At 29.3% G+C, this 57,671-nt stretch carries 51 protein-coding genes and 1 pseudogene (2 of these 52 running past the window's edge); 42 read left to right on the top strand and 10 right to left on the bottom strand.

Going from position 1 to position 57,671, the window contains the following annotated elements:
• A protein-coding gene (locus FVE74_RS07420; RefSeq protein WP_147003959.1) for an autotransporter-associated N-terminal domain-containing protein crosses the window boundary here: on the bottom strand, nt 1-5,012 show its 5' portion. The gene continues 2,044 nt to the left of window position 1, outside the view; the window shows 5,012 of its 7,056 coding nt (coding positions 1-5,012); its start codon is at nt 5,010-5,012; its stop codon lies beyond the left edge, outside the window.
• A gap of 755 nt (nt 5,013-5,767) precedes the next feature.
• Between FVE74_RS07420 and FVE74_RS07415 the strand changes: the two genes are divergently transcribed.
• The 6 genes from FVE74_RS07415 (at nt 5,768) to trmD (ending at nt 11,674) form a co-directional block, all read left to right on the top strand.
• Nucleotides 5,768-8,119: a peptidase U32 family protein gene (locus tag FVE74_RS07415; protein ID WP_420028890.1), complete on the top strand. Its 2,352-nt coding sequence runs from the start codon at nt 5,768-5,770 to the stop codon at nt 8,117-8,119.
• Nucleotides 8,120-8,143: 24 nt separating this feature from the next.
• On the top strand, nt 8,144-9,232 hold the full coding sequence (locus FVE74_RS07410; RefSeq protein ID WP_147003957.1) for an O-antigen ligase family protein: 1,089 nt from the start codon (nt 8,144-8,146) through the stop codon (nt 9,230-9,232).
• A 29-nt stretch (nt 9,233-9,261) separates the two neighbouring features.
• Nucleotides 9,262-9,825 (top strand): RNA methyltransferase, encoded by a 564-nt coding sequence (locus tag FVE74_RS07405; RefSeq protein ID WP_147003956.1) that lies wholly within the window; start codon nt 9,262-9,264, stop codon nt 9,823-9,825.
• A 37-nt stretch (nt 9,826-9,862) separates the two neighbouring features.
• Entirely contained in the window at nt 9,863-10,294 is a 432-nt protein-coding gene (locus tag FVE74_RS07400; RefSeq protein WP_232053906.1) for a PTS-dependent dihydroxyacetone kinase phosphotransferase subunit DhaM, read from the top strand.
• Between the two features lie 42 nt (nt 10,295-10,336).
• Nucleotides 10,337-10,846, top strand: a complete 510-nt coding sequence (gene rimM, locus FVE74_RS07395) for a ribosome maturation factor RimM (protein WP_147003955.1) — start codon at nt 10,337-10,339, stop codon at nt 10,844-10,846.
• A 75-nt stretch (nt 10,847-10,921) separates the two neighbouring features.
• The gene (gene trmD / locus FVE74_RS07390; protein ID WP_147003954.1) at nt 10,922-11,674 is read left to right on the top strand and encodes a tRNA (guanosine(37)-N1)-methyltransferase TrmD; all 753 of its coding nucleotides are present in this window, start codon (nt 10,922-10,924) and stop codon (nt 11,672-11,674) included.
• Nucleotides 11,675-11,727: 53 nt separating this feature from the next.
• Here trmD and FVE74_RS07385 read toward each other — a convergent pair whose 3' ends face one another.
• The 5 genes from FVE74_RS07385 to trpS all read right to left on the bottom strand — a co-directional run bounded on the left by FVE74_RS07385 (nt 11,728) and on the right by trpS (nt 15,120).
• Complete coding sequence (locus tag FVE74_RS07385; RefSeq protein WP_147003953.1) at nt 11,728-12,399, bottom strand: hypothetical protein; 672 nt, start codon at nt 12,397-12,399, stop codon at nt 11,728-11,730.
• A 195-nt stretch (nt 12,400-12,594) separates the two neighbouring features.
• On the bottom strand, nt 12,595-13,017 hold the full coding sequence (locus FVE74_RS07380; protein ID WP_147003952.1) for a YARHG domain-containing protein: 423 nt from the start codon (nt 13,015-13,017) through the stop codon (nt 12,595-12,597).
• Nucleotides 13,018-13,462: 445 nt separating this feature from the next.
• On the bottom strand, nt 13,463-13,738 hold the full coding sequence (locus FVE74_RS07375; protein ID WP_147003951.1) for a helix-turn-helix domain-containing protein: 276 nt from the start codon (nt 13,736-13,738) through the stop codon (nt 13,463-13,465).
• Nucleotides 13,731-14,090: a type II toxin-antitoxin system RelE/ParE family toxin gene (locus tag FVE74_RS07370; protein ID WP_147003950.1), complete on the bottom strand. Its 360-nt coding sequence runs from the start codon at nt 14,088-14,090 to the stop codon at nt 13,731-13,733. The genes FVE74_RS07375 and FVE74_RS07370 overlap by 8 nt, the downstream gene beginning before the upstream one ends.
• Before the next feature lie 55 nt (nt 14,091-14,145).
• Nucleotides 14,146-15,120, bottom strand: a complete 975-nt coding sequence (trpS, locus tag FVE74_RS07365) for a tryptophan--tRNA ligase (protein WP_147003949.1) — start codon at nt 15,118-15,120, stop codon at nt 14,146-14,148.
• A 212-nt stretch (nt 15,121-15,332) separates the two neighbouring features.
• Here trpS and FVE74_RS07360 point away from each other — a divergent pair, with 212 nt between their 5' ends.
• Nucleotides 15,333-15,962: an EndoU domain-containing protein gene (locus FVE74_RS07360; protein ID WP_147003948.1), complete on the top strand. Its 630-nt coding sequence runs from the start codon at nt 15,333-15,335 to the stop codon at nt 15,960-15,962.
• A gap of 28 nt (nt 15,963-15,990) precedes the next feature.
• Nucleotides 15,991-16,428 carry a hypothetical protein gene (locus tag FVE74_RS07355; RefSeq protein ID WP_147003947.1) on the top strand — a complete coding sequence of 146 codons (438 nt, stop codon included), beginning with the start codon at nt 15,991-15,993 and terminating at the stop codon, nt 16,426-16,428.
• 236 nt (nt 16,429-16,664) lie between these two features.
• Here FVE74_RS07355 and fabV read toward each other — a convergent pair whose 3' ends face one another.
• On the bottom strand, nt 16,665-17,858 hold the full coding sequence (fabV, locus tag FVE74_RS07350) for an enoyl-ACP reductase FabV (RefSeq protein WP_147003946.1): 1,194 nt from the start codon (nt 17,856-17,858) through the stop codon (nt 16,665-16,667).
• A 238-nt stretch (nt 17,859-18,096) separates the two neighbouring features.
• On the opposite strand from fabV, the gene FVE74_RS07345 reads away from it, so the two are divergent.
• The 21 genes and pseudogenes from FVE74_RS07345 (at nt 18,097) to putP (ending at nt 38,959) form a co-directional block, all read left to right on the top strand.
• The gene (locus FVE74_RS07345) at nt 18,097-18,921 is read left to right on the top strand and encodes an SDR family NAD(P)-dependent oxidoreductase (RefSeq protein WP_172617461.1); all 825 of its coding nucleotides are present in this window, start codon (nt 18,097-18,099) and stop codon (nt 18,919-18,921) included.
• Between the two features lie 114 nt (nt 18,922-19,035).
• Nucleotides 19,036-19,461 carry a hypothetical protein gene (locus tag FVE74_RS07340; protein ID WP_147003944.1) on the top strand — a complete coding sequence of 142 codons (426 nt, stop codon included), beginning with the start codon at nt 19,036-19,038 and terminating at the stop codon, nt 19,459-19,461.
• A 117-nt stretch (nt 19,462-19,578) separates the two neighbouring features.
• On the top strand, nt 19,579-20,484 hold the full coding sequence (locus FVE74_RS07335) for a CorA family divalent cation transporter (protein WP_147003943.1): 906 nt from the start codon (nt 19,579-19,581) through the stop codon (nt 20,482-20,484).
• 208 nt (nt 20,485-20,692) lie between these two features.
• On the top strand, nt 20,693-21,904 hold the full coding sequence (locus tag FVE74_RS07330; RefSeq protein ID WP_147003942.1) for an ATP-binding protein: 1,212 nt from the start codon (nt 20,693-20,695) through the stop codon (nt 21,902-21,904).
• A 180-nt stretch (nt 21,905-22,084) separates the two neighbouring features.
• On the top strand, nt 22,085-23,185 hold the full coding sequence (locus tag FVE74_RS07325; RefSeq protein WP_147003941.1) for an RNA-guided endonuclease TnpB family protein: 1,101 nt from the start codon (nt 22,085-22,087) through the stop codon (nt 23,183-23,185).
• Between the two features lie 285 nt (nt 23,186-23,470).
• Complete coding sequence (gene deoC / locus FVE74_RS07320; RefSeq protein ID WP_147004583.1) at nt 23,471-24,136, top strand: deoxyribose-phosphate aldolase; 666 nt, start codon at nt 23,471-23,473, stop codon at nt 24,134-24,136.
• 119 nt (nt 24,137-24,255) lie between these two features.
• The gene (locus FVE74_RS07315; RefSeq protein ID WP_147003940.1) at nt 24,256-25,077 is read left to right on the top strand and encodes an SH3 domain-containing protein; all 822 of its coding nucleotides are present in this window, start codon (nt 24,256-24,258) and stop codon (nt 25,075-25,077) included.
• A 166-nt stretch (nt 25,078-25,243) separates the two neighbouring features.
• Nucleotides 25,244-25,957: a DNA-3-methyladenine glycosylase gene (locus tag FVE74_RS07310; RefSeq protein WP_147003939.1), complete on the top strand. Its 714-nt coding sequence runs from the start codon at nt 25,244-25,246 to the stop codon at nt 25,955-25,957.
• Nucleotides 25,958-26,026: 69 nt separating this feature from the next.
• Complete coding sequence (locus FVE74_RS07305) at nt 26,027-26,773, top strand: DKNYY domain-containing protein (protein ID WP_147003938.1); 747 nt, start codon at nt 26,027-26,029, stop codon at nt 26,771-26,773.
• Nucleotides 26,774-26,822: 49 nt separating this feature from the next.
• Nucleotides 26,823-27,548, top strand: a complete 726-nt coding sequence (locus tag FVE74_RS07300) for an endonuclease/exonuclease/phosphatase family protein (protein WP_147003937.1) — start codon at nt 26,823-26,825, stop codon at nt 27,546-27,548.
• A gap of 114 nt (nt 27,549-27,662) precedes the next feature.
• Nucleotides 27,663-27,884, top strand: a complete 222-nt coding sequence (locus tag FVE74_RS07295; protein WP_147003936.1) for a DeoR family transcriptional regulator — start codon at nt 27,663-27,665, stop codon at nt 27,882-27,884.
• A gap of 81 nt (nt 27,885-27,965) precedes the next feature.
• Nucleotides 27,966-28,652: a hypothetical protein gene (locus FVE74_RS07290; RefSeq protein WP_147003934.1), complete on the top strand. Its 687-nt coding sequence runs from the start codon at nt 27,966-27,968 to the stop codon at nt 28,650-28,652.
• A 92-nt stretch (nt 28,653-28,744) separates the two neighbouring features.
• Nucleotides 28,745-29,611: a hypothetical protein gene (locus tag FVE74_RS07285; RefSeq protein ID WP_147003932.1), complete on the top strand. Its 867-nt coding sequence runs from the start codon at nt 28,745-28,747 to the stop codon at nt 29,609-29,611.
• Nucleotides 29,612-29,627: 16 nt separating this feature from the next.
• Complete coding sequence (locus FVE74_RS07280; protein ID WP_147003930.1) at nt 29,628-30,857, top strand: Fic family protein; 1,230 nt, start codon at nt 29,628-29,630, stop codon at nt 30,855-30,857.
• A gap of 88 nt (nt 30,858-30,945) precedes the next feature.
• Nucleotides 30,946-32,127 (top strand): phosphopentomutase, encoded by a 1,182-nt coding sequence (locus FVE74_RS07275; RefSeq protein ID WP_146964438.1) that lies wholly within the window; start codon nt 30,946-30,948, stop codon nt 32,125-32,127.
• A 137-nt stretch (nt 32,128-32,264) separates the two neighbouring features.
• On the top strand, nt 32,265-33,359 hold the full coding sequence (locus tag FVE74_RS07270) for an RNA-guided endonuclease TnpB family protein (protein WP_147003928.1): 1,095 nt from the start codon (nt 32,265-32,267) through the stop codon (nt 33,357-33,359).
• 194 nt (nt 33,360-33,553) lie between these two features.
• Complete coding sequence (locus FVE74_RS07265; RefSeq protein WP_147003925.1) at nt 33,554-34,504, top strand: hypothetical protein; 951 nt, start codon at nt 33,554-33,556, stop codon at nt 34,502-34,504.
• 140 nt (nt 34,505-34,644) lie between these two features.
• Nucleotides 34,645-35,292, top strand: coding sequence for an NUDIX hydrolase (locus FVE74_RS07260; protein WP_147003923.1), 648 nt, complete (start codon nt 34,645-34,647; stop codon nt 35,290-35,292).
• Nucleotides 35,293-35,574: 282 nt separating this feature from the next.
• Nucleotides 35,575-36,060, top strand: a complete 486-nt coding sequence (locus tag FVE74_RS07255; RefSeq protein WP_147003921.1) for a GNAT family N-acetyltransferase — start codon at nt 35,575-35,577, stop codon at nt 36,058-36,060.
• A 326-nt stretch (nt 36,061-36,386) separates the two neighbouring features.
• Nucleotides 36,387-37,484, top strand: a pseudogene (locus FVE74_RS07250) (RNA-guided endonuclease TnpB family protein).
• A gap of 113 nt (nt 37,485-37,597) precedes the next feature.
• Nucleotides 37,598-38,959, top strand: coding sequence for a sodium/proline symporter PutP (gene putP / locus FVE74_RS07245; RefSeq protein WP_147003919.1), 1,362 nt, complete (start codon nt 37,598-37,600; stop codon nt 38,957-38,959).
• A gap of 102 nt (nt 38,960-39,061) precedes the next feature.
• On the opposite strand, the gene hpf is transcribed toward putP, so the two are convergent.
• Nucleotides 39,062-39,388 (bottom strand): ribosome hibernation-promoting factor, HPF/YfiA family, encoded by a 327-nt coding sequence (hpf, locus tag FVE74_RS07240; protein ID WP_147003917.1) that lies wholly within the window; start codon nt 39,386-39,388, stop codon nt 39,062-39,064.
• 306 nt (nt 39,389-39,694) lie between these two features.
• Here hpf and FVE74_RS12150 point away from each other — a divergent pair, with 306 nt between their 5' ends.
• The 9 genes from FVE74_RS12150 to FVE74_RS12145 all read left to right on the top strand — a co-directional run bounded on the left by FVE74_RS12150 (nt 39,695) and on the right by FVE74_RS12145 (nt 48,745).
• Complete coding sequence (locus FVE74_RS12150; RefSeq protein WP_018497847.1) at nt 39,695-39,823, top strand: hypothetical protein; 129 nt, start codon at nt 39,695-39,697, stop codon at nt 39,821-39,823.
• 58 nt (nt 39,824-39,881) lie between these two features.
• Nucleotides 39,882-43,688: a phosphoribosylformylglycinamidine synthase gene (locus tag FVE74_RS07235; protein ID WP_147003915.1), complete on the top strand. Its 3,807-nt coding sequence runs from the start codon at nt 39,882-39,884 to the stop codon at nt 43,686-43,688.
• A 20-nt stretch (nt 43,689-43,708) separates the two neighbouring features.
• Entirely contained in the window at nt 43,709-44,188 is a 480-nt protein-coding gene (gene purE, locus FVE74_RS07230; RefSeq protein WP_147003913.1) for a 5-(carboxyamino)imidazole ribonucleotide mutase, read from the top strand.
• Nucleotides 44,189-44,357: 169 nt separating this feature from the next.
• Complete coding sequence (gene purC, locus FVE74_RS07225; RefSeq protein ID WP_147003911.1) at nt 44,358-45,074, top strand: phosphoribosylaminoimidazolesuccinocarboxamide synthase; 717 nt, start codon at nt 44,358-44,360, stop codon at nt 45,072-45,074.
• A gap of 128 nt (nt 45,075-45,202) precedes the next feature.
• Nucleotides 45,203-46,654, top strand: a complete 1,452-nt coding sequence (gene purF / locus FVE74_RS07220; RefSeq protein WP_147003909.1) for an amidophosphoribosyltransferase — start codon at nt 45,203-45,205, stop codon at nt 46,652-46,654.
• Nucleotides 46,655-46,663: 9 nt separating this feature from the next.
• Complete coding sequence (locus FVE74_RS07215; protein ID WP_147003907.1) at nt 46,664-46,951, top strand: YciI family protein; 288 nt, start codon at nt 46,664-46,666, stop codon at nt 46,949-46,951.
• Nucleotides 46,952-46,987: 36 nt separating this feature from the next.
• Nucleotides 46,988-47,986, top strand: a complete 999-nt coding sequence (gene purM, locus FVE74_RS07210) for a phosphoribosylformylglycinamidine cyclo-ligase (protein WP_147003905.1) — start codon at nt 46,988-46,990, stop codon at nt 47,984-47,986.
• Nucleotides 47,987-48,026: 40 nt separating this feature from the next.
• The gene (gene purN, locus FVE74_RS07205) at nt 48,027-48,620 is read left to right on the top strand and encodes a phosphoribosylglycinamide formyltransferase (protein ID WP_147004582.1); all 594 of its coding nucleotides are present in this window, start codon (nt 48,027-48,029) and stop codon (nt 48,618-48,620) included.
• Nucleotides 48,621-48,622: 2 nt separating this feature from the next.
• Entirely contained in the window at nt 48,623-48,745 is a 123-nt protein-coding gene (locus tag FVE74_RS12145; protein WP_269473147.1) for a hypothetical protein, read from the top strand.
• Between the two features lie 727 nt (nt 48,746-49,472).
• Here FVE74_RS12145 and malQ read toward each other — a convergent pair.
• A complete protein-coding gene (gene malQ / locus FVE74_RS07200; protein WP_269473166.1) occupies nt 49,473-50,981 on the bottom strand; it encodes a 4-alpha-glucanotransferase in 1,509 nt (502 codons plus the stop codon).
• 277 nt (nt 50,982-51,258) lie between these two features.
• On the opposite strand from malQ, the gene FVE74_RS07195 reads away from it, so the two are divergent.
• Both FVE74_RS07195 and FVE74_RS07190 read left to right on the top strand, forming a co-directional pair.
• The gene (locus FVE74_RS07195; RefSeq protein ID WP_147003901.1) at nt 51,259-52,050 is read left to right on the top strand and encodes an endonuclease/exonuclease/phosphatase family protein; all 792 of its coding nucleotides are present in this window, start codon (nt 51,259-51,261) and stop codon (nt 52,048-52,050) included.
• 292 nt (nt 52,051-52,342) lie between these two features.
• Entirely contained in the window at nt 52,343-53,938 is a 1,596-nt protein-coding gene (locus tag FVE74_RS07190) for an alpha-glucoside-specific PTS transporter subunit IIBC (protein WP_147003899.1), read from the top strand.
• A gap of 235 nt (nt 53,939-54,173) precedes the next feature.
• Here FVE74_RS07190 and FVE74_RS07185 read toward each other — a convergent pair whose 3' ends face one another.
• Nucleotides 54,174-54,881, bottom strand: coding sequence for a GntR family transcriptional regulator (locus FVE74_RS07185; RefSeq protein ID WP_147003897.1), 708 nt, complete (start codon nt 54,879-54,881; stop codon nt 54,174-54,176).
• A gap of 302 nt (nt 54,882-55,183) precedes the next feature.
• On the opposite strand from FVE74_RS07185, the gene FVE74_RS07180 reads away from it, so the two are divergent.
• Both FVE74_RS07180 and FVE74_RS07175 read left to right on the top strand, forming a co-directional pair.
• Nucleotides 55,184-56,506 (top strand): 6-phospho-alpha-glucosidase, encoded by a 1,323-nt coding sequence (locus FVE74_RS07180; RefSeq protein ID WP_147003894.1) that lies wholly within the window; start codon nt 55,184-55,186, stop codon nt 56,504-56,506.
• Between the two features lie 296 nt (nt 56,507-56,802).
• A protein-coding gene (locus tag FVE74_RS07175; RefSeq protein WP_147003892.1) for a glycoside hydrolase family 13 protein crosses the window boundary here: on the top strand, nt 56,803-57,671 show its 5' end (the start). The gene runs 871 nt beyond the window's last position; the window shows 869 of its 1,740 coding nt (coding positions 1-869); the start codon lies at nt 56,803-56,805; the stop codon falls past the right edge of the window.

The raw sequence follows: 57,671 nt of genomic DNA, 5'->3' as shown, positions 1-57,671 counted from the left end.
ATAATAGTTCCTTGATTAGAAACTTGTCTATATGTTGGTGACAATGGGTTGTCATCATAATATCCTGTTGCCATACCTACACCGTATTCTTTTCTGTTAGTATCTGAATCTCCAACTTTTATTATTCCTCCAGCAAGGTTTGTCGCAGTTCCGCCGGTAGTTGCATACATTCCTACATTTCCGATACCATTTGAAAAGTCAATTACTCCATCGTTATATATATTTCCATTTCCATAAAGGCCGTAATTTCTATCTCCTGCAGATGTCAATGGAGTGTGATTAATTACAGTTCCTTTATTATCATTCTGATAAACATAAACTGCATCTGTTCCCAAAGTTACTGGATTTGCTGTATTAGATGTTACAGTATTTCCCGCTCCAAGATTTACAATTCCAAACGAATTATCTCCGATTGTCATGCTAGATCCTGCATTTACATTAATGTGCTGGTTAGCTCCAACTGCATAAACGCCTACAGCTTGATCTTTTCCTACAGTAATTTTAGAATTTGCATTCAAGTTTACTGTACCGTCTCCTTGAGTATAGATTGCAACTCCGTTATCTCCAGCCTTAATACTTCCTGTATTGTTGTTAATATTATATCCATAAATTCCTATCGCATTATCACCAACAGTAATTTTACCATCATTAGTTATCGTATTTTTAGTTTTCGCATAAATACCGACATTTGCATTTTCCTGTAATGCTGCATTTCCTAATGTTATATTTCCTTTATTAATTATATCTGCTCCATCTGATACAATACCAAATTCAAGCGCTGCCGATGAACCAGTAATATCTCCATTATTTGTAAGGGTATTTCCTGTCCCGGCTGTTGTATAAACTCCAATCATTCCGCCTGTTGTGTTTGTAGCATTTGTAAGTTTTACATTTGCATTATTAGTATGCGATGCTACTCCTGCTTGGTCATAAATGATACCCATTCCTGTTCCTGTTGTGCTTCCATTGTATTTATATTCAAGAGTTCCAGTTACATTTGTATTTTTTGAGGCAAAGATACCGATACCTTTTTCAGGTGTTTCAATCATGTAATTTCCTGTTAAAGTAATATCAGAATTTTGAGCATAGATACCTTTTCCGTTTACTCCTGTTTTAATATCAGGTCCTGTTCCTGCTGCAGTTACCGTAATTGTACCACCTTCATCAGAAGTTCCATGATTAACTAACATTGGTGCAGGTGTAGCCGAAACTACTGCAATTCCTACTCCATCTGTTCCAACGGTTAGTTGTTTATCGCTTGATACAGTTACATTGGCTTTAGGTGCATTCGTATTATTTTCAGCATAAATTCCTATTGAACCTGTTCCTGCTGCATTTATTGTTCCGTGATTTTCTATTTCTACTGTTTTAGTTCCTCCTAATGATGCGGAAGTTTTAACATCTGTTCCGTATTCTTGCTTTGTACGTCCTGTTCCGATTCCAGCTATTCCTGCTCCAGAAGCAACAGTAATTTTTCCATTATTTACAAGTTTACTTCCGTTAGTTCCGTAAAGTCCAGCACCATTATCAATTGTTACTGAAGCGCTTGACCCTGCAGATGTTCCATTGTTAATTGTTCCATAACTTACATTCATTCCAGCAATACCAGAAGTTGTTGTTCCTCCTGTGACACTTATTGTTCCTTCATTATTAAATCCTGTTGTTGCATTTGAAGTAGCTGTTTTTAGAGATCCCATTGAAAGCCCTTGACCTTTTATAGTAGCTGAAGATACATTTCCTGTAACATTTGTTGTATTTCCAATTGTTACAACTTCATTTGCCATTTGTATTTTATTGTACTGGTCTGCAGCGCTGTCCAGCTCAATTTTTGTTGAAGTAACATTTAATTTTCCATCCGTCAAAATACTCTTGTATGAATGATTATTTGTATTTATAGTATGTCCGCTGAATTTAGAAATTCCAGGTAGTCCATTTATATATGTATGACTTGCATCTGTTTGACTATCCCAAGTTAAATTATTTAATCCGCTAAATGCTCCAATTGTAACATTGTCACTTTGTAAATTTACAGATACATTTCCTAGCCCTCTATACATTTCTGTACCTGTAGTTGATGAATTATAATCAGTTTCTTGTCCTGTAATTAGTACTCCATCATACATATCCAAAGTTGTTGATCCTGTAAACACAATTGATCCATTAGAACTATCTCCTTTAGCATAAAACGGTGTCGTATTATCATGGTCGTTAACTGATGGTCCTAAAGTTACATTATTTTTATGAGTTATTGTTCCGCCTTCATATTCTACTTTACCACCGTTTAAAGCAAGCAATCCGCCGCTTGTACCTGTGTTAATATTAGTTTTCCCTCTTAAAACAACTTCTCCATCACGATCAGCTAATGCTCCTATTCCGTAAATAGTTGATGTTGTTGGTGTTGGAGTTATTATTGAGCTAACCTTATTTTTTCCATCATAAGTTGATACTGTTACTTTTGAAGTTGTTGAATTTGAACCTAAAGTTACTTTACTTCCAAGACCTGTAGCATATCCTCCTATATTTGTGTAATGGTATTTTTTAGTGTCGTCATCATTTGATGCCGCATCATCTATTGCAGTAACAGATCCATAGTTAGTCACTTTTCCTTCATCAGAAGCATATCCAATTATAGAACCATATCCATGAGCTGTTGTATTTCCGTAAGCATTTACTTTACCTTTTTTCGTTGCAGCAAAAGCTATTGGATATGATTTTGACTTATTGCCGTTATCATCTGTAACTTCTCTGTATCTTGCTGACAACTCAACATCTTTTCCTATGTTGATTTCACTTCCTTTTCCTTGTAATGCTTGAGCACTAGACGATTGCATTTGATTTTTATGATCAATTGCACTTTTATAATAATTTCCTGTATCCCATGTTCCTTTAGAATAAGCAATTATTGTTCCTGTTGCCGCTTTATTATTAGCATCATTATAAGAAGAGGTTGGAGCGGTTGTGCTAGAATAATCTTTAACAGATGATCCCATTGTTGTTTTAATCTTAGAATTAGTCGGCATCAAGACATCCATAACAGTTCCATTTTCTGAAGCTAGCATAATTCCATCTTTAGAGTATTTCCCAAATGTTATTTCAGCATTGTTTATTTGCAAATTATGTATTAAATCATTATCAAATGCGGCATTATTAGTTTTACTAAGTTCAGCTCCTAAATCTGCAGATGGCGTAATACCGTCTCTTTGTCCAGATTTTGCATAAACTCCCACATTCTTTTCAACATAATGAATATTGTGTTCTGTATCACCAGCAGATGTTTGAGTAGTTTTAGTTTTATCTATCTGTGCCTGATTACCTATATTAGCTCTTGCTTCTATTTCACCTTGATAAATACCTATTGTTGTTTTATTCCAGTTATCTCTTTCAATAATAGCTTGCGGTGGATTTAGACTAGGTAAATTAGATAGCCATGGTTTTTGACTAGCTGATGAAGATAAAGTATTGTTAAAGAATAAGATTACATTGCTATCTCCATAAGATTCCACAGGTTGTGTTAATTTTATAAATGGTTTCCAATTAGTTGCTGAACCACCTCTTATCATTCCTGTTCCAGCAAATTTAGAGAAATCTGCTGAATATCCTAAACCTGCATAAACTAAGTTACCTGCACCTTCTAATTTATAAGTTCCGGTACTATCTATTCCATAACTTCCTGAAGCCCCTAGTATAGAATATATTATATTTTTTTTGGAAGCTATATCAGCAGAAAAATCTCCCACAAATCCTCCTCTTTGATAATATGCACCTCGATTGTTACGTGTTATCTCTTGGTATATTGTTGGAAAAATAAAAAATACTGTATTCTGCTCTCCTTTTACATCTAACTTAACACTTGTTAATTCTGTTTTTCCAGCCCACCAAGTTTCAAGTGAAATAAATGCAGCTTGACCATACAAATATCCATGCACATTTTCTATTTTTCCATTAGCAACTGTATGTATTCCAATTTCACCAATTACATTTGCTCTATTACGATTACCACCAGCTACGTGTATATCAAAATTGCTCAATTTAAATTGTCTGCCTAAAGTATAGCCATCACCATGAGCATAAATTATATTAGGTGTTATACCACCTCCAAAATAAATTGGAAACTCATTATCTTGATTTGGATTTGAAGAGGTATCTATTATACCACTTGCATTTTCAAAATTTCCAGTTCCTGAAAAATTTCCGCTATTGTAAACGGGTTTATATCCAGCATAAAAAACATTATTATTCCCATCAAAATCTTTTGGTTGTTGACCTTCCAAAATATCCGCACCCGCAGGTTTACCTTGGTATGCCCGATCGAAATCATAATTAGTAAATACATCTGTACTTACCACAGGTGGTGTCACAGTAATTTCAGGAACATTAACTTTTATCTCATCTATTTTAGCAGGTTCCGATACACTTATATTCAAATTAGGGGTATTTGGAGCCAAAATTTTCGGCAAATTAATATTCAAAGGAGTTTTGTGAATATCTTTAGGTTTAACTGCTGCATTTATAGGTATAACTGAAACAGGTTCTATAACCTTTCTGCTAAGAGTTGTAACTCCATATTTTCCTCCAGAATAAGTTCCAAACTTGTCATCTGGATTTCTTGTGTACTTCGTGTTTCCTGCTTTGCCTCCGTAGCCTTTGTATGTGCCGTGCCAGTCGTTATAAAAATTATTGACTCCATATTGCCAGCTTGACCAAGGCGACTTAACTACATGATCTCCTTGTTCCATTAGCTTGATTAGTTCCATATTTGATTTTTTTAGAAGTCTGTCGTTTTCTCTTCGGACTTCCGTGAATTGATTGTGTATATCTTTTATTGATGTAGTGATGACTTGTTTTTGATTTTCGATGCTTTTGCCCGTTTCAGCAGAAAACAAGTTGTTTGCAATGTTTATAACACCTGTAATCAAAAATATAATTAATGCTGAATCTGTATACTTAAAATCTTTGCATTTTTTAGCAAATGAGCATAAGTCTTTTTTTGCCTTTCTTAAATTGTTTGTCATTTCTAATCTCCTTTTTCTAAATTTTGATAGTTATTTGTAAAAGTAGAAGACTTTTAAGAAATACAATATGTTTTAATGCTTGTCTTTGCTATCTTTTCGCTTTCTGGCAAGCAGTTTTGACATAAATAATTTATTTGCTTTTACAATAACTTACTAAATTTTGATACTAAAACTATTTGAAAAATAGACAAAGATGTTTTTTTATTCTTTGAAAAACCTATGATTCCAACAGGAAAATAGTATCGTTTGTTTATTTTGGAATCTAAATTCATATTTTATCGCTCTAAAAATCAGCTCTGGTCATCATTTTTTAAAATCAAATTAATAAAAATCAACCAAAGTTAAGTTCAAAACAACCTCTCATCTCCTTTAAATCCAGCTTTAAAGCACATTTAATATGAAAACAATCCAAAAATATTTCTGTTTCATTGTATTATATCATAATGGCAAATATTTTTCAAACATTTTATATTAATTTTTAATGAATATTAATCATTATTTAAATTTAAAAGCGGGAGAGTTCATAAAATGTTTTGACAATATTGTCAAGCGATAATATAATTAAATCGATCTAAAATTGACTTTTTAAAGATAAAAAAACTTAGGTTGTCAAACATATTTATCAATGAAAATTATATTAAAATTTTTATTCTGTCAAAGTAGAAAAATAAATTGGAAAAAAATAGCAAATTTGCTATAATATAAAAAATGAAAAAATTTGGGAAAATGGAGAGAAAATTAAGTTGAAACAGGAAATGGATTTTGGAAAAAATAAAAAAATGAATATTTTGGCACCAGCAGGAAATTATGAAAAATTAGTTGCTGCAGTAAAAGCTGGAGCCAACGAAGTTTTTTTTGGATTAAAAGGATTTGGAGCAAGAAGAAATAATGAGAATTTGGCTATGCAGGAGGTATTTGACGGGATTGACTATGCTCACTCACGTGGGGTTAAGACGCTTATGACTTTGAATACGATTTTGAAGGACAGCGAAATTAACAGTATGTACAATAATGTTAAAAGAGTTTATGAACACGGAATTGATGCTGTTATTGTACAGGATCTGGGATTTGTAAAGTTTCTAAAGGAAAATTTTCCAAATTTGAAGATTCATGGAAGTACGCAAATGACTGTGGCAAATCACGTGGAAGCCAATAAATTAAAGGAACTGGGCCTAACTCGTGTCTGTCTTGCAAGAGAACTTTCCTTTGAAGAAATAAAAAGTATCCGTGAAAAAACTGATATAGAGCTGGAAATCTTTGTATCAGGTTCGCTTTGCATTTCCTATTCTGGAAATTGCTATATAAGCAGCTTTATTGGGGGAAGAAGTGGAAATCGTGGACTTTGTGCATATTCCTGCCGTAAAAAGTTTACAGATGAAAATGGAAAAAGCGCATATTTTTTAAGTCCAAATGACCAGCTTCTGCAGGAAAAGGAAATTAATTTGCTAAAAAGCATTGGAATTGATGCGATAAAAGTTGAAGGGCGGAAAAAATCGAGCGAATATGTTTATGAAACCGTAAGTTATTACGATAATATTTTAAAAGGGACTCCACGGCCGACAGAAAGCTACAAACTCTTTAATCGTGGGTATTCAAAGGGATATTTTTATTTGGATGACGAACTTATGAATTTTAAATATTCTTCAAATTTTGGATATTTTCTAGGAGCGAGAATTGGAGAGTCAAATAACTTTAAAATTGATGATGAATTAATTTTAGGAGATGGAGTTCAATTTGTAGATGAAAATTTTGAACAGATTGGCGGAGAATATGTAAATAAAATTAGGATTATTGAAGCTTATGAAAATGGAAATAGCGAGAATAGGGAGTTTGGAAAAAAAGATTCTGAAAAGAAAAATAAAAAACAGAATCCAAAAAGTAAAGGCAAGGAAAATGAAGATAAAAAAGCTGGAGAAAAAACTTCAAAAGCTGATAAATATGATATTATTTCCATTGGAAAATTGCCGAAAGGGACAAAGTACATTTATAAAAATTATTCTAAAGAGATTAACGACAGAATTATTCATAATATAAAGGTTTCCAAAAGACATGCGGCTGTTAATGCAAAATTGCTGGCAAAAAAAGGGCAGGAAATTGAACTTACACTGGAAATTGAAAACTTGAAAAATGAGATAATTTCTGTTACGAAAAAAGGGGATATTATCGAGCAGGATGCCAGAAAATTAATTACGAAGGAGCAAATTGCCGAAAAAATTGGAGAGTTAGGGGATACAACTTTTGAGCTTGGAAAAATTCAGATTGATTATGATGGAACTTCGTTTATTCCCTTTAGTGAACTAAAAAATTTGAAAAGGGAATGTGTTTCAGAACTTTTGGAAAAATTGCTGGAATCATATAAAAGAACAGCTGCTGAGCGAAAAAAATATGATTTTGAATTAAATAAAAATTCTGAAGGTAAGGAAAATGAAAATACAGAAAATAAGAAAAGACCAGTTATTTCAGCACTTGTTGCAAATGATGAGCAGGAAAAAGCCTGTCGTGAAATGGGAATAACAAAAATTTACCAAAAGCAGTTTGATGTTGCCAAAGAAAAGAACTTGTCCAAAACAGATAAAATAAAAATTGGAACAAATTTAGTTTCTAACCTTTATCAGGCAATCATGGGAGAAAAAACTGGAGCAAGAGGGCAGTCCTTAGATTGGAACTTAAACGTTTTCAATAATCATACAATTGAAATGTTTTCTAACTTTAAAAATTTAGAAACCGTATTTTTATCGCCAGAATTAAGCTATCGACAGTTAAAAAACATAAAATCCGATAAATTGAAAAAGGGTCTTGTGATTTACGGTTATCTAAAGGGAATGTATATTGAGCATAAAATTTTTGATGAGAATTACAAAGAATTGGAAGGAGAATTTTATGATAAGTATAAAATTGTGAAAAATGATCTAGATAATATTGAGCTTTATTTGGATAAGCCGATGAATTTGATTCCAAGGCTAGATGAGATTTATGAACTGGATTTGGATGAATTGAGGCTGGATTTTACGTTTGAAAATGCTGATGAAGTAAGAAAAATTATAAAAAGTATTGATACAAGAAGTGGAAAATATAATCCTTATGCTTTTGAGCAGGGAGTTTTATAAATTATTAAAATTAAAGGAGGAACCTTGGAAATTGAGAAAAGACAGAAATATCTGGAAAAATTATATTTACTTTTAGGTGCATCAATTTTTGTGCATTATGCTTTGGTTATTTTATTTAGTATTTTAATATTAATAAATATTTTTACAACTGGAGAATATAAAAAGATATTTAAAGATAAATCACTTATTACTGTGGGAATCGTTCTTGGATTTTCCCTTATAACATCTGCCTTTTACAAAAATATTCTGGGATTAATGGCAATTCCAATATTTTTGTGCATTATAGTCGGGCGCTATTATACATTGATTGTAGATGTGGAATTTAAAAAAAATAATCTGGAATGGATGGCAAAATTTTCTGGAATATCGCTTTTCATTGGAATTGGTGAATTTCTGTTCACGCATAACAGAGTAGGATATTTTGCATATTTTAATCCAAATTATCTTGGAAGCATTATGATGATGTCGGCAATTATAAATTTATATTTTACTTTTGAAAAAAGGTCAAAAATTAATTTTGCCGTATTTATTATGAATATTTTAACAATCCTGATAACAGGCTCAAGGTCATCGCTAATTGCAGTGATTCTTGGAGTATTTGTACTTTTTTTCTATTTTTTGAAAAGAAGATATTTTGCAGGATTAATTTTAATGCTATTGTCATATATTTTAGGAGTAATTTCAGGAGTTTTTCCATTTTTGCGAGAAAGCACGCTAATAGAGTATTTTTGGCTAAGAGTAGAAATTATTGATATGGCAATTAGAATTTTCAAAAGAACAAATCTTTTATACGGACACGGAAACTTTTTTTACTATAAATTTACGAATTACGTGTATCCACATTCGCATAATGCATTGGTAGAATTGCTTTTAAGCTACGGATTAATTGGAACGATAGCTTTGCTTACTGTATTTTTACGATATTTATACGATATTTTAAGAAACGACAGAAATAATGTCTTAAAAATTGCTTTAATTGCTGGGATTGTAGTTCATAATTTTACTGATTTTGCGATTTTTTGGATACAGACTGTGCTTTTATTCATTATGGCTCTGGCTTATAAGGAAAAAAATGAAAAAATACGTGGCTATAGACAAATACGAAATAAATAAAAAATCAAAAACAAGAAGGGAACAAAAAAATGAGAGATAACATATATGTGGGACTTGTCCACTATCCTGTATACAATAAAAATAACGCAGTTGTAGCGACTTCCGTTACAAACTTTGATATACACGACATTTCCAGAACATGCAGAACTTATGATATAAAAAAATATTTCATAATTACTCCAGTTGATGCCCAGAAGGAGCTGACAGGCAGAATAATCGGCTACTGGACTGAAGGAAACGGAATAGAATTTAACAAAAATCGAAATGAAGCCTTTGAAAATACAGAACTTGAAGATTCTGTCCAAAGTGCAGTAGAAACAATTGAGAAAATCGAAGGAAAAAAGCCAAAAATCATTACAACTTCAGCAAAAATTTTCCCAAATACTGTAGGATATGCTGATTTAGGCAGGGAAATAGTCGAAGATGACACTCCATACTTAATTTTATTTGGAACTGGATGGGGACTTACAAGTGAAATTATGGATTTGTCCTACAAAATTTTAGAGCCAATCCGTGGAAAAACCCAATATAATCATTTGTGTGTCAGAAGTGCTGTCTCAATAGTTTTAGATAGGCTGCTAGGCGAAAATTAAATTAATAAAAAATATATAGAAAATCTGGAAGGAGAGAATGAACAGAAATATGGAAGCAAAAAATAAAGGACTAGTAGGAATTGTAGTAGTCAGCCACAGTAATACACTTGCAGAAGAAGTTATTAGCTTTGTAAAAGTGTTCAAGCAAGAGGATTTTGCCTTGGAAAATGGAGGAAATGCGAAAAGAGAAGTTTATGGAACAAATGTTGAAAATGTAAAGCAGGCTATAATCCGTGCTGACAAGGGAGCAGGAGTGCTTGTCTTTGTCGATATGGGAAGTTCTGTATTTAATGCAGTTAAGGCAATAAAGGAATTGGAAGGGCAAGTTGAAGCTAAAATTGCAGATGCTCCGTTTTTGGAAGGGGTAATTTCAGCAGTTGCAGATAATTTTGATGGAATTGACCTGGATGATCTGAAAATAATTGCTGAAGATAGCAGAAAATTTACAAAATTAAAAAAGGAAATCTAATTAAAATAAAAAAATTAAGAAAGCGAGAAATAATAGTAAATAATGGAAAACTTAGTAAATATAGGAACAATTGTTGGAACACACCATTTACGGGGAAGCGTCAAAATTAACTCAATTTTTGAAAACATCGAACTTATCCAAAATGAGCGTGTTCTTCTTGAAAAAGATGACAAAAAAAGATTGCTTACTGTAAAAAATGTAAAAAGACTAAATGAAAAAAAAGCAATTTTAGATTTTGAAGAAATTGGCAATGTCGATAGTGCAAAGGAACTAAATGGCTATAAAGTTAAAATTAGACGTGATTTATTGCCGGAAAAAAGTGAAGATGACTTTTATATAAAGGATTTATTTGGATTAGAAGTATTTTCTGAAAATAATAAAATCGGTGAAATTGTTGATGTAATGGAAACCGCTGCCCATAACATTTTAATTATCGAAGATATTGATACCAAAAAAGAAATCATGATCCCGCTAATTGATGAATTTGTAACAAAAATTGACTTTCCAAATGGGAAAATTGAAGTAACTCTAATTGATGGAATGCGAGAATAATAAAATCTAATATAATTTTATTAGATGTGTCATTAAATTCTATTTTTTAAAATTATTATAAAAGGAGTAAAATCAATGAAATTTAGCGTACTCACATTATTTCCAGAATTATTTGAGCAATATTTATCACAAACAATCCTAAAAAGAGCAAGTGATAAGGACATCATCAATTTTAATATCATAAACATCAGAGATTATGCCAGAAATAAGCATAGCCAGATGGATGACATCCCTTTTGGCGGCGGTGCTGGAATGGTTCTAAAGCCAGAAGCCTACTGGAACTTCTTTTATGAAAACTACGAATTTTACAGCAATGAAAATAATGAAAATTCAGAAAAGCCTTACGTAATTTTCTTATCTCCGCAAGGGAAACAATTGACCCATAAAAAAGTTACAGAACTTTCAGAAAAAGAGGAAATTGTCCTTATTTCAGGGCGTTACGAAGGATTAGACCAAAGAGTAATTGATAAATTTGTAGATGAAGAAATTTCCATTGGCGATTATGTGCTGAGCAGCGGAGATTTGCCATCTCTTGTAATCATGGATTCTGTAATCCGTATAAAAGAAGGTGTAATAAAAAAGGAATCTTTTGAAACTGACTCATTTTATAACGGGCTTTTGGGATTTCCGCAGTATACAAGACCTGTGGAAATTGATGGCTATACTGTTCCAGAAGTCTTGCGAAGCGGGAATCATGCTAAGATTGATGAATATCGGTTAACAAAGTCTATTGAAAAAACTATTCAAAATCGGAAGGATTTATTTGAGAAAAAGTTGTCTGAAGATAAAGAATTTTTGAAATTTTATGAAAAATATAAAAAGATCTAAATAAAAAAATAGAGAATTGGATATTCTAAATTTAATTCTCTATTTTTAAATTGTTAAAATTTTAATGCTTTAAAACTTTCATAATTAACACCATTAATTTCTTGATTAGTTATCCAAGCACCATTGTATTCGTAAAATTTACCATCAACTTGATTAATAACATTATCTGGATCAAAAAAAGTAAATTCAAGGTTTCTTAGTGAATTAAATTTTTCCTGTGTTAAATTAGAAAATTTTATAGTTAGCCATAAATATTCATCTTTAGGATCTCCAACATCATTTTTTAAATTGTCTGGATTAAAAACACATCTTGTATATTTAATTTTACCAATTCCTGTAGTTTCATCAAAATATCCTTCTACTGGAGCTCTACAATTGGGTATATGTGGATAATCTGCTCCCCATGATGGATATTCATCTAAATTAATTGTACTTTGATATTTTTCTTCAGCAGTCGTATTTGTATCTTCATTTACAGTTTCAGTTTCATCATTTTTTGGAGTTTCTGTATTTCCTTTTATAGTTTCAGTAGTTGTATTCTCTATTTTTTTATTATTACTATTTTTATTGTTGTTTAAAAATAATAATAAAATCATTAAAAGTAAAATTATTGTAGATACTGAAAAAAAATAAATTTTTTTAAATTTATTTTTTGGTTTATTTTCTAATTCTTCTATTTTTTTCTTTAGTTTTATGATTTCTTCGTCTTTTTTATCATCTGTCATTTTAATTTCCCTTCTAAATCAATTGTAATTCATTTTTATTAATAATTTTTCTTTATTATTTTCCAATCATGTTTTTTATTTGGTGATTTAGGACAACTATTTCCTTTAGGTGGTTCACCTTGTGTTCCCTTCTTATTTTACAATAATTACATTCATATTTAATTCTTTCATTCATTTTTATTACCTCCTATTAATTTATTCATAACTTTTAACTATATCTATAAATGTTTTTTCATCAGAAGAAAGTGAAATTTGATTTTCATCGGAAGTATACTCTTTATACCATGATTTATTTAAAAAATATTTTTTTAAATCTTTATTTTTGAAGATATATCCTTTTTTCGCATATATTGTATTTCTAATGATTTTTAACTCATCTGATGAATATTGATTTAATATTTCTTCATTTCCATTTAAAATTTGATTCATTATTTCATAAACATTTTCTGAAATATCTAATTTAGAATTATTATTTTGGTTAGATTCTTCACACAACTCCCCTGTATTAAGATGATAACATTCATATGCTGGAGTATAATCTAATTCACCATACCCTCTTTTTGGATCAAAATCCCAATATGTGTAAGTATTAACTGCAAATAAGATAAATATTAACATGCTAAAAAATTTCAAATTTTTTATATATTTTTTTTTGATGAAAACATAAAATATTGTACACTCCTTCTTTTAGAATAAAGATTGTATTATTCTATTATTTTTGATTCAATATACACAATTTTTTATAAAGTAATCTTTTTATTTTATTACAAAAGAACTATTTATACTAGTATTATACCCCCCGAATTATTTTAAACTTATTTTAAGATTAAAATTAATTTAATTTTTTAAAATGTGATTTAAAAATTTTTCTAAATTAATTGATCATATAAAGAATTATACTCAAACCTATTTAAAATCAAACTACTAAAATTGTATAAATGTAAGTAGCCATAATTTTTGAGTTTAGTTTTAAAGCAGTTTTACTATATTATAGAAATTAAAATAATTTTACAATAAAAAAGAATTTAGTAACTTAAACTAAATTCTTTAATTTTTTTTAAATTTATTCAAATGAAATTACTAATTTTTTACCAAATGCAGCAGCCAGTTTTTTTAATGTTTTCAATGAAGGATTGGCATTTCCATTTTCTATTTTGCTTATATCTCCTTGCGTTATCCCAGTTAAGTCTGACAATTCCTTTTGTGTGATATTTTTATCTTTTCTTGCTTCAATAATTTCTTTTATAATTTGAAATTCTGCTTCAAGACTTTCATATTCTTTTCTAAACTCTTCATCTTTTAATTGCTCGTTTAAGGAATCTCTAAAATATCTACTCATATTTCTCACCCCTTTTCATATATTCTGAACGAAATTTTTTAGCTTTATTTATCTCTGACTTTGGTGTTTTTTGAGTTTTTTTTATAAATCCATTAGTTAAAATAATCTTTTTATTTACTACAAAAAAATATAAAACTCTCCCAATATTATTCCCTTGTCGTACCCTTACTTCATAAATACCATCTCCTAAAAACTTGGAATAAGGTTCTCTAATATTGTTTCCAGCTGTTTCTAGTACAGCTAATGTACGATATAATCTAGACTTCATTTTTAAGTCTTGAGATAAAATAAACTCTTCTGCTGGATAAGTTCCATCAGATTTTTCAAAAAATTCTACAATAAATTTACTCATATTTTCCCCTCCCTTTTATATTTTATATGATATAACATATATTGTCAAGAATTTTTTAATAATTTTTCTTCAAAAGACCAACTACATCCCTAACTTCATCCATCTTGGCAGTTGCAATACTTCTAGCCTTAACTGCACCTTCATGTAAAATTTCATAAACATAATCCATATTATTTTCCAGCTCTTCACGTTTTTTCTGGAATGGTGCGAAATAATCCATGAATTTGTCAAATAATTCATTTTTGGCATGTCCATATCCAAAGTTTCCTGCTCTGAATTTTTCTTTCAATGCCTCTACTTCTGCTTCTGTTGCAAAAAGGGCATATAATTTTGTAATGTTATTGTCAGGATCTTTTGGCTCTTCTAAAGGCGTTGAATCTGTTACAATGCTCATAATCTGTTTTTTCAATGCTTTTTTTGAACCAAACATATTTATTACGTTTCCATAGGATTTACTCATTTTATCGCCATCTGTTCCTGGCACAGTTGCTACGTTTTCAACGATTTTTTCCTTTGGTAATTTAAAAATTTCCTTTCCGTAAGTTTCATTAAATTTAATGGCAATATCACGAGTTATTTCCACGTGCTGCTTTTGATCTTTCCCAACAGGCACAATATCAGGTGAGTACATTAAAATATCAGCCGCCATAAGTATTGGATAAGTAAATAGTCCTACATTTGGCTTAATTCCTTTTGCGATTTTATCTTTATAAGAATGAGCTCTTTCCAATAGCCCCATTGGAGAAATATTTGATAAAATCCAAGATAATTCTGTATGTTCAGGCACATCTGACTGTAAAAATAATGTGGATTTTTTAGGATCTAGACCCAAAGCCAAATAATCTAAAATTACGTTTATTGTGTTAGATTTTAAATCTTCCCCTTTTGGCGAAGATGTCAGAGCGTGATAATTTGCTAAAAAATAGAAACCTTCATATTCATCCTGCAATTTCACAAATTGCTTAATTGCTCCAAAATAATTCCCAATATGTAAAATACCGCTGGGTTGAATACCAGACAAACTTCTCATAAAAACCTCCATAATTTGTTTAAATATTTTTATTCTAAAACTTAATTAATTTAATTTTAAAAAAGTTAAAATATGTTTTAATAATATGTCAATATTATATCACTAAAAAAATTTTTTGTAAAACATTAAAATATAGTTCATTCTATTGATTTTAAAATATAACTTTGATATAATATGCTCAAATTGAGATATGAAAAGGAGAAGTTTATAAAATGAACAGAAATAGATTAACAAAAATATTGTTGCTTATTGTTATTGTACTATTTGGGCTTGGAAAAATGTATTTTGGAAGAAACAGTAATAAAATAAAAAATGATTTTTCAAAAGGATTTGTTGCACAAGATGAAAAAAGCAGCAAATTTGCCAAATGGGAAAATAATAAAAAAAATGAGAATAAGAAAAATAGTGCTGAAAAACAATATAAAAGTGCTGAAAAATTAGAAAATAAAAAATATAAAATTGATTATGAACATGTGATTGGCGGAGATGAAAATTCGCAAGGGAAAGTTACGGGAGGACATTCGCTTTTACGTGGAGATGTCAGAATTGTGAAAAAAATTGGGAGTCCAGCGAAAAATGGAGTATATCGGGCAAGCATTGAAGTAAAGAAAAAAGATGGAACTTGGCAAGCAAAAACATCTAATGGTGGAGTAAATACGATGTTTCCAGAAAATTGGGATGAAGCTAGAATTATTGATGAAATAAATTCAGCCTGGGAAAATAGAAAAGATTTAAAGGGCAGAGATAGCAATATGTGGCAAGGGATCAGCAAAAGCGGAGTTTTAATTCGAGGTTATAAAAGTCCTAGAATAACTGCTTATCCTGTTTATGAAAATCGTTAAAAATTAGATTAAAGAAAGGAAAGGCATAATGATTATAAAATTTGGCTATTATGATGATGAAGATTTTGGGCTGACTGCATTTCCAGAAATAAGATTTTCTGAAATGGAAATAGAAAAAAATAAGAAAAAAAATAGATCTTTGGAAAAAAAGAAAAAAGAATATACAAAATATTTAATAACTGGAATAATGGAAGATTTTCCAGATACAGAAATAATTGACATCCTATTGCCTAAATTGGAACAAGTTGAAAGTGGGGAATTACGGAAAACTATTTGGGATGGTCAGGCTTTTCAGCATAAAATTAATAAGAATAAAGTGGAATTTGAGCATACAATTTTTGGGATTTGTGAGGAATATCCGCTGTGGAGCTGTAAGTTTGAGGAGTATAAAAAAGTTTTGGAAAGCTGGAAAAGGTTTTTGGGGATGGAATTCGATTTAAAAAGTGAAATTGTGGTGGAGATTTAATAAAAAATCTTTATTACAATTTAAAAATTTTATGGTATAATATATTTACTAAGAGGAAAACCTCGTAGAGTATAAATTGTGATTAAAAAAAATAGCGATGGAAAGACTAGATTTTTCTAGTCTTTTTTGTTACGTTAAAAAAAATAAAAAAGACTATCAAAAGAATTAAATTTTTTCTAAAAGATAGTCTAATTATTTTATTTATTTCTGAATTATATTTTATCAAGTTGTTAAAATTAAGGTCTTAATTTTGCCAATTCTTCTAAATCAAGATCAGCATCGTAATCTACGTTGTCAAAGTCAAATCCGTTTAATTGCATGAATTCTTCCCTTGCTCCATCGTAATCACTTATTTCCTTAAAGTTTTCTGGAGTTACTTTGTCCCAAAGTGTTTCTACTTCAGCTTGAACGTCTTCACGCATTTCCCAGTTATCTGGACGTAATCTTCTTTCATCATCAATTACTGGATGATTTCCATAAACCATTTGAGTTAATAATCTATGTTTTTGCTGAATTGTACCTTCGTGAATACCTTTTTCCTTCATTACTTTATAAAGCAATGCCGCATATAATGGGAAAATAGGGATAACTGCACTTGCTTTTGTCATTAATGCCTTACTTAATGAAACATAAGCCTCTCCATTGTATTTTTCCTTCAAAAAGTCATTTAAAATATCAGAAGTATGTTCCAAATCTCTTTTTGCCGCTCCAATTGTACCTTCCTTGTAAATTCCGTAAGTTACTTTTGGACCTAAATATGAGTAAGCAACTGTTTTAAAGCCTTCAGAAAGAACGCCACCTTTATCAAGTGCTTCAATCCATAATTTCCAGTCTTCTCCACCCATAACTTTTACAGTACTTTTAATTTCTTCTGGAGTTGCAACACCCATTGTTGTTTCTTCCATAGTTTCCTTTTCAAAATTGATAGTTGGGCCTGTAATTTCTTTTGTAGTAGATTTTAATGCTGAACGGTAAGTTACGCCATCAATAGGATCAGTTCTAACTCCGCTTGCTAAACTGTAAATTAACAAATCAATTTTTCCACCAAATTCTTCTTTAATAAATTTTATTACATCATCTTTCATTTCAAATGAAAAAGCATCACCAATGAAATTCTTATATTTTAATCCTTCCTTTTCAGCAGCTTCATCAAATGCAATTGTGTTCCACCATCCAGCAGATCCAGTTCTTTTCCCTTCTATACCTTTTTCAAATGCCACTCCAATAGTTTCAGCTCCAGCACCAAAAGCAAGGGAAATTCTTGTTGCAAGTCCATATCCAGAAGAAGAACCAATAATTAGTACTTTTTTTGGACCTTCATACTTATCTTGAGATTTTACATAATCAATTTGTCTTTTTACAAATTCCTTTGCTCCGATTGGGTGGTTTGTAAGTGCTAAACCACCTTTTAATCTAGGTTTTATAACCATTTATTTTTTCCTCCTAAAATTATTATTATATCATTTTTTATTTTTTAAAATACATATATTTAAAATGATAACATATTTTAAGCCACGTTTTCAAGAAATATTTTAAATTAAGTAAAAATAAATAACTTTGATTATCAAAATATTTTTAAAAATATTGACTAAAATAAATTATGTGGTAAACTAATAGAGAAGATAAGAAACACCAAAAAAATTTAAAAATAATATGGAGATGAGTAAAATGGGAATGACTATTGATTTTACAGGAAAAACAGTTTTAGTGACAGGAGCAGCAAAAGGTTTAGGAAAAGATATGGCATTACTTTTTGCATCTTGTGGAGCAAATGTTCATATTGGTGATTTTAATACAGAAGAAGCTGAAAAAACAGTTGCTGAACTTAAAAATTTTGGAGTAAAAGCAGATTTCACAAAATGTGATGTTTCAAATGAAGAAGAAGTTCAAAAAATGGTAGAAGATGCAAAAGCGTTAGGAAACGGGAAATTAGATGCGGTAGTAAATGCAGCTGGAGTAATTTCTATACAAGACTTGCTTTATACAAATGCAAAAGAAATGCAAAGAGTACTGAATATTAATGTTGTAGGATCTGCATTAGTTTTGAAACATTCTTTGGAAATTATGATGAAGCAAAAATCTGGAAATATAATACTGGTGTCATCAATTGCTGGTAGAGAAGGAATGGATATGCTGCAAATTTACTGTGCTTCAAAAGCAGGAGTTACTTCATTGGTACAAAGTGGAGCAAGAAGAGGAGCACCGTATAATGTCCGTGTAAACGGTATCTTGCCAGGAATTATCCGTACATCAATGTGGGAAGAAATATTAGATGGAATGTCACATAACTGGGATCCTAACAATAAAGAAGAAGTATCACCAGAAGTTCGTGAAGAATTGTGGAAAAAATCTGTAGAATCACTAATACCTTTAGGTCATGCTCAAAGTGGAAAAGACATAGCATATGCAACTGCTTTTTTAGCTTCTGATTTTGCAAAGGAAATCACAAGTGAATGCTTGTCAATTGATGGTGGAACTACTGTTGGAAGATAGGAAACTTTATAAATAGTAAATTTTATAGAATAGCACAAGGAAATCCAGAATTAAAAATATGTGATGAATTGTGCTATTTTTAAATTGGAAAAATATAAAAAGGAGAAGTAAAAATTGGACGATAAAAAATTAATGATTTTGGAAGAAAAATTAAAAAATGAGTTGTCAGAAGATAAAATAAATTATATAAACAAATATAAATTAAAATTAAATGATAAAAGGCAATGGATGACGACTAAAAATAATGTTCCTGAAAGAGTCTATTTTTCGCATAATTTTATCTTAAAGAATACGATGTTAGAAGTTATTTTTAGAAAATATCAACTATGTTATGCGAAATTAAAATACTTTAGGGAAAATCTTGATAAATTTTCATATTTTAAATATGATCCAAAATTAGGATTTATTGAAACAGAATTTTGGGACATTGAGTTCTTTTATCATAAAAAATCTGGGAAATATATTGACTTGAGATATTTGCAACAAATAACAGAGATAGAGATATTTTTAGAATTTGTGAATTGGCTGGAGAATTTATAGTGGAGGAGAGTTATTCAGAAATTAGAAAAAATATTTTGAAAAATTGAAATAGATCCCATTTTTTGATATAATTTATTCACAAAGTAAAAATTTTAGGAATAATCAAGGAAGGTTGCTATGATAAAAAGAATAGATACAAAAAGTGGGAAAACAATTTCGTATGTATATAATTTGAAAGATGAAGATTATAAAATCGTGTCTGAAAGATTGGAGATGGATGAAGAAAAGATAAAAAATGTAATTGATGAAGAAACTTTTACTCCAAGAATTTCAAAATCAGACTGGGAAATTTATAAGTTGTATTATCCGACTGTGAAGAAACCTTTGATAGATAAAGAGGTTACATCTTACGAGATTAATCCAATTGTAATTTGTATGAGGGAGGATAAGGTTGTCATTTTAGATGATGACTATTTTGAAGATTTTTATGATTTTGTTGAAGAATATGCTGAATTGAGAGATGATGTTCTTGAGGAAAATCGTTTTTTTCTAAATATGCTTCATAAAATTTCTCAAAGTTTGTATAAACATGTACGACTTTTGATTGGTGAGCACGACAATATTGAAACAGTTTTAAGGGAACAGCAAAGCAATGAAAAATTGATTTCATTATCGGAAGTGGAGCAAGGCTTTTATGTTTATAATATTGCAATGAGAAACTTGGATTATGTTGTTGAGAATTTGAAAGAAGATGAACAATTTCAACAATATGAAGAATATATGACGAGAATTTTGCAGGAAATAAACTTTACACTTGATTTATCTTCATCATACTGTGAAATTTGTAAAACAACAAGGGAAACATACTCTTCATATATTGGAAATAATATGAATATTACAATGAAAGTTTTGGCAGCGGCGACAATACTAATCACAGTTCCAAATATGATTTTTGGATTTTATGGAATGAATGTAAAATTACCACTTCAAGACACAGGATTTTGGGCATTAGTCATAATTTTTGTGATAATGGTAGCTTTGATGGTTGTATTGTGGAAGTATTTGAAAGATAAGGTTTTGTAGAACGATATTATAATATTGTAATTTATAAATTTAATAAATTTTGAAGGATTAGTTTTTATGAAAAGTGAAGGCTAATCTTTTTTATTTTCGTATTTATTTGCTAAGTTATAACTTATAAAATTGTAAAAAATATATTTTTGTAAGTTATAACTGATAAAAATATTGATTTTTAATTTTTTGTAAGTTATAATTGAAAAGAGGTGATAAGATGTTAAAAAGAGATGAGTATATAAAACAAATAGTACCTTTTATTGATAAAGATGTGATAAAGGTTTTGACAGGAATAAGGAGAAGTGGAAAATCGGTTATGTTAAAACTTTTAATGGAGGAATTGAAAAATAGAGGAATAAATGAAAATCAGTTTATTTATATTAATTTTGAAAATTTGAAATATAGAAATCTAAAAAATTATGAGAGATTATATGATTTTATTTTAAATAAAGTTGATGATAAATATAAGAGCTACTATATTTTTTTAGATGAGATTCAAGAAGTGGAAGAATGGGAAAGATGTGTGAACTCTTTGAGGGTGGATGAAGACTTTAATTTTGATATTTATATCACAGGTTCAAATGCTAAGCTTCTTTCAGGAGAACTTTCGACATATCTGTCTGGGAGATATATTGAATTTGTTGTGTATCCGTTTTCATTTAAAGAGTTTTTTGAAATTATGAAAGAGAAAAATAAAGAAATAGATTTAAAAGAAGCATTTCAAAAATATGTAAAATTTGGAGGAATGCCATTTCTTCATAATTTGGATTATAATTTTGAAGCAAGTATGCAATATTTACAGGATTTGTATGCTTCCATTATATTAAAGGATATTACCCAGAGAAATAATATTAGAGATACAGATTTGCTTGAAAGAATAATAAATTATGTTATTATGAATATTGGAAATACATTTTCAGCGACATCAATTTCTAAATTTTTTAAAAGCGAGAATAGAAAAGTGGCAACAGAAACAATACTAAACTATATAAAGGCATGTGAAGAGGCATTTTTAGTTTACCGAGTTGCTAGAAATGATTTATTAGGAAAAAAGATACTGAATGTGAATGAAAAATATTACATAGCTGATCATGGGATAAGAGAAGCTATAATGGAAAATAATCAGAAAAATATAAATCAAGTACTGGAAAATATTGTGTATTTTGAAATGCTAAGAAGAGGATATAATATAAAAATTGGAAAGGTAGATAATCTTGAAGTAGATTTTGTCTGTAAAAAAAATGATGAAACGATATATATTCAAGTAAGTTATTTATTAGCTTCAGAAGATACAAAAGAAAGAGAATTTTCAGTTTTAGAAAATATTAAAGACAATTATCCAAAATATGTGCTGTCGATGGATGAATTTGATATGTCAAGAAATGGGATAAAGCATGTAAATTTGATAGAATTTTTAACAAAAAGATAGCAAGAAGTCGTAGGCTTTCTATAAGTGGGAGATGAATTGCTTTTTTTGTAAAAAAAATTGAAAAAAGGATACATCCATGATAAAATTTTTGTATAAAATATTGAAGAGAAATCATTAATGATAAAATCTCTAAAGAAATAATTAAAAATAATATTCAAAATCAAAAGGAGGTGTAATTTTATGAAATATAATTTGGCATTCAAGTACAGAATTTATCCAAATAAAGAGCAGGAATTGTTGATAAACAAGACTTTTGGATGTGTTCGTTTTGTTTACAATACGATTTTGTATACTGCGAATAAATTTTATGAAGAAACTGGAAAAAATAAAATAATTACACCTGCCAGTTTGAAAAGTGAAAATCAATTTTTAAAAGAAGTGGACAGTTTGGCACTTTCAAATGCTCAATTGAATGTGAGACGATCATTTACGAATTTCTTTCAAAAGAGAGCAAAGTTTCCAAGATTCAAATCTAAAAAGAATAGTGTTAAAAGTTACACGACAAATTGTGTGAACAATTCGATACGAATTGAGGAAAATAAATATTTGATTTTGCCAAAATTGAAAAAAGTTAAATTAAAATATCATAGAGAAATACCAAAGAATTATAGAATAAAGTCGGTAACATTGACAAACAGTAATGGAAATTACTATGTTTCTGTTTTGACGGAATTTGAAAAAGAAATTCAAAAAGTAGCTAGTAATAATGATAAAGTAATTGGACTTGATTTTTCAATGTCTGAGTTATTTATTAGTTCTGAAAACCAAAGGGCTGATTATCCAAGATATTTTAGGATGTTGGAAGAAAAATTGAAAAAATTACAAAAATCATTGTCAAGAAAAGTGAAATTTTCTAAAAATTGGTATAAACAAAAAATGAAAATATCAAAATTGCATGAATATATCAAAAATTGTCGAAGAGATTTTCTACATAAATTATCGAAAAAATTGTCTGAAACATATAATGCTGTGGTTGTTGAGGATTTGAATATGAGAGGGATGAGTCAGGCATTAAATTTTGGGAAAAGTGTAGGAGATAATGGATGGGGAATGTTTTTGAGAATGCTTGAGTATAAACTGATGTTTTTGGGGAAACAATTTTTGAAGATAGATAAATGGTTCCCGTCATCGAAAACTTGCAGTAAATGTGGAAATGTTAAAGAGAAATTGAAATTATCAGAAAGAAATTATAAATGTGAATGCTGTGGGATTGAAATTGATAGAGATTACAATGCAGCATTGAATATAAAAAACATTGGAAAATTGATGTTGGAATATTAGGAAAATTAAAAAAACAGGGCAGGGACTGTCCGAAGAGCTTGGTAAATATATTTGGCTAGCAAAAGCAGATACTTCCCAAGAAGCTCCCGCTTCTAAAAGCGGGAGTAGTTCACTAAAATAAGCTAACTGCAAAAATTGAATAGTTGTAAAGAATGGTATCGGTTAAAAATAATATTTTTCAGTATTTTTTGTTATATAAAATAGTGTTGCTAAAAGAAAAAAAGTTGGTATACTTATAGTAGAATAAAAACAATAAATAACAAATCAAAGAAGGGAATGGTAATGATGAAAATAAACAAATTTATTGATCACACAATTTTGAGGGCAAGTGCTACGAGAGAAGATATAAAAAAATTATGCGATGAAGCAAAAGAATACGGGTTTTACTCAGTTTGTGTAAATGGGGCGAATGTTGAATATGCTTTTAGTCAAGTTAAGGATAGTGATGTAAAGGTTGCAGCAGTAGTTGGGTTTCCTTTGGGGGCTATGGCGACGGATGTAAAGGTATTCGAGGCGAAAAAGGCGATTAAAGATGGAGCTTCAGAAATTGATATGGTTATTAATGTTGGAGCATTGAAAGATAAGGATTATGAATTGGTGGAAAACGAAATTAGAAGAATTAAGGAAGCGATTGGAAAAAATGTCTTGAAAGTGATTATTGAAACTTGCTATTTGACTGATGAGGAAAAAGTGAAGGCGTGTGAATTGGCTGTTAATGCGAATGCTGATTTTGTGAAAACTTCGACAGGTTTTGGAACTGGAGGGGCTACATTTGAAGATGTGGAACTTATGAAAAAAACAGTTGGAGATAAGGCTAAGGTTAAGGCAAGCGGTGGAGTGAGAGACTTTGAGACTGCGAAAAAATATATTGAATTGGGTGCTGAAAGATTGGGAACAAGTTCTGGAATTGCGATTGTAACTGGGGCTGAAAACAAAAGTTCTGGATATTAAATTTTGAAAAAGTATTTTTTTCTTTGAATAAAAAAATTATGATAGCAAGGGGTCAATACCCCTTGTCAAAAAATTATAATTTTTACAAATAATAAATTTTCTAAAAAAAGGTGGGAAAGATGAAAATTAAAAATTATTTATTTTTTGTATTTTTGCTATTGATTTCTGTAATTAGTTTTGGAAAAAATACTAATGCTCAAGAAATTTTATTGACTGATAACGGTGTAATTTTGAATTTAAGAGGGATTTTTAAGATGGATTGGGATAAAAGTGATCCAGATGTTCCTTGTTTTGCGACAGGATATGGTGAAATGCTATTTTATCCTGAAAATAAGGATATTGTGAATGGGAAACCGTTAGTTTTGAGGTTTAGAAATTTTGACTATAATAATCCAGATATGAATGTGGATTATGAAAAAGAAGCGTCTAAGGAAGAGAAAATTATTACTGAAACATTGAAGAAAAATTTTCCAGAAGAATATCAAAAAATGCAAAAAATTCGTAAAGGGAAATTTGAAGTTCCAGCAACAGTTAAGATAAAAAAAGTTTTGCCGTATACAGAATGTGATTTTACGACTGTTTATGCTTATGCTACAGAATTAAAGAGAGTTGATGGTGCGAAATCGAAAATTACTGAAATAAAAACGAAAAAATCGAAGGATTCTGAAGAAGAATTTTCAGATCCGAATGAACCTTTTGATTTAAAAAAATATGAAGTGAGTTCAAAGGACGGATATGCGAATTTGCGTGAAAAACTGACAACAAACTCGAAAATTATTTCAAAAATGGATAACGGAACTGTTGTGAAATATATTACAAAATATGGCGACTGGTATTATGTTTTTGATGTTGAGTATCCTGATGAAAGTAATAAACTCTCAAAAGTAAAGGAATATCGAGGTTTTATTCATAAAAGCCAGTTGAAAAAATATGTTGATTAAAAATTTGAAAATATAAGAATTTCATACAAAAATTTTATATTAAATATCATTTGAAAAATAGGAAAATATTTTATTAATTTTTTGCTAAGGAGTTTTGATCTCTCATTAAATAGAATTTATACCTAATGGGAAATAGTATGGAAATATAGAAAAAGGAAGAGAAAAAATGACTTTTGAAGAAATAGAGAAATTTTACAAGAAAGACACGATTACGGTAGCAAAGGAGTTACTTGGAAAAATTTTGATTTCAAAGAATGAAAATGAGATATTTGCTGGATACATTGTTGAAACAGAGGCGTATTTGGGTGAATTTGACAGAGCGGCTCACGGTTATGGGAAAAAACGGACTCCAAAAGTAGAAGCGTTATTTGAAAAGGCTGGAACTGTCTATATTCATTCGATACACTCTCATAAAATGTTAAATATTGTGACTTGTGAAAAAGGAAATCCGCAAAGTGTATTAATTAGAGCAATAGAGCCAATTTTGAATATTGAAAAAATGGAAGAAAATCGTGGAAAAAGTGGAATTTTAGTGAGTAATGGTCCGGGAAAATTTACAAAGGCATTTGGGATTGACGATAGATTTTACAAGACGGAAATTCAGATTGTTGAGAAAAATATGTTTGAAATTGAAAATTTTTCTAAAAAATTAGAGAATAAAAATTTTAAAATTAAATATGACATTTCTAAAATAGATGAGAAATATTTGTATCTTGATTTTGAAAATGCTAAAATTCCTAAGAAAATAGGTATTTCTGCGAGAATTGGAGTTCCGAATAAAGGTGTTTGGACTGAGAAAAAGTTGCGATTTTTTGTGGAAGGGAATAGGTTTGTTTCTGGGATGAGGAAAGCGGATATGAAAGATGATGTTTGGGAGTGAAATATTTTTATTGTAATTTTTGTTTGAAAAGAAATTTATAAAATTGAGTTTGAATCGAAAGGAGAATATGTGAAGAAAAATATCTTAAAAGTATTGTTATTTCTAGTTTTGGGAAATGTGGGATTTGGAGATGTTATTCAGATTTTAGGAGATCATTATTCGATAGACAAAGGAAAGGTTTATTATGAAAATGAAATTTTGGAGGGAGTAAATCCGAAAACTGCTGAGTTGATAGGATTTTCTCTTTTAAAAGATGATAAGAATATTTATTATATGGGTAAAAAAATAAAAGATGTAAAAATTAAAAATTTTGAAAAATTAGGTAAAAATTATTGGAAAAATGATAATAAAATTTATTATCGGGATGAAAAAATAGAAAATGCTGATATTATAAGTTTTAAAGTTTTAAATGAAGATTATGCGAAAGATAAAAATCATATTTATAGAGGAAGTGAAGCAATAGATTCTTCATTATCTGGAAAAATTAAAGATCCTAAAACATTTGAATTTTTGCCAAATGGAATAATAAATGCTACATTGTATGGAAAAGATAAATATAATGTGTATTATATTGAAAATAAAATGATAAACTGTTTTGATACATACTATTCTATTTATGAAGTAAATGGAATTAATAAAGATAAAGTAGAACTTTTGAATGATTGGTTTATAAAAGATGATAAGAATATTTATTTTAAGGGAGAAATTTTAGAAGGTGTAGATTATAATACATTTGAAGTGCTTCCAAATGGAGAAGGAAAAGATAAAAATCGAAGTTATGAATATTTGACTAAAGATGAATGGAAATGGTTTTAATTAAGAAAAAATTAATTATTTATAAAAATAAAAAAGATAGGAAACAAAAATGGAATTTAGAATTATAACATACAATATTTTTGGGGCAAGGCTTACCAATGGAAGGGAACTTGCTCGGAGCTTGAAAAAATATAATCCAGATTTTATCGGACTTCAGGAAGTTGATAGAAATACAAAAAGAAGTAAATTTCGAGATGTTGTACAGGAAATGGCACAGGAATTGGGTTATCATTATCATTATTTTCAGAAAACGATGGATTTTGATAAAGGTGAGTTTGGAATTGCGTTTATTTCAAAGTATGATGTGAAAAATATTTACATTCATCAGCTACCTGGTAAAAGCAAAGAAAAAAGGCAAGTTTTGGCAGCTAGATTGAATACTTCAAAATTTAAAAAGAAAATTTTAGTTGTGAATACACATCTTGATAACAGTTTGGACAATAAAAATGAGGAGTTGGATGATTTATTTGCTACAATCGAGGGATTTAAGGGCGATGTGAAGTTTTTGTGTGGAGATTTTAATCTTTTGCCAACGACAGAATATTATGCGAAAATCAGGAAAGATTGGAATGACAGCTATTTTCAAGGTAGAGATTTGGAAAATAAGAAAAACTCAGAAAATAGGGAGCTTGAAACGCCTAGAATTGATTATGTGATGGCAAAAAAGAGGACAGATTACAAAGCAAAAAAGAGTTTTTATATTAATGATAATTCAAGGAATTGGACGAAATTGTCGGATCATCTGCCGTATATGGCGGTTTTTGAGGTGGAGTAAGTTTGTTGGGAATGATTTTGAGATTTTTGGAATAGGATGAAATTTTGAAGTAATGAAGTATTGTTGTAATTTTTGTTGATGTGTGGAAAATAATATTAACAAGAAGTAGAAAAAATGACTGATATTTTGACTGATAAAATGACTGATAAAGAGCTTCAAAGACTGAAAATACTGGAAATGTATTTTGAGAAAAATAATTATATTGACAATAGTGAGGCTCAAAAGATTTTGAATGTTTCGGATTCTACGGCAAGAAGATTTTTGAATAAACTTGTGAAAGGTGGGATTTTGGAGGCATTTGGAGAGAAGAAAGGGAGAAAGTATAGGAAGAAATAAAATTTAAATTTTTAAATATTTAAGAATTATAAAAAATTATGATAATTCAAGAATAAATTAATATAAACAGGATGAGATAAAATGGATGTAAGTATAATTACTTGGGATGAAAATTATTATGATAGTTGCTATGAGGATTACCTTCAAATTATGAAAAATAATGAAATTGTTTATTATGGATACTGTTATGAATTAATTTCTTATAATGAAGAAGCACGATATAAGTTTGTGTTTGAATTTAATTATGGGGATATAAAAAATAAATGTGATACGGGTATAGTAAAATTTGAGAATAATTTTTTAATGGTTCCATTTCGAGAAAAGATTCATCAGTACGATTATAAATATTTACCTTTGAAATTTACTGAACAGCAGTTATTAAGGTTGATATCTAAAGAAGAAATAAGTTTAATAAATAAAATTTCTTATTCAGATATTTTGTTGCAGTGGTTAGGATTGAGTAATTTTAAAGGATATTTTGATACATTTGAAGAATATAAAAAACAATTATTTTATGATATATATTTTGTTGATATAGATAAATTAGATGATAATATTGAAAATTTTTTTAAAGAAGTATCGAAACTAAGAAATAGAGGAATAGTAAAAATTTTAAAAAATGATTTTGAAATTGTTACGGCTTATTTGAATACGGGAAAAATTTGGGAAGCATTTTTGAAAAAGGATGATAAAATATATTTGAATACAGAACTAGATGTAAGCATAGATGTAACAGATATTGTAGAGAAATATTATAAAAAATATTAAAATTAATTGCTTTTAAAATAGAGAAAAGATATAATTAAATAAAAAAAGGGAGAAAGTATTGAAAGAAATAGTAAAATATGGAGATAAATTATATGAAAATAAGATATTCAAAATTTGAAATTAATATGTGGGATATATTTTTTCTAGTAATATATTTAAGTCATTTATTAGGAGGAATTGATATTTTATTTAATAAAAAAGAAAAGGTTGGAATAATTTTTTTGGTTATTGGAATAAGTTATTTTGTATACAGATTTCTTTTGGTAATGATTATTAAAAGCAAGATAAAATTTGATTTTTCTGATTATGAGGTCAAAATAAAAGGTCTATTTTTTGAGAAAACTATTGAATATAGTGACATAAAGGAATTGATAGTTAGAAAGAATATATTAGGATCGTATGATATTCTTTTAAATTTTGACAGTACAATAAGTGTTTATAATTTGGTAACTGATGTTTCAATAGAAAATAATCATGAGAAAAGTTATGTTTTTTGTGATATAAAAGATAAAGATGAAATTTTGGAATATTTTTTGGAGAAAATAGGTTATCCTGAAAAAGAAATTCGTGAAAAAGTGAATGGAGAAAAATTATATGTGAGATATTCGATTTTTGAAAGATTTCATATGTTGTGCTGTTCAATATTTAGCATAGTATCAATTTTTTCGGTTGGAGTTGCTTGGGGGGATTTAGAATTAATGATTGAATTATTTGTAATAATAATATTATTACTAGTGATGACTATGATAAAATTTTTTAGAAAAGATTATATTATGAAAAGATATAATAATTGCAGTATATCAATATCTGAAAAGAAAAAAGAAATTTATATTATGGATGATTTTTTTGAAACAGATAAAAAAGTAATAATTAATTATGAAAATACAAATTTTAATAGTGTAAAATTTAATTTCTATTATTTCCAAAATAATGTAATGCCTAAAAATTATAAAAAATAAAGGATGATTTGAGGATATGGGAAAAGAATGTGGTTATAATCCAGCATTTAAGATTACAAATAATGTAATGAATCTTTTGACTGAAATTACAGAGATAGTTGGAGAAATAACAATTTTAGAAAAAACGAATCCTGATTTTGTTATAAAATATAAAAATAGGATAGAAATAATTTATTTAATGTTTAAGAATAAAATTAAAGACTTAACTTTAGAAGAAGTTTCAAATATAGTAAAAGGGAATTCAAGTGAACTATCATTTGAAAATATAGAAAAAATAAAAAAGATAAATGATCTTTATGAGAAAATAGAATTTTTAAATCCATTTTCAGTAAAGGATTTTTTAGATATTTATAGAATTTTGGTAAATTCAGATAACAAAGATTTAGTTCAAAATTTTTCAAAATATTTAAAAGAATTATTTTCTTGGTTAAAAAAGAGTAAATTGAATATTTTAATAAAATCTTGTATTTTACATTATGAAATAGCAAAAATGTCACATTTTGAAGATGGTAGAATGGGAAGATTATGGCAAATTTTAATTTTATCAAAATGGAAAAGTTTTTTTGCATGGATACCATTAGAAATATTAATACAAGAAAATATAGAAAAATATTATGAAATTATCAATAAATCAAAAAAATCGGAATCATTAAACCTTTTTGTTGTTTTTATACTTCAAATTATAAAAGATAATCTAAAAAAATTAAAAAAAAGAACTTCAAAATTATATGAGGAAGAAAATATTTCTAATTTTTTAAATGGTGCATATATTGGATTGTTTAAAGATGTTGAAGTTGAAGATATAACAGTAGATTTTAAATTTGATGCTTTTTATATAGGAGAAAATAATGAAATAGATTTTAGTACAGCGATAAAAAATAAATTTTCTGCGTTGATTCCAGAAGAAACTAGAAAAAGAAAATTGATATACAATAATACTATAAAAGAAATACAAAATATGGAAATTTCATTCAAAAAATGTAATCACTATTCTGAATCAGTTGATTTTATAATAGAGAATCAAAATGATAGAGAATATAAATATTATAAAGATTTTTTTGAAACTATTGAAACAAAATATTATATAAACGGACTGGGAAAACCATTGAATTTTTATTTATTAGAAGAAGATAAATGTAAAAACTGTGCATATTTATATGAATATTACACATATGTTACATTTTCTATTAAAATTATTGAATATAAATCATATATGGCTATGTTTATATTTGGTTCTAATTACTAAAAATAACAAAAAACAGGGAATTTATTTGCCTTTAAAAAACATAAAAGGTATAATATTAGTAAATAAAAAAAGAAAGGAAAATAAAAAAATGAAAAAAATTGAAAGAATAACAATAATAGTTTTAGACAGTGTTGGAGCAGGAGAATTGCCTGATGCGAATTTATTTGATGACTGTGGGTCAAATACTTTAGGAAATATGGCGAAAGCTCACGGTGGAATGAGTTTGCCTAATATGGGTAAATTAGGACTTGGAAATATTACTGAGATTGAAGGGACTCCAGCTGTGGAAAGTGCTGAAGGGGCCTATGGAAGAGCGATTGAGGTGTCGCATGGGAAAGATTCTACGACTGGACATTGGGAAATTGCTGGTGTGCCGTTGGAAAGACCGTTTCCAAACTATCAAAATGGATTTTCAGATGAAGTTATAAAGGAATTTGAAGAAAAAACTGGAAGAAAAGCTATGTTGAATAAGCCAATTTCAGGAACTGTAGCGATTGACCAATATGGAGAAGAACAAATTAAAACTGGAAATTGGATAGTTTACGGTTCAGCAGACCCTGTGTTTCAAATTGCTGCGAATGAAGAAATTATACCATTAGAAGAACTTTACAAAGCATGTGAAATCGCACTTGAAATTTGTAATGAAAAATCACCTGTGGCAAGGGTAATTGCAAGACCTTATGTTGGTAAAAAAGTTGGAGAATTTAAAAGAACTGCGAACAGACACGACTTTTCGATTGATCCGCCAAAAGAAACAATGCTTGAAAGATTGGAAAAAGCTGGACTTGATGTAGTTGGAATTGGAAAAACGAGCGACCTGTTCAATGGAAAAGGAATTACAGACAACAGAAAAGCTAATCAAGATAATTTGGATGGAATTAAGAAAACAATTGTGGCATTGAAAGAAGATACAAAAGGATTGATTTTTACTAATTTGGTTGACTTTGATGCAGTTTATGGGCATAGAAGAAATGTGGAAGGTTATGTAAATGCTTTGATTGAATTTGACAATTGGTTACCTGAAATTGAGAAAAACTTGAAAGATGATGAAATCTTGATTATCACTGCCGATCACGGAAATGACCCTACTTATAAAGGGACAGACCACACAAGAGAGTACATTCCAATATTGATTTACGGTAAAAATGTTAAAAAGAATGTAAATATTGGAACTAGAAAAACTTTTGCTGATATTGCGGCGACTGTTGAGGAAATTTTATTGGGGACTGAAAAAGAAGGAAGTTTTGCGAAGGAAATTTTGGAAGACTAGGAAATAGGTAAATGTGGGTTAACAAAAAGATAGCAAGAAGTCTCCGACTTTTATAAGTGGAAGATAAATTGCTTTTTTTGTAAAAAAATTGAAAAAAAATATACATATGATACAATATCAAAAGGAGGTGTAATTTCATGAAATATAATTTAGCATTCAAATATAGAATTTATCCAAATAAAGAGCAGGAATTATTGATAAATAAGACTTTTGGATGTGTTCGTTTTGTCTACAATACGATCTTGTATACTGCGAATAAATTTTATGAAGCTGGAAAAAATAAAATAATTACACCTGCCAGTTTGAAAAGTGAAAATCAATTTCTAAAAGAAGTAGACAGTTTGGCACTTTCAAATGCTCAATTGAATGTAAAACGATCATTTACGAATTTTTTTCAGAAGAGAGCGAAATTTCCAAGGTTCAAATCTAAAAAGAATAGTGTTAAAAGTTATACGACAAATTGTGTGAACAATCCGATAAGAATAGAGGAAAACAAATATTTGATTTTGCCGAAATTGAAAAGAATAAAATTAAAATATCATAGAGAAATACCAAAGAATTATAGAATAAAGTCGGTAACATTGACAAACAGTAATGGAAATTACTATGTTTCTGTTTTGACGGAATTTGAAAAAGAAATTCAAAAGGTAGCTAGTAAAGATAAAGTGATTGGGCTTGATTTTTCAATGTCTGAATTATTTGTCAGTTCTGAAAACCAAAGGGCTGATTATCCAAGATATTTTAGGATGTTGGAAGAAGAATTGAAAAAATTGCAGAAATCATTATCAAAAAAAGTGAAATTTTCTAAAAATTGGTATAAGCAAAAAGCGAAAATATCGAAATTACATGAGTATATCAAAAATTGCCGAAGAGATTTTCTACATAAATTATCGAGAAAATTATCTGAAGATTATAATGCTGTGGTTGTTGAAAATTTGAATATGAAAGGGATGAGTCAGGCATTAAATTTTGGGAAAAGTGTAGGAGATAATGGATGGGGAATGTTTTTGAGAATGCTTGAGTATAAACTGATGTTTTTAGGAAAGCAATTTTTGAAGATAGATAAGTGGTTTCCATCGTCGAAAACTTGCAGTAAATGTGGAAACGTTAAAGAGGAACTGAAATTATCAGAAAGAAGTTATAAATGTGAGTGCTGTGGGATTGAAATTGATAGAGATTATAATGCGGCACTGAATATAAGAGATGTTGGAAAAGAAATGTTGAAATATTAGGAAATAAAGAAACAGGGCAGGAACTGCCCAAAGAGCTTGATAAATATATTTGGCTAATAAAAGCAGATACTTCCCAAGAAGCTCCCGCTTCTAAAAGCGAGAGTAGTTCACAGATAGGGATAGCATTTTATGGAAAGAAAGTGAAAGTTTTTAGTAAATAAATTAGATTAAGAAGCAATAAGTAGGCGATAGATATGAAACCAAAAAAATTTTCAATAAATTTTATTCATAGACCAGAATTTTTTTATGCAGCTTTTGAATTGGAATTAAAAATTGAAGGAAAAAATATTTGTGAATTTACAGTTGATGGGAAAATAGAAAAGGATACAGCAAATTTAATATTTTTATCGGATTGGTTTGAGAATAATTTAAAATTTATTTTGAGTGAAGAAGATAAGTTTCCGTATAAAATAAAAGGAAATTGTGGAATTGAAATAAGAGAAAAAGCATATGAAATGGGAAATAAGAATCATGAAGAGATAGAATGGTTTGAAAAAATTCATGAATGGAGTGAACGGCATTTATGGACTTTTTCAGGACTCGAAATGGTGTATCCTGATGTAATGTTTAGAAAAATTAATGATAAAATAGAAGTTTCTTGGGATAGTACAAATAAATATAGAGATAATATGACATATAAAATTGAATTTACTAATTTAAAAGGAAAATCTTTTATTAAAATCGAAGAGTTTAAAAAGGAAATATTGAAATTTATTGAAAAAATAAAAAAAATTTATAAAATTATAACGGATAAAATGAAATCAATTTTTTATGGAGAGTATTTTAATAGTGAATATTTATACAAGAGAGAAGAAACAAATAATTTACAGGAAAACTTTTTAAAAGAAATAAATAATTTAGGTTATAATTTTAATACAATTTATGACTTAATTCTTTTAGAAAAAAAACATAAAAATGTGATTCCAATTTTTAAAAAATATTTAAAATTATTTGATTTAGATACAAGAAAAAATTTAGTTAGATTTTTAGGTGTGAAAGGATTTGATGAAATAATTCCGCTTTTGGAAAATGAATTTTTGGAAAATGTAGATAAAGAATATAGAATATCAATAGTAAACAGTCTAAGATTAATAGAAAATGATGAGATAGCAAAGGATTATTTAAAAAAATTGATGAAGATATAAATTTTAAAAATAAAAAAATTCATTAATTTATATTCCTGATTAATGATTTCATCATGATTTTCTAAATAAAATTTTTATAACATAGGCTAATATTGAAGAATAGCAATTAATTAATAACTTTAAACAGTAGGTGATAATCAGTGAATAAAAATGAAGAAGAAAATAAAGAAGAAGAACAAAAATGGCTAGACTGGGCAATTGAACTTCAAAGTCTAGCACAAGCAGGACTTGCTTATGGAAAAGATAAGTTCGATATTGAGCGGTTTGAGAGAATTAGGGAGATTTCGGCAGAAATGGTGGCACACAAAACTGAGATTTCGGTGGAAAAGGTAAAGGATTTATTTTGTAATGAAGTTGGATATCAGACACCTAAAATTGATGTGAGAGGTGTGATTTTTGAAAATGATAAAGTTCTTTTAATTCAGGAAAGTAATGGAAAATGGGCATTGCCAGGTGGATGGGCGGATGTTTATCTTTCTGTGAAGGAAAATGTGTTGAAGGAAGTTAAGGAAGAAGCTGGGATTGAGACTAGTGCTGAGATGATTATAGCTTTGCTTGATGTTACAAAAAATCAAGGTAAAAAGATACCATACGGTATAACGAAAGTATTTGTTTTGTGTGAATATGTGAGTGGAAAATTTGAGAAAAATATTGAAACGGTTGACAGCAGATATTTTGGGATTGATGAATTGCCTGAACTGGAAACAAAGAAAATCACAGCTGAGCAAATAAAAATGTGCTTTGAGGCGAATAGAAATAGGGATAAATGGAAGGTTGTTTTTGATTAAGAGAGTATCCATAATTTTGTGTAAACTCAAAATATAATACATGGTAAAGAATGTCAGGAATTAATTGAAATTTCATAAGTTGAAATTTTTTAGAAACAGGAATATTGTTTATTCTAATTGTTCTAGAAAGTAAAAAGATAGATTATTTTTATTAGTTTTGAGAGTATTTAATTTTTTTAAAAACTATAAACTAAATAAATTAATTAATTATTTTATTATACAAAAATTTGTACTCTCTTAATTTTGAAAATTTATAAAAAATTAGAAAAGGAAAAATAAAAAATGAAAATTAGAAAAGCAACAATTAATGATTTAGAAGAATTGACAAGAATTGAGGCAGAGTGTTTTCCTGCTGCGGAGGCGGCAACGGAAGAGAGTTTTCGTGGGAGATTGGAAATTTATCCAGATTTTTTTTGGATTTTGGAAAATGAGGATGGTAAAATTATTTCGTTTGTAAATGGGATGGCTACGAATGATGAAATTTTGACAGATGAAATGTTTGAAAATCCTAATTTACATGATGAAAATGGCGATTGGCAGATGATTTTTGGAGTGAACACGCTTCCAGAATTTAGACGGAGAGGTTATGCTGAGAAAGTTTTGAGAAAAGTTGTGGAAGATGCGAAAAGTGCTGGAAGAAAGGGTGTTGTGTTGACTTGTAAAGATAGGCTTGTTCCATTTTATGGGAAGATTGGGTTTGTGAATGAAGGGTTATCAGAGTCAACTCATGGGGGTGCGGTTTGGTATAATATGAGGATTATTTTTTAAAAAATTAAGAAATAAAAAAGTAGTATCGCTAAAAAATAGTTAATGTGATATAATAAGTTATAAAATAAAAAAGAACGGAGATGAGAAATGGCAACAGGTGGAATAGAAACTTTTATAACATTTGGCATATATTTATTATTTTTAACAAAAAGATAGCAAGAAGTCTCCGGCTTCTACAAGCGGGAGATGAATTGCTTTTTTTTTGTAAAAAAAATTGAAAAAAGGATACATCCATGATAAAATTTTTGTATAAAATATTGAAGAGAAATCATTAATGATAAAATTTCTAAAGAAATAATATTCAAAATCAAAAGGAGGTGTAATTTATGAAATATAATTTAGCATTCAAATACAGAATTTATCCAAATAAAGAGCAGGAATTATTGATAAATAAGACTTTTGGATGTGTTCGTTTTGTTTACAATACGATTTTATATATCGCTAATAAAATTTATGAAGAAACTGGAAAAAATAAAATAATTACACCTGCCAGTTTGAAGAGTGAAAATCAATTTTTAAAAGAAGTGGACAGTCTAGCACTTTCAAATGCTCAATCGAATGTAAAACGATCGTTTACGAATTTTTTTCAGAAGAGAGCGAAATTTCCGAGGTTCAAATCTAAAAAGAATAATGTTAAAAGTTACACGACAAATTGTGTGAACAATTCGATACGAATTGAGGAAAACAAATATTTGATTTTACCAAAATTGAAAAGAATAAAATTAAAATATCATAGAGAAATACCGAAGGATTACAAGATAAAGTCAGTAACATTGACAAACAGTAATGGAAATTACTATGTTTCTATTTTGACAGAATTTGAAAAAGAAATTCAAAAAAATTCAAGTAATGATAAAGTAATTGGACTTGATTTTTCAATGTCTGAATTATTTATCAGTTCTGAAAACCAAAGGGCTGATTATCCAAAATATTTTAGGATGTTGGAAGAAGAATTGAAAAAATTACAGAAATCATTATCGAGAAAAGTGAAATTTTCTAAAAATTGGTATAAGCAAAAAGCGAAAATATCAAAATTGCATGAGTATATTAAAAATTGCTGAAGAGATTTTCTACATAAATTATCGAAAAAATTGTCTGAAGAATACAATGCTGTGGTTGTTGAGGATTTGAATATGAAGGGGATGAGCCAGTCATTAAATTTTGGGAAAAGTGTAGGAGATAATGGATGGGGAATGTTTTTGAGAATGCTTGAGTATAAACTGATGTTTTTAGGGAAACAATTTTTGAAGATAGATAAGTGGTTTCCGTCATCGAAAACTTGCAGTAAATGTGGAAATATTAAAGAGGAACTGAAATTATCAGAAAGAAGTTATAAATGTGAGTGCTGTGGAATTGAAATTGATAGAGATTACAATGCGGCATTGAATATAAAAAACATTGGAAAATTGATGTTGGAATATTAAGGAAATAAAAGAAAACAGGGCAGGGACTGCCCGAAGAGCTTGGTAAATATATTTGGCTAACAAAAGCAGATACTTCCCAAGAAGCTCCCGCTTCTAAAAGTGGGAGTAGTTCACTGGCGATAGGAGTATATTTTTATGTAAAAACGGATACTCATGAGGAATATATTTTAGGTGGAAGAGGTGTAGGTTACTGGGTAACAGCAATGTCAGCTCAAGCGAGTGACATGAGTGGATGGTTATTGTTAGGATTGCCAGGAGCCGTTTACTTATCAGGATTAAAGCAAGTCTGGGTTATAATAGGATTAATAATAGGAACTTATATAAATTGGAAAATAGTAGCACCAAGATTGAGAATGCAGACAGAAGAACACGAAGCATTGACAATTCCAACATTTATATCAAAAAAATCAAATGATACGAAAGGTTACGTAAAAACTTTTTCAGCGATTGTAATTTTATTTTTCTTTACAATTTACTCGGCATCAGGATTGGTTTCAAATGGGAAGTTATTTGAATCGTTATTGGGAATTGATTATAAATTAGGAGTATTAGTAGGTGGAGGAACCATAATATTTTATACATTTTTAGGTGGATATTTGGCAGGAGTTTGGACAGATTTCTTTCAAGGAATATTGATGTTTTTTGCAATTATAATTGTTCCAGTTACAGCATATTTTGTAGTTGGAGGAAGTAGCGCTATTGATGTTGCAATGACTCAAAAGCATATTTCACTTAACTTGTTGAAATATCCAGAAGCACTTAGCATACCGGTAATTATTTCTGGATTAGGTTGGGGACTTGGATATTTTGGACAGCCACACATAATTGTAAAGTTTATGAGTATAAAAAGTGTAAATGAACTTTGGAAAGCTAGGTTAATCGCGATGGTATGGGTTATAATTTCATTGGTTTGTTCTATTGCAATTGGTATTACAGGAATTGCTCTTTTCAAAAATGTTCAAGATCCAGAAAAAATCTTCATTTACATGATAGGAAAATTATTCAATCCTTGGATAGCAGGTATTTTATATGCAGCGATTTTATCAGCAATAATGTCAACAATTTCAGCACAATTGTTAGTTGCATCGAATACCTTGACTGAAGATTTTTATAAATATATTGTTAAAAGAGAAAAAACGAATAAAGAACTTATTTGGGTTGGGAGAATTTGTATTATAATTATTTTTATAATCGCAACATTGTTATCAATGAATCCCAATTCAGAAGTATTGTCATTAGTTTCATACGCATGGGCAGGTTTTGGAGCTGTATTTTCTCCAGTAATTTTATTTATTTTGTACAAAAAAGAAATGAACTGGAAAAATATTTTGATTTCAATGGTTGTCGCTACAATTACAGTAATTTTCTGGAATCAAAGCGGACTTGGTAAAAAAATTTATGAAATTGTACCAGGATTTTTAGTAAATATGTTTTGTTTGTATATTTTGGAAAAATTTATTAAGAGTAAAAAATAAAAAATATAAAAAAGACTGATTTTAAAATTTAAAATTCTAAAATAGTCTTTTTTTATATATTAAGGTTCTTTTATTCTTAAAATATTAAATGCTTTTTATAAATTAAGATTGACGAGTACCTTTTTTGTTGTGGTCTTTTTGTTTTTCTTTATATTTTCTAACTTGTCTTTCCAATCTGTCGGATAGATCATCAATTGCTGCATATAAGTCTTTATTTTCAGCCTCTATTTTTATTTTTGTACCACTTGCAAAAACTAATCCATCAGCTTTGTGAACTGGACCTTCAGATTTTGTATCTTCGACAGTCAGAACAACATCGATTTCTGTGATAGCATCTGAATACTTGGAAATTCTGCTTATTTTTTCTTCAGTATAAGTTTTAATTGCATCTGTGACTTTAAGTTGTTTTCCGCTAATAATGATTTTCATAAATCATCACATCCTTTCATCTATGTCAATAATATTGTACCTTGAAAATTCAAAATGTCAATAGCGAAAATAAAATAATTAAAATTTTTTATTAAAATATTGTAAAATTTTATTAAATTAAAGAAAAATAGGAAATGGAGATTTAAGAAATATTGGGAAAGTATACTATGAAGAAAGAAACTTATTTTGGCACAGAAATAATTTTTTTGGTATTGAAAAAATAGTAAAATTTTGTTATACTTTTAATAGGTAGGAATTTTACAGCAATATAAGATTTTTTAAGGGAAATATTTTATTGGAGGAAAGATGAAAAAAAGATTTTTTGTCAGAAGAGCGTTCAGGATATTTTTTACTAGACAAATTGTAAAATTGTCTACTTTGTTATATAAAAAATATAAAAAATTAAATATACAAATATATGAAAAATCTGGGTAATCTTTTTTGCTTGGATTTTTATTTTTTATAAAATAAAAATATAGAAGGAGAGATAAAGATGAATTATAGAATCTTTGTGGAAAAAAAGAAAGATTTTAGAGTGGAAGCACAGAACTTGTTCAGCGACTTGAAGGAAAATGTTGGAATAAGTGAACTTAGCGATGTAAGAGTTCTGAATATTTATGATGTGTTTAACTTGGGTGAAAATGATTTGGAAAAATTGGAAAGAACGGTGTTTTCAGAAATAAATGCTGACAATGTTTTTAGATCGTTGGATGAAGTATTTGAAGAAAAAAATTCAGAAAATGTATATTTTTCAGTAGAATTTTTGCCAGGGCAATATGACCAAAGAGCAGATTCTGCAATTCAATGTGTAAATTTATTAATTGATAAAAACAATAATATTAACGTAAAAAGTGGGAAATTGATAATTTTATACGGGAAAATTTCTCCTGAAGAACTTGCTAAAGTAAAAAAATACTATATAAATGAAGTTGAAGCAAGAGAAAAGGATTTGAATGTTTTAAGTGAAAATGTTGAAACTGAAAATAAAGACGATGTTATTGTTTACGATGGATTTACTGAAAAAACAAAAGAAGAAATTGCAGATTTAAAAGATAAATTGGAACTGGCAATGACAGTAAATGACTTGCTATTCATTCAAGAATATTTTAAAAATGAGGAAAAAAGAAATCCTACAGAAACTGAAATTCGTGTTCTTGACACTTACTGGAGTGACCACTGCCGACATACAACTTTTGAAACAATCATTGATGACATTAAAATTGAAAATGAAACTTATAAAAATATCATCGAAAAGGCTATTAGCGAGTATTTAGAAAGCAGAAAATATGTTCATGCCGACAGAATTTCTAAAAAGCCTATGACTCTTATGGATCTTGCTACAATTTTTGGAAAAGAGCAGAGAAAAAATGGAAACTTGCCAGATTTGGAAGTTTCAGATGAAATAAATGCCTGCTCGATTTATATTGATGTACCAATTGAAAGAATTGGTGAAGATGGGGAAAAGAGCATAACTACAGAAAAATGGATTTTGCAGTTTAAAAATGAAACTCATAATCACCCAACAGAAATTGAGCCATTTGGCGGGGCTTCTACTTGTATTGGTGGAGCAATTCGTGATCCGTTATCTGGAAGAACTTATGTTTATCAGGCTGTAAGAATTAGCGGTTCTGCTGATCCAACTGAAAAAATTGCAGATACAATGGCTGGAAAATTGCCGCAAAAGGTTATTACACAAGTGGCAGCACACGGATTTTCATCTTATGGAAACCAGATTGGACTTGCGACAACTCACGTGAATGAAATTTATGATGAAGGTTATAAGGCTAAAAGAATGGAATTGGGGCTTGTTGTGGGAGCGGCACCTGCTGAAAATATTATCCGTGAAAAGCCTGAAAATGGAGATGTTGTAATTTTACTTGGTGGAAGAACTGGAAGGGATGGAATTGGTGGAGCAACTGGTTCATCTAAGGAACATACAACAGAGTCTTCTGAAAAATCAAGTGCAGAAGTGCAAAAAGGAAATGCAATTGTAGAAAGAAAAATTCAAAGACTTTTCAGAAACAGAAATGTTACAAAATTAATTAAAAAATGTAACGATTTTGGAGCTGGAGGAGTTTCAGTTGCAATTGGGGAACTTGCTGATGGACTTGAAATTGACTTGAATAAAGTAAGAGTGAAATATATTGGGCTAAATGGAACAGAGCTTGCTATTTCAGAGTCACAGGAAAGAATGGCAGTTGTTATTGAAAAACAAAATTTAGATAAATTTATAGAATTTGCAAATGAAGAAAATCTGGAAGCATATCAAGTGGCTGAAATTAATGATTCAAATAGACTTGTTATGAAATACAATGGAAAAGCGATTGTTGATATTTCAAGAGATTTCTTAAATACAAATGGGGCTGCTTCAAACATTAATATTACAATTGAAAATACTCCAAAATTGAACTTGAACAGAGAAATTGAAGGAAATGACTTTAGAAGCAAATTTGTAAATAATTTGAAGGATTTAAATGTAGCTTCACAAAGAGGACTAGTTGAAACTTTTGATTCAACAATTGGAGCAACTACTGTATTAATGCCATTTGGTGGAAAATATCAATTAACTCCTGCAGAAGTTTCGGTGCAAAAAGTATCAGTAATCAATGCAGAAACTGATGTCGCTTCAATGGTTGGATATGGATACAATCCTTATGTGGCAAAACAAAGTACGTTCCACGGTGGTGCTTACGCTGTAATTGAATCAATGGCAAAAGTTGTCGCTGGTGGAGGAAATTACAAAAATATCAGATTTACGTTCCAGGAATATTTTGAAAGATTGGGACAAGATTCTAAAAAGTGGGGAAGACCATTATCAGCATTATTAGGAGCATTGCACATACAAAAAGCTTTTGGATTACCTTCAATTGGTGGAAAAGATTCAATGAGCGGAACATTTAATGATATTTCTGTACCGCCAACATTGGTATCGTTTGCAGTGAGTGTTACAGATGCGGAAAATGTAATTTCTAGCGAATTTAAAAAGGCTGGAAACAACGTTTACTTGATTACAACTCCAAATGATGAAGATGATTTGCCAAAACTTGATGAATTAAAGGCAAACTTTGACTTTGTGACTGAAAATATTAGAAATAGAAAGATTGTTTCCGCTATGGCTGTTAAAAATGGTGGAATTGCCGAAAGCATTGCAAAAATGGCATTTGGAAATAAACTTGGTGTAGATGTTGCAGCAGATCTTTCTGAAAATGAATGGTTTAAAGTAAATTATGGAGCATTTATTGTAGAAACTGCTGGAAATATTGAAAATAAAAATGCTGTTTTACTTGGAAAAGTTACGGATAATGCGAAAATTTCTGTAAATAGCATAACTTTTGACTTGGATGAATTAATTGGAACTTGGGAAAGCAAACTTGAAAGAATATTCCCAACTAAAAAAGAAGTTGAGGAAGAACATAAAATTGCACATTGCAAAGGTGTAAAATATGAAAAAATCGAAAAGATTGAAACTCAAAATATAATTAGCAATATTTCAAACACTTATGCGAAACCAAGAGTATTTATTCCAGTATTCCCTGGAACAAACTCAGAATATGACTTGGAAAGAGCGTTTAATAGAGAAGGTGGACTTGCGAAAATTGGTGTATTTAATAACTTGTCACATAGCAATATTTTAAGTTCAATTGATAATTTTGTTAAAGAAATTAATAATTCGCAAATATTGATGCTGCCTGGAGGATTCAGTGCGGGAGATGAACCAGATGGATCGGCTAAATTTATGGTTGCTGTATTGAAAAATAAAAAAGTTAAAGAAGCAGTGGAAAATCTATTGAAGAGAGATGGATTAATCTTAGGAATTTGTAATGGATTCCAAGCGTTGATTAAATCAGGATTGTTACCTTATGGAGAAATTCGTGAATTAAATGAAGATTCGCCAACATTGACATTTAATACAATTGACAAACATATGTCAAAAATCGTGCAAACAAAAATTATTACAAATAATTCACCTTGGTTAGCTAATATGAAAGAAGGAGATATTCATTCAGTAGCGATTTCTCACGGAGAAGGAAGAATTGTTATTACAGAAGAAGAATATAAAAAATTATTTAAAAATAATCAAATTGCAACTAAATATGTTGATTTGGATGGGAATTCGACAATGGATTCACAATTTAATCCAAATGGTTCTTATTATGCGATTGAAGGAATGTTGGCATATAATGGTAGAATCTTTGGTAAAATGGGACATTCTGAAAGAAAAGGTAAAAATGTTTACAAAAATATTTATGGAGATAAAGAACAAAATATCTTTAGAAATGGAATTAAATTCTTTAAATAAGGAAAAGGAGAAAGTGAAAAATGAAAGTAGCAATATTTTTTGGAAGTCAGTCAGATACTGACAAAATGAGAGGTGCAGCAAATTGCTTGAGAGAATTTGGGATTGAGTTTGAGGCTTATGTATTGTCGGCTCACAGAGTTCCTGAAAAATTGGAAGAAGTTTTGGCTGATGTTGAAAAAAGAGGTGCAGAAGTGATTATTGCTGGAGCTGGACTTGCGGCACATTTACCTGGAGTTATTGCTTCAAAAACAATACTGCCAGTAGTTGGAGTTCCTTTAAATGGAGCACTTGAAGGATTGGACGCACTTTATTCGATTGTTCAAATGCCAAAATCTATTCCAGTAGCAACTGTTGGAATTAATAATTCATACAATTCAGGAATGTTGGCAGTACAAATTCTTGCAATAAAATATCCTGAAATTAGAGAAAAATTGGTTACATTTAGAAAAGAAATGAAAGCTAAATTTATTGCTGATAATGAGAAAAAAGTTGAATTATAATTTGTAATAGACTTATTTGGAAGTTATATGTATTTATAATTTAATAAAACAAATATTTTGAAGCAAGAAGTATTGATATTGACCCCTTGTGGAAATAAAAAATTCAAGTTATTGAACAATATAATATTTATTTGATATAATTTAAAAATAAAAAATGGAGGAAATAAAAATGGAAAAAAGAGAACAAATTTATGAAGGAAAAGCAAAATCAATTTTTGCAACAGATAATGCGGATGAAATAATTATGTATTTTAAAGATGATGCGACTGCATTTAATGGAGTAAAAAAAGATCAATTGGAAGATAAAGGAATTTTGAATAATAAAATTTCTACATTACTTTATGGATATTTGATTAAACACGGTGTAAAAACTCACTGGATTAAAACTTTGAATGAAAGAGAACAACTTTGTAAAAAAGTGGAAATTGTGCCTTTGGAAGTAATTATTAGAAATAGAGCAACTGGAAGTTTTGTAAAAAGATATGCGGCTGAAGAAGGAAAAATCTTTAAAAGACCTACATTTGAATTGTCTTACAAAAATGATGATTTAGGAGATCCATTATTGAATGATGATCACGCTTTGGCATTGGAATTGCTTACTGAAGAAGAATTGGCTGAAATTAAAAAACAAACTTTCTTGATTAATGATTTGTTGTCTGCATTATTTGATAAAATGAACTTGATTTTAGTAGATTATAAAATTGAGTTTGGAAGAGATAAAGATGGAAATATTTTACTTGCAGATGAAATTAGTCCAGATTCAATGAGACTTTGGGATAAAGATACACTTAAAAAATTGGATAAAGATAGATTTAGACAAGATTTAGGAGACGTAATGGGTGCTTATCGTGAAGTTCTTCGTCGTATGGAAGAAGTTTTAAAATAAATTAAAAAAATAAATTTCTGAAATCATATATTAGCAAGGGGTCTTGACTCCTTGTCATTTAAATAAAATAAAAAATATTGATAAAGTATAAACTAAACTGTTTATAACAAAATGGAGGAAAACTACAAATGATTAAGAGCTTGAATGAAGAATGTGGAGTTTTTGGAGTTTTTGGACATCACGAAGCGGCAAGACTTACTTATTATGGATTACATAGTTTGCAACATAGAGGACAAGAAGCAGCAGGAATTGTAGTAAGTGACGGTAAGCGTGTGAATGGTCATCGTGGGCCTGGACTTGTGTCGGAAGTATTTAACGATGATAGAATTTTTAACCGTTTGCAAGGAAATTGTGCTATTGGACATGTTAGATATGCGACTTCTGGAAGCAGCAGCGGTCGTAATATTCAGCCATTTTTGTTCCAATTTTTTGACGGAAGTATTGCTTTGGCACACAACGGAAATTTGATTAATGCGAAAAAATTGAAAAGAGAATTGGAAAAACACGGTGCAATTTTTCATTCTACATCAGATACAGAAGTGTTGGTTCATTTGATTAGAAGAAGTAAAGAAAAAGATTTTTTGAGTCAATTGAAAGATGCATTAAGACAAGTAAAAGGTGGATTTTCTTTCTTAGTTCAAACTCAAACAGAATTGTACGGTGCAGTTGACCCTTTTGAATTTCGTCCTTTAATTTTAGGAAAAACAAAAAATGGAGCATATATTTTGGCGAGTGAAACTTGTGCGTTGGAAATTGTTGGAGCGGAATTTGTTAGAAATATTAGATCTGGAGAAGTTGTAATTATTGATAAAGATGGATACAGAATTGAAAAATATACTGACGATACTTCGACTGCGATTGCGGCGATGGAATATGTGTATTTTGCAAGACCTGATTCGGATATTTCAGGAATAAATGTACATTCAGCTCGTAAAAGATGCGGAAGAAGATTGGCACAAGAAGCACCAGTTGAAAATGCAGATATTATAATCGGAGTTCCAAATTCGTCATTGTCGGCAGCGAGTGGTTATGCAGAAGAAAGCGGGAAACCTTATGAAATGGGATTAATCAAAAACCAATATGTAGCGAGAACATTTATTCAGCCAACTCAAGAATTGAGAGAACAAGGTGTTAGAATGAAACTTTCTGCTGTAAAAGGTGTTGTAAAAGACAAAGTTGTAGTCATGATTGATGATTCAATAGTTCGTGGAACTACTTCAAGCCGTATTGTTCAGTTATTGAAGGAAGCTGGAGCAAAGGAAGTTCATGTAAGAATTGCATCACCAGAATTTAAGTTTCCTATTTTTTACGGAATTGATGTGTCAAATTCATCAGAATTGATTTCGGCAAATAAAACTGTTGAAGAAGTGAGAGACTACATTGGTGCAGATTCATTGGCTTTCTTGAGTATTGACGGATTAATTGATTCAATAGGACTTAATTTTGATGCACCATATACAGGACTTTGCATGGAATGTTTTAATGGAGATTATCCAGCTGGATTGGGAGATTACGAGGAAGAATTTTATGCTTCGTTGACACCAATTCAAAAAGAGGCTTTGAAAGAATTGGAAAAATAAGGTGAAAAAATGTATATAGTAAGTTTAAATTATGTAAAAGCAGTAAGTGAAGTTGAAAAATATTTAGAAGAACATATAAAATTTTTGGAAAAATATTATGAAATGGGAAAATTTATTTGTTCAGGAAGAAAAAATCCTAGAACAGGTGGTGTAATTTTGCTAAATGCAGAAAACTTGGAAGAAGTTAAGAAAATAATTTCAGAAGATCCGTTTAATATAAATGGAATTGCAGAATATGAAATTACAGAATTTTTTCCTACAAAATATGCAGAAGATTTCGCAAACTTTGTAAAATAAAAAATAGAGATTTAATTTAAAACAGGAGGATAAAGAATGTCAATTTCTTATAAAGATTCAGGAGTAGATAAAGAAGAAGGATACAGAAGTGTCGAGAAAATAAAAGAAAGAGTAAAAGCAACTTACAACAAAAATGTTATGAATGAATTAGGAAGTTTTGGAGCTTTATACAAATTAGGAGAATACAAAAAACCAATTTTAGTATCTGGAACTGATGGAGTTGGAACAAAATTAAAAGTTGCATTTGAAACAAATAAATATGACACAGTTGGAATTGACTGTGTTGCAATGTGTGTAAATGATATTTTGTGTCACGGAGCACAACCATTATTTTTCTTAGATTACCTAGCTTGTGGAAAATTGGACTCAAATGTTTCTTCTGAAATAATTAAAGGTGTTGTAGAAGGTTGTCTTCAAGGAGATTCAGCTTTAGTAGGTGGAGAAACTGCTGAAATGCCTGGGTTTTATGCAGATGGAGAATATGACATTGCAGGATTTGCAGTTGGTGTAGTTGAAGAAGAAAAAATGGTTAATGGAAGTAAAGTTCAAGAAGGAGATGTAATTGTTGCAATTCCTTCAAGTGGAGCTCACAGTAACGGGTTTTCATTGTTAAGAAAATTATTCACTGATTTTAACGAAGAATTCAACGGAAAAACAATTGGAGAACATTTATTGACACCAACAAAAATTTATGTAAAACCAATTCAAAAAGTTATGGAAAAAGTGCAAGTGAACGGAATGGCTCACATAACTGGTGGAGGACTTATCGAAAATGTTCCAAGAACTATACCAGATGGACTTTGTGCAAACATCGAAAAAGCGAAAGTAAAAGTTCATCCATTATTCAAACACGAAACATTCTCAAGAGTTCCAGAAGAAGAAATGTGGGGAACATTCAACATGGGAGTTGGATTTGTTGTTATTGTAAATAAAAATGATGCTCAAACAGTTATTGATATTTTAGCTGAAAATGGAGAAGAAGCCTATGAATTAGGAACTATTGTTAAAGGTGATGAAAAAATTAATTTATATTAAAAATAAAGATGATAAAAATAAATTTAAAGAGAGTGAAAAAATGTCTAATAAAAATAAAAAAAGAATAGCAGTTTTAGTTTCTGGTGGAGGGTCGAACTTACAGTCAATTATTGACAACATTGAGCAAGGAAACTTAAATTGTGAAATTTCTTATGTAATTGCAGATAGAGAGTGTTATGGATTGGAAAGAGCAGAAAAACATGGCATAAAAAATGTTTTGCTTGACAGAAAAGTATTAAAAGAAAAATTGTCTGATGAAATTAGCAGTGTTCTTGAAAACGATGACGAAAAAACAGATTATATCGTATTAGCAGGATATTTGTCGATTTTATCGCCAGAATTTATAAAAAAATGGTCAAGAAAAATTATAAATATCCATCCATCATTGCTTCCAAAATTTGGTGGAAAAGGAATGTATGGAATGAATGTTCACAGAGCAGTTATCGAAGAAAAAGAAACTGAAAGTGGTTGCACAATTCATTTTGTTGACACAGGAGTTGATACGGGAGAAATAATTTTACAGATGAAAGTTCCTGTGCTTAGTGATGATACACCTGAAATCTTGCAGAAGAGGGTGCTTGAGAAGGAGCATGTTTTGCTGATTGAAGGAATTAAGAAGTTATTAGGAAAATAATTTTGAAACTAAAGAAAAAGGTGAAAATACTAGTAGTTATTGCAGTGATTACTGGAGGATTAACTGGATTTTTGCTGGTAAAGTTTATTCAGAAAAAATTAAAAGATAAAAATGAAAACAGATAGAAATTGGAAGTGTGATACTAAATTTTATTTAAAAACTAAAATATTTTTAATAATAAGGGGCTTGTCCCCTTGCTGAAAAAATTCATAACAAATACACTATCCAACTGAACGGCAATAGAAGTTCGGCAATAGAAGTTATTTATACAAAAAATCAAAAAAAATTTTGAAAAATCAGAAAAATATGGTAAAATAAGACTGTGGAAAAAATTCCTACCACTATAAGAAATGAAAAATAAGAAGAAAAATCCACTCAAAGTCAATAAAAATGAGTATTAGGAGTTACGGAAAATGATAAAAAAACAGCAAAAAATAATAAAAATTAAGCAAAAAAATGTGATTTTAATATCTGAAAAAATCTTTGTAACACTAATAAATAAAGGATTTTCTCAAAAAGACGGGTTAAAGTAGAGTATCCATTAAAATAAGGGTGAAAACCTGATTTAGAGAATTTAACCATACCTTGTTCTAGAGGTTAAAGTAGAGTATCCATTAAAATAAGGGTGAAAACGTATTCAGTATGTAGCAAATCTAATTTTTTAACAAGGTGTTAAAGTAGAGTATCCATTAAAATAAGGGTGAAAACAACTTTTTTATAAGGTTGTTTTTTTTATTTATTGTCAAATATGAGAAAAAAAGCAAAAAAAAACAGAGAGTCAATACAAATTTTGTATATTCTCTCTATTTTATTTATCATAAATTGTATAATTTCAAAAAAGATTTTCAAAAACTATCTTGAGTAAACTTTTGTTAATTTAGCGATTCTTTCTGCTAGTTCATCAGTTAATACGCCTTCTTTTAATCTCCATTGCCAGTTTCCGCTAGCAAGTCCAGGAGTATTGATTCTAGCTTCACTTCCTAATCCTAAGAAATCTTGGATTGGAACGATTGCCATGCTTGCGACAGAGCTCCATGCACCTCTTATTGCATCCCAATGAATTTCATCATCAGATCTTGAGTTTAAATAGTCTCTTGCAAATTGCTTATCGTTTTCATTGGCTTTTGTGAACCATCCGATTAATGTGTCATTATCGTGAGTTCCTGTATAAACTACACAGTTTTTTGTGTAAGTATGAGGCAAGTAGTCGTTTTCTTCTTTAGAATCAAATGCAAATCCTAAAATTTTCATTCCAGGGAATCCAGTTGCTTCTCTCAAATCAATAACACCTTGCGTCATTGTTCCTAAATCTTCAGCAATTATAGGTAATTCTCCAAGTTCATTTTTAATGGCGTCAAATAAGTCCATTCTAGGTCCTGGACACCAAGTACCATTTTCAGCTGTTTTATCTCCATAAGGAACAGCCCAGTATTCATCAAATCCTCTAAAGTGGTCAATTCTTATGATGTCACAAGTGGAAAGGTTGGCTTTAACTCTGTCAATCCACCATTTGTAGTTTAATTCTTTTAATTTATCCCAGTTGTATAATGGATTTCCCCAAAGTTGTCCAGTAGCACTGAAATAATCAGGCGGAACTCCTGCAACTTTAACTGGTTTTCTTTCTTCATCAAATAGGAAAATTTCTGGATTTGCCCATGCGTCAGAGCTATCAGCAGCTACGAAAATAGGGATATCTCCAATTATTTTTACACCATTTTCATTAGCATATTTTTTTACAGCATTCCATTGTTTGAAGAATAAAAATTGAATAAATTTTTGATATTCAACTTCTTCTTTAACTGTTTCATAATATTTTTCCATTGCTTCAGGCTGTCTAGATTTAATATCTTCTGGCCATTCATTCCAAGGCAATCCATTAAAATGATTTTTTAAAGAGATGTACATTGCAAAATCATTTAACCAGCTTTGGTTATGAGCTTTAAATTCTTCAAATAAATATTTTAGTTCTTCTCTTTCTTTATTTTCTTTAGTGTTTTTGTAATTTTCGTATGCTTTTCTCAATAAAGGATATTTTTGATTGTAAATAGCACCATAATCAACATTTTCAGGATTTTCTCCAAATGAAATTCCTTCTAAGTCAGATTGTGACAATAAATTTTCTTCAACTAGCAAATCAAAATCAATAAGATATGGATTACCAGCAAAAGTAGAGAATGATTGGTATGGAGAGTCACCATATCCTGTTGGCCCTAACGGGAATATTTGCCATAATTTTTGATTAGATTTTTTCAAAAAATCTACGAATGCAAAAGCTTCTTTTCCTAAAGTTCCAATTCCATATTTCCCTGGAAGTGAAGTAGGATGTAATAAAATACCTGAACTTCTTTCGAACATTTTTATGTCCTCCTTAAAATTATTAATAAAATTAAATTTTTATTTCTCACTTTAAATATACTATATTTTATTTAAATTGTCAACATATACGTAAATGTAAATTTTTAAAATTGTTAAAAATATTGAAAATAAAGGGTTTTTAGTCATTTAAACATTTGAATGAAATAAAAAATTAATGAAATTTAAGGATGAATGTGGTATAATATATTTAATAAAACAGTTTTAATAAAACAGTTTTAAAAAATAAATTAAATAAATAAAATTGTAAGGAAAGGTTGTAATTATGAAAATATTGACAATAAATGTACATGCGTGGTTAGAAAAAAACCAAATGGAAAAAATCGACATTTTAGCAAAGGCTATTGCTGAAAAGCAGTATGATGTGATAGCAATGCAGGAAGTGAATCAGCTTATGAATAATCCTGTAATTTTTGATGACATAAGACAGGAAAATTATGGATGGGTTCTTCTGGAAAAATTACAAGAATATACAGATACAGATTATTATTATCATTGGAGTAATTCACATATTGGATATGGAAAATACAATGAAGGAGTTGCAATAATTACAAGACATAAAATAAAAGAAGAAGATGAGTTTTACTGCACTTTTGCTCAATCGGTAAGAACAATTTCTTCAAGAAGAATTGTAAGTATAACAATTGACTATAATGGACAGGAAATTGAATTTTACAGCTGCCACATGAATCTTCCAAACTGTGAAACTGAAGATATGGGAAAAAGTATTCAAAATATCTTAACAAGAACTAAAAATGATAATTTAAAAATATTAATGGGTGACTTTAATACAGATGCCATTGGAAGTTCTGAAGATTATAAAAATATCATATCTCAAGGATTGTTTGACACATATACTTTAGCTGAGAAAAAAGATAGTGGAATAACAGTTGATAAGAGTATTGATGGATGGGCTAATGATAAATCTCAAAAAAGAATTGACTACATATTTAGTAACAAGGAAATAAAAGTAAAAGAAAGTAAAGTTATTTTTAATAATGAAAATAAAAAAATTGTTTCAGATCATTTTGGAGTAGAAGTAGAAATAGAACTTTAATTTATTTGTAAAAAATATACATATTCAAAATCTAATAGAACAAAAAATTTAGATTATTATAAAAATTTAAAATGAAATAATAATAAGTTTGATAAAAATATAAAAAAATTCAATAAAATAAAAACTTACAAAAAGCCAGTAATAATCGCTATTTTTTATGTAGCGATTATTTTTTTTTGAAAAAAAATGAAAAAAGATATACGTAAATGTATTGACAAATCAAAAAAGTGTGGTATATTTAAAATAAGGGAAAAATAAATTAAATATATAAATTTTTAGGAGGTACTCAATCATGATGAAAAAAATTCAGCGATTTGGTGGAGCAATGATGGCGCCAGTTCTATTATTTGCATTCACAGGGATAGTCGTAGGAATAGCATCACTATTTACGAATCCACAAGTAATGGGTTCAATTGCAAATGAAGGGACAAACTGGTATAAATTCTGGTTTGTGATAAGTGAAGGTGGTTGGACAGTATTTAGACAAATGCCGTTATTGTTCGCAATCGGATTGCCAATCAGCCTTGCGAATAAAACAAATGCAAGAGCATGTTTGGAAGCGTTTGCTTTATATACAACTTATAATTATTTTGTAGCTGCAATGCTTGCACAATGGAGTTTCTTTGGTGTTGACATGAGTAAAGAAGCTGGAGGAACAAGTGGACTTGCAGTAATTGCTGGAGTAAAAACACTAGATACAAACTTATTTGGTGCAATTATAATTTCTGCAATAGTAGTTTATTTACATAATAAATATTTTGATAAAAAGTTACCAGACTTTTTAGGAGTATTTCAAGGAACAGTATTTGTTTATATTATTGGTTTCTTAGTAATGATTCCATGTGCTTTCATAACTGCACTTTGCTGGCCAAAAGTTCAAATTGGAATTAACAACTTGCAACAATTATTAAAAGTTTCAGGACCAATTGGAGTATGGATTTATACGTTCCTTGAAAGAGCATTGATTCCAACAGGATTACACCACTTTGTATATACACCATTTATATTTGGACCAGCAGCAGTTCCAGGTGGAATTCAAACTTACTGGGTTCAACATATAAGTCAATTTGCTCAATCTACAAGACCTTTAAAAGAAATGTTCCCACAAGGTGGATTTGCATTACACGGTAACTCAAAAATCTTTGGTTCAGTAGGTATCGCACTTGCAATGTATTCAACAGCTAAACCTGAAAACAAGAGAAAAGTAGCAGGATTGTTATTACCAGTTTTATTAACTGCAATAGTTTCAGGAATTACAGAACCACTTGAATTTACATTCTTATTTATAGCACCAGTATTATTTGGATTACACGCAGTATTAGCTGCAACAATGTCAACATTGATGTATATGTTCGGAGTTGTAGGAAACTTTGGTGGAGGATTCTTAGACTTTATGTTCTTAAACTGGATTCCAATGTTTAAAAACCACAGTGGAACAGTAATTACTCAAATTGTAATTGGATTAATCTTCACATGTATTTACTTCGTATTATTCAGATTCTTAATTTTAAAAATGGATTTAAAAACTCCAGGTAGAGAAGATGAAGATGAAGAAATGAAACTTTATACAAAAGCTGATTATAGAGCTAAACACGGTGAAGGTGGAGCACAAGGTGCAGCAGCTGTAGCTGGTGGAGATGAATATGCTCAAAAAGGTGCAATCATTCTTGAAGCATTAGGTGGAAGAGAAAATATTGAAGAACTTAATAACTGTGCAACTAGACTTAGAGTAAGTGTAAAAGATGCAAGTAAATTATTACCAGATGCAGCATTTAAAGCAGCAGGAGCTCATGGTGTAGTTAGAAAAGGAACAGCTATTCAAGTAATCATTGGATTGTCAGTACCTCAAGTAAGAGAAAGAATTGAAGAAATGATGAAAAAAGGGTAAAAATAAAATTTGATAAATAATTGAATTTAAATTTTATAAAAAATTAAGAAAGAATTTTCAAAAGTTAAAAATTTTAAGTATAAAATTATAAAACTTGCGAAAGTTCTTTCTTTTATATAAATTTGTTTTTTGATATTTATACAATTGGATTTGTTAAAGCATTTGAAAAAATTTCAAAATAAAAGAAAAAGAGGTTATTTTCAAAAATGATATAATCTCTTTTTTTGTATAAAAATTATCTTTTTGCAATAGCAGTGAAAGTAAATTTCTCAGGATGATGAATTATTGTTTCATACTGAAAAAGTGTTCCATTTGATAAATAGGCATGTGTTTCAATGACAACAACCATATTTATATCTTTCAATTTAAAATATTTTTGCTCTTCAGAAGTAATTTTTCTAAATTTTATTTCTCTACGAGAGTAGGCAATTTTTAATTTTAGCTCTTTTTCTAAATATTCGTAAATAGAATTTTTTGCGATTTTCTCATTTAAAAATGGAACGATTCTTCTATCAAAAAATGAAGTAGAATAATTTAGCACTTCACCATTTAATGAAGTAGTTCTAACAACCTTATAAAAATCAGCGTTTTCAGAAACTTGGAATTTATCCATGAGTTCCTTTACCCCTTGTACAATATAAAGGCTTATTAATTCTTTTTCAAGATGAATATTTTGAATTTTATTAAGTTCTTGTGTAGTTTGAATAGAAGTCAAAGAAATATTTTCTAAATTTTTTTTCTCCAAAATAATTGACTTTTTTCCTTTTACTTTTTGAATGCGCCCCTCTGTTTCTAACATTGAAAGAGCTTTTCTCACAGTAAGTTTGGAAAAATTATACTCTTCTGCCAAATCATCTTCTTTTTTTAAAAAATCACCAGGTTTAAGCTCTCCATTTTTTATTTTTTCTTTTATATCTTGATAAACTTTTTCATATTTTTTCATTCGTTTATATAAACCTTTCATAGAATTATTATTTTACTCAAATTTTTAGGTATCAAATAATTAAATTTAATAAAGATAAATAAATTGAGTAAAATAGATAAATTGCGTTAAATTAAATACAATTTTATTATACAATAAATTACATAAAATATCAACTTATATTAAAAGATATATATATAAATCAAAAAAAATAAAAAAGATTTATATAAACCTATTGACTTTTTAAAAAAATATGCTATAATAACTAATGAAGTAGGAAAGCAAAAAATATATAACTAATAAATTATAGGAGATGATTATTTATGAAAAAATTTTCAATTGTAGTAGCTGGTGGAGGGAGTACATTTACTCCAGGGATTGTTCTGATGTTATTGGATAACTTAGACAAATTTCCAATCAGACAAATAAAATTTTATGATAACGATGCAGAAAGACAGGAAGTTATAGCAAAGGCTTGTGATATTATTATAAAGGAAAAAGCACCTGATATTAACTTTGTTTATACAACAGATCCTGAAACAGCATTTACAGATGTTGACTTTGTTATGGCGCATATAAGAGTTGGAAAATATGCAATGCGTGAAAAAGATGAAAAAATACCTTTAAAACATGGAGTATTAGGACAAGAAACTTGCGGACCAGGAGGAATTGCTTATGGAATGCGTTCAATTGGTGGAGTTATTGAATTAGTTGATTTTATGGAAAAATATTCGCCAAATGCTTGGATGTTGAACTATTCAAATCCTGCGGCAATTGTAGCAGAAGCAACTAGAAGATTGCGTCCAAATTCTAAAATATTAAATATTTGTGATATGCCAATTGGAATCGAAATAAGAATGGCTGAAATGCTTGGATTGAAATCAAGAAAAGATATGGTTATTAGATACTTTGGATTGAATCACTTTGGTTGGTGGACAGATATTAGAGATAAACATGGAAAAGACTTAATGCCTGAATTAAAAGAAAAAGTTGCAAAAATAGGGTATAATGTAGAAATTGAAGGAGAAAATACTGAAGCAAGCTGGAATGATACATTTACAAAAGCAAGAGATGTATTTGCAATTGATCCTACAACAATGCCTAACACTTACTTAAAATACTATTTCTTCCCAGATTATGTAGTAGAACACTCAGATCCTAATCATACAAGAGCGAATGAAGTAATGGAAGGAAGAGAAAAATTCGTATTTGGTGAATGTAGAGCAATCGCTGAAAAAGGAACTGCAAAAGATAGTAAACTTCATGTAGACGATCATGCTTCATATATAGTTGACTTGGCAAGAGCAATTGCTTATGATACAAAAGAAAGAATGTTGTTAATCGTAGAAAACGATGGAGCGTTATCAAACTTTGATCCAACTGCAATGGTAGAAGTACCTTGTTTAGTAGGTTCAAATGGACCTGAAAAAATTGTTCAAGGTAAAATCCCTCAATTCCAAAAAGGTTTAATGGAACAACAAGTTTCTGTTGAAAAATTAACAGTAGAAGCATGGATTGAAGGTTCATACCAAAAATTATGGCAGGCAATTACATTGTCAAGAACTGTGCCAAGTGCATCTGTTGCAAAAGCTATTTTGGATGACTTGATCGAGGCTAATAAAGATTTCTGGCCAGTTTTGAAATAACAGATTTGAAATAAATAATTTTTAGTGCTTGAAATGTTAATTAATTATGATATAATTATTTAAAAAAATAACCATTCAGCGTGGTATAGTAAAATAAATTGTAAAAATAAAGGCACTGCTATTGAAGTAGTGTCTTTTTTTATGATATAATTATTTATAAATTATTTTTTATTAATCAGTTGTAAAAATAAATTTTTAAAGGTTAAATAATGTCAATGTTCATTAACCAAAAAAGAAAAAAGTTATATTAATAAAAGTTTATAAATTGTTTATAAATTAAATATGAAGGAGAAAAAATGGATATAAAAAAATTAGATAAAAAATGGCGGAAAAAAGAAGTTGGATATCAAATTTATCCAAGAAGTTTTTATGATAGCAATAACGATGGAATTGGAGATTTGAATGGAATTACAGAGAAATTAGATTATTTGAAGAATTTGGGGATAACGCTTATTTGGGTTTGTCCAATTTTTAAGTCGCCAATGGATGATAATGGATATGATATTTCAGATTATTATGATGTGAATCCTGAATTCGGGACAAAGGAAGATTTGGAAAAATTGATTGCAGAGGCCGAAAAAAGAGGGATAAAAGTAATTTTAGATTTGGTAATTAATCATACTTCTGATGAGCACGAGTGGTTTTTGGAAGCATTGAAAAATCCTGAAAGCAAGTACAGAAATTACTATATTTTCAAAAGAGGAGAAAATGGATTGCCACCAACAAACTGGAGATCACATTTTGGAGGTTCTGCTTGGGAAAAAGTTGAAGGGGAAGCTGATGAAAATGGAAATGAAATGTACTATTTGCATTTATTTACAAAAAAACAGCCTGACTTAAACTGGGAAAATCCTGAAGTTAGAAAAGAGCTTTACGAAATGGTAAATTATTGGCTTGAAAAGGGAATTGCTGGATTTAGAGTTGATGCGATTAATTCGATAAAAAAAGATGCAAGATATTTGGATTTGCCAGTTGATGGAGCGGATGGAATGGCATACAATGTGGAATATACTTTGAATCAGCCTGGAATTGAAGAGTTTTTAAGCGAATTGGCAAAAGAAACTTTCAAAAAATATAATGCGATGACTGTTGCGGAAACTCCAATGCTTGAGTATGAAAGATACAATGATTTCATTGGAGAAGATGGATTTTTTACAATGATTTT

Origin of the sequence: Leptotrichia wadei (assembly GCF_007990445.1) — a bacterium.
Classification (GTDB): Bacteria; Fusobacteriota; Fusobacteriia; order Fusobacteriales; family Leptotrichiaceae; genus Leptotrichia; species Leptotrichia wadei_A.
Note: the sequence above shows the minus strand (reverse complement) of the source record. Positions and strands in the feature narration are given on the sequence as shown.

Coding starts and splice junctions, on each gene's coding strand:
- trmD (WP_147003954.1), top strand. CDS start 10,922: ATGAAATTTAGCGTACTCACATTATTTCCAGAATTATTTGAGCAATAT.
- FVE74_RS07380 (WP_147003952.1), bottom strand. CDS start 13,017: ATGTTAATATTTATCTTATTTGCAGTTAATACTTACACATATTGGGAT.
- FVE74_RS07190 (WP_147003899.1), top strand. CDS start 52,343: ATGATGAAAAAAATTCAGCGATTTGGTGGAGCAATGATGGCGCCAGTT.
- FVE74_RS07285 (WP_147003932.1), top strand. CDS start 28,745: ATGAAAATAAGATATTCAAAATTTGAAATTAATATGTGGGATATATTT.
- fabV (WP_147003946.1), bottom strand. CDS start 17,858: ATGGTTATAAAACCTAGATTAAAAGGTGGTTTAGCACTTACAAACCAC.
- deoC (WP_147004583.1), top strand. CDS start 23,471: ATGAAAATAAACAAATTTATTGATCACACAATTTTGAGGGCAAGTGCT.
- FVE74_RS07330 (WP_147003942.1), top strand. CDS start 20,693: ATGTTAAAAAGAGATGAGTATATAAAACAAATAGTACCTTTTATTGAT.
- purE (WP_147003913.1), top strand. CDS start 43,709: ATGAAAGTAGCAATATTTTTTGGAAGTCAGTCAGATACTGACAAAATG.
- purC (WP_147003911.1), top strand. CDS start 44,358: ATGGAAAAAAGAGAACAAATTTATGAAGGAAAAGCAAAATCAATTTTT.
- FVE74_RS07315 (WP_147003940.1), top strand. CDS start 24,256: ATGAAAATTAAAAATTATTTATTTTTTGTATTTTTGCTATTGATTTCT.
- FVE74_RS07180 (WP_147003894.1), top strand. CDS start 55,184: ATGAAAAAATTTTCAATTGTAGTAGCTGGTGGAGGGAGTACATTTACT.
- FVE74_RS07280 (WP_147003930.1), top strand. CDS start 29,628: ATGGGAAAAGAATGTGGTTATAATCCAGCATTTAAGATTACAAATAAT.
- purM (WP_147003905.1), top strand. CDS start 46,988: ATGTCAATTTCTTATAAAGATTCAGGAGTAGATAAAGAAGAAGGATAC.
- purF (WP_147003909.1), top strand. CDS start 45,203: ATGATTAAGAGCTTGAATGAAGAATGTGGAGTTTTTGGAGTTTTTGGA.
- FVE74_RS07235 (WP_147003915.1), top strand. CDS start 39,882: ATGAATTATAGAATCTTTGTGGAAAAAAAGAAAGATTTTAGAGTGGAA.
- FVE74_RS07415 (WP_420028890.1), top strand. CDS start 5,768: ATGGATTTTGGAAAAAATAAAAAAATGAATATTTTGGCACCAGCAGGA.
- FVE74_RS07290 (WP_147003934.1), top strand. CDS start 27,966: ATGGATGTAAGTATAATTACTTGGGATGAAAATTATTATGATAGTTGC.
- FVE74_RS07310 (WP_147003939.1), top strand. CDS start 25,244: ATGACTTTTGAAGAAATAGAGAAATTTTACAAGAAAGACACGATTACG.
- FVE74_RS07300 (WP_147003937.1), top strand. CDS start 26,823: ATGGAATTTAGAATTATAACATACAATATTTTTGGGGCAAGGCTTACC.
- FVE74_RS07360 (WP_147003948.1), top strand. CDS start 15,333: ATGAACAGAAATAGATTAACAAAAATATTGTTGCTTATTGTTATTGTA.
- FVE74_RS07355 (WP_147003947.1), top strand. CDS start 15,991: ATGATTATAAAATTTGGCTATTATGATGATGAAGATTTTGGGCTGACT.
- FVE74_RS07275 (WP_146964438.1), top strand. CDS start 30,946: ATGAAAAAAATTGAAAGAATAACAATAATAGTTTTAGACAGTGTTGGA.
- FVE74_RS07270 (WP_147003928.1), top strand. CDS start 32,265: ATGAAATATAATTTAGCATTCAAATATAGAATTTATCCAAATAAAGAG.
- FVE74_RS07255 (WP_147003921.1), top strand. CDS start 35,575: ATGAAAATTAGAAAAGCAACAATTAATGATTTAGAAGAATTGACAAGA.
- FVE74_RS07215 (WP_147003907.1), top strand. CDS start 46,664: ATGTATATAGTAAGTTTAAATTATGTAAAAGCAGTAAGTGAAGTTGAA.
- FVE74_RS07345 (WP_172617461.1), top strand. CDS start 18,097: ATGGGAATGACTATTGATTTTACAGGAAAAACAGTTTTAGTGACAGGA.
- FVE74_RS12150 (WP_018497847.1), top strand. CDS start 39,695: ATGAAAAAAAGATTTTTTGTCAGAAGAGCGTTCAGGATATTTTTTACT.
- hpf (WP_147003917.1), bottom strand. CDS start 39,388: ATGAAAATCATTATTAGCGGAAAACAACTTAAAGTCACAGATGCAATT.
- FVE74_RS07325 (WP_147003941.1), top strand. CDS start 22,085: ATGAAATATAATTTGGCATTCAAGTACAGAATTTATCCAAATAAAGAG.
- FVE74_RS07185 (WP_147003897.1), bottom strand. CDS start 54,881: ATGAAAAAATATGAAAAAGTTTATCAAGATATAAAAGAAAAAATAAAA.
- FVE74_RS07405 (WP_147003956.1), top strand. CDS start 9,262: ATGAGAGATAACATATATGTGGGACTTGTCCACTATCCTGTATACAAT.
- FVE74_RS07370 (WP_147003950.1), bottom strand. CDS start 14,090: ATGAGTAAATTTATTGTAGAATTTTTTGAAAAATCTGATGGAACTTAT.
- FVE74_RS07295 (WP_147003936.1), top strand. CDS start 27,663: ATGACTGATATTTTGACTGATAAAATGACTGATAAAGAGCTTCAAAGA.
- FVE74_RS07335 (WP_147003943.1), top strand. CDS start 19,579: ATGATAAAAAGAATAGATACAAAAAGTGGGAAAACAATTTCGTATGTA.
- trpS (WP_147003949.1), bottom strand. CDS start 15,120: ATGAGAAGTTTGTCTGGTATTCAACCCAGCGGTATTTTACATATTGGG.
- rimM (WP_147003955.1), top strand. CDS start 10,337: ATGGAAAACTTAGTAAATATAGGAACAATTGTTGGAACACACCATTTA.
- FVE74_RS07375 (WP_147003951.1), bottom strand. CDS start 13,738: ATGAGTAGATATTTTAGAGATTCCTTAAACGAGCAATTAAAAGATGAA.
- purN (WP_147004582.1), top strand. CDS start 48,027: ATGTCTAATAAAAATAAAAAAAGAATAGCAGTTTTAGTTTCTGGTGGA.
- FVE74_RS07400 (WP_232053906.1), top strand. CDS start 9,863: ATGAACAGAAATATGGAAGCAAAAAATAAAGGACTAGTAGGAATTGTA.
- FVE74_RS07385 (WP_147003953.1), bottom strand. CDS start 12,399: ATGACAGATGATAAAAAAGACGAAGAAATCATAAAACTAAAGAAAAAA.
- FVE74_RS07265 (WP_147003925.1), top strand. CDS start 33,554: ATGAAACCAAAAAAATTTTCAATAAATTTTATTCATAGACCAGAATTT.
- FVE74_RS07195 (WP_147003901.1), top strand. CDS start 51,259: ATGAAAATATTGACAATAAATGTACATGCGTGGTTAGAAAAAAACCAA.